Consider the following 57,671-nt stretch of genomic DNA (forward strand, 5'->3'; position numbering starts at 1 on the left):
TGTAGCTTCCATATTTTTCAGCAATACTGAAATATCGGTAACAGACAAAGACGATTTCAGCAAACAGGCTGCATTCCAATAATCTGCCCCAACCCCATCACGGCATGGAATTAAATAAATATTCGAAAATTGCAGTTGCCCAATTTTAGCAAGTTGCTCAGAGGCATATAAAAAATGTTGCTTTGGATTATTATTACTCGCCAGAGCTAGGGCGAAAATCGTTTCGGTGGCGTTCAAGACGAATTCCTACAGAATTTGCTTGCGCGATAATGGCAGGCTTACGGATGGTAATATTAATCGATTCAATCGCATGAAAGGTAGAAAAAAGTGCGTTGATGACCAATTTTGCCGCATGTTCAATCAGCTCAGGCTTAGCATCTTGAATAACCTTTGCTGCAATTTCACAAATTTCAGCATAATTTAAGGTATGGTCTAAGTCATCTGAGTTTGATGCTTGCTCCAAATTTGTTTGAATAACCATATCCAACATTAAAGGCTGAATAATCTGACGTTCCCAGTTAAAACAGCCAACCACTGTTTCAACTTTTAAGCCTTCAATGATAATTGCGTCCACATTATTACCTTTAACAGATTTTGACTTTTAATCCCTGCCTTGCGAAACCATGTTTCTCATCCCTTAAACAGGAAAGCGTTTCCAGTCCCTCTCTTCAAAAGAGGAACTGAAAGGGATTTTTTGGAGAATGTGCTTCAAAAAATTTAGTTTTTTAACAACACATTTGGGTCCATAGTTTGCACCATTTGCAAACGCTGGTCAGCATAGATGTCGGTATAGGGTGCAAGGATGCGCATGAAACGATCGAAATACAGCATCTGTTTAAATAACAAGGCAAAATCACGCGGGAAGCGAATACCGTGACGCTCGCCCACTGCGACCATATCCATCATGATGTCATTCAAATCTGCTGGGTTTGAACTCAGCAACTCTTGCGGATCTGCCAACAACACACCACTGAATAAACGCTCAAGATCTGCAGCCAACACCTGAGTATCAATCTTCACTGCGGTCATGCCCATTCCCAGCATATTTTCCGCCATGAGTGCATAATCCGTTTTTTGTAAGGCATCCATAAACGCGATGCAAGCTGTCCAGACTTCAGGTTTCAACTGCCCCACAATTCCGAAATCAATAAAACCGACACGACCATCATCAAGCAGCATCAGGTTTCCAGCATGTAAGTCAGCATGGAAGCTATTACACATCATCAGGCTACCAAACCATGTGTTCATGGCAGTAATCAGGACTTGTGATGGATCCTTACAGCGCTTTTTAACCACTTCAAAATCAGTTAATGGCACACCGTAAAGACGCTGCATGGTGAGCACACGGCGAGTCGAATATTGGTGATAGACCTTAGGCGCCATCGCCTTATGGTTTTGCGTGATATTGAGATAGTTCACAAAGTCATCCAGATTACTGGCTTCTTCAATAAAATCGACTTCACGAACCATGCGGGTTTTGATTTCGTCCACAATGTCTGCAAGCGATGCAAATTTGACTTTAGGCACTGCTTTTTCTAAAACCTTGGTTGCCCAGTGCAGAACATTTAAGTCGGTATACAGAATTGTTTCTACACCTGGCTTTTGTACTTTAATCACCACATCTTCGCCCGTCACCAGCTTTGCAGCATGGACTTGGGCAATAGATGCTGAAGCTAACGGTGTTTCATCAATCGATGCAAAAATCTCAGACAGGTTTCGGCCTTCAAACTCAGACGCCAAAACCCCTTGTACATAACTAAACGGTAAAGATGGAGTTTGGTCTAAACAGCCTTGAAACTCTTCAACATATTCACGTGGAAAAAGTGAAGGCGTACTCGCAATAAACTGACCCAACTTGATATAGGTTGAACCCAGAGACTCGAAGGTTTCACGCATCAGTTTGGCATTACTTGGTTTTTCAGTTGCGTACTTAATACCCGCACGCGCTGCAATGACGGCTGTTTCCCCAACGCGGGCAACAGAACGCAGTCCATCTAAAAAGATATTGTTCTTCATAATATCGGTCAAAAATAAATTGTATTGAGTGTATCAAAGAATAAAAAAATTGTAGGCTTATCTTGCCTGACAAACTGGACAATCTGTATCTTTTTCGAAAGCAAGCAAACGTTGTTTCATACTTAGACCATCCCAAAGCAACAGGCGTTGTTTAAGTGCGGTTACATTTAAACCCAAATATAAGAGTGCATGATGCGCTTGAAGGCTGGCCATCACGTTTGGCGTGGTAGCTAAAACGCCCGAATCTGCACAGCGTAGGCTTTCATTCGTATGTTCTTCTCTCGGGAACAGACATTCATAGCAAGCGGACTCACCTTCCACCATAAACAGTTGCCCTTGAAAGCCAATGGCTGATGCACTGATGAGTGGAACATTGGCCGCTTTACACTGCTGATTGACCAAATACCGTGTCATAAAATTATCACAACCATCAAGGACTAAGTCTTGACCTACAATTAAGCTAGCTGCATTAGATGTATCAAGTTTTACGGCATGCGCATGGACTTGAATATAGGGATTAATCTGCTTTAAACGCTGGGCCAAAACCTCTGCTTTATAAAAACCGACATTATCTTCTACATAGGCAATCTGTCTTTGGAGATTGCTCACTTCGATGGTATCGGCATCAATCAAGGTGATTTGCCCTACACCAGCACGTGCCAATAACTCCGCAGTCATACAACCGATGCCACCACAGCCCACTATCAGTACATTGGCTAACTTTAGTTTTTCTTGTGCCTCTATATCCCATCCGTCCAATAAAATTTGACGGCTATAGAGATGCATTTCAGCACTACTGAGTTCTAGACTTTCATCTAACTCGTCCATGATTCAGCCTTTCGCTAAAGAAAATGTTGATAGCGAATTATACCCATGAAACCAAGGTTAGCTATGCACAAATTCAATAAATGCTATGTGCTTTACATAGCTCAACTTTTTCACTTTTAAGTTAATGTATTGAATCATACTAGTTGCCTATTTTAATTTACTTAGGCTATTAATACCTCTAGCTATATTTCAAGCGGTGTTCCACAAGTCATATCCCGCTATAAATGAATAAAAGAAAAAGCCAGCCCATTTAGAACTGACTGGCTTTAACTCGAACTAGATTTCAACAAAAAAGTAATACTCGGAAAGCGTCATCTTCAGCCTGTATGGGGGTAAGCAAGATAATGTTTCTTCGATATATTTTAACAAATCCAAGAAAAGAACAGGTTTTGCAGATGACCATGGTTTTGCCTACTTTTGCCGAAACAAAAGTAGGGCGAGCCGCAGGCTAATGATGAAATTGGATGAAAATTTGATAAGACTCCGCCAAGATAATTTTCTTCAATCGGTTAGATCAACAATTACATCGAATTCAAGTTACCCCTAAGACCCTTTTATTTATAAATTAAATGGCAGCTTGTAAAGTTTGCATCTTTGCTACTTCTTGCTGTTTCAGTAAATTACGTTGAATTTTGCCACTCGACGTTTTCGGCAAGCTTTCAACAAACTCAATTTCTTTCGGATACGCATGTTTAGATAAACGTGAGCGCACATAGGCTTGGAGTTTGCCATCCAATTCTTTAGATGCTTGGTACTGTGGCTTCAGCACCACAAAAGCTTTCACCACTTCAGTGCGCTCTGGATCAGGCTTACCAATCACAGCAGACTCAAGTACTTCGGCACACTCAAGTAAGGTACTTTCGACATCAAAAGGACCAACTCGATAGCCTGACGTTGTAATGACATCGTCAGCACGTCCAACAAAGTCGATACCGCCAATTTCATTTAGTTTGACCGTATCACCTGTTAAATAATACTGCCCCACAAAGGATTTACGATTATTGCCACCATAGCCCTTAAACCATGTCAGTGGTGACTGGCTAAAGTCTATCGCCAACGTTCCAATTTCACCGCACTTCACTTCTTGGTGATTCGCATCCAGTACTGCAAAACGGTGTCCTGGGTTGGCAAAGCCTGCCGAACCAACTTTTTTCTCATGCTCCAATGCATGATGGTTAGCAATCACCATGCCCAACTCAGTTTGTCCATATTGGTCATAAATGTTAACGTTCAGATCATTATTGAACCAATGAATCACTTCTGGGGTCAAAGGCTCACCCGCACTACTGACGGCGCGTAAGTGGGTTTTAATGGAAGGATCAAACTTCTCTTTAAAACCAAAGAACATCCGAAAAGCTGTAGGCGAACCCGTTAAGTTACTAACGCGATACTTTTTAATGACTTCAACCGCATGATCGACGCTAAATGCACGCTCATCCATAATGATGCTATGCCCCAAGCTGAGCGGCCCAGTAATGCCGTAGTACAACCCATAAGCCCAGCCCGGATCGGCTAAATTCCAGAATGAATCGTCTTCTCTTAAATCGACTGCATGTTGCATATAGCCCTTAAAAGCCAAAACCGCTTTTAATGGGACAGGTACGGATTTCGCCAAACCTGTGGTGCCTGAGGTAAACATCATCAGGAAATCATCATCAAAGCTACGCAAAACAGCTTCACATTGATCGGCCTGTTGTTCTGCTTCCTGCCAAAAATCAGCTTCATTACTAGCTAAGTTTGTTCCTGCATTCACAGTCAGGATATGTTTAACTTCAACGTGATTTAATTTTGGACGTTGCTCTGCATTGGTTACAATCAATTTGGTGTTTGCAGTTAAAACCCGATGCTCAATCGCTTTCGACTCAAAAGCGGTAAACAAAGGTTGATAAATCGCGCCGATCCGCCATGTTGCTAAAATCGTAATTAATAGTTCAGGCGTACGCGGTAACAGCCCTGCGATACAGTCACCTACTTGAATGCCAATACTTTTAAAATAATTTGCCAACTGTGCTGAGACAACATCGAGCTGTTCAAAACTCCATTGCTCAGACTCTCCATTTTTTCCTTCCCAAATGAGTGCTATTTTTTGCTGCCCGACATAGCGCTGACAACACTCAATATAAGCATTTATTGCATTGGGTTGGCCGACCAATTGTTCTTGAATCAGTTGCTCATAGTTAAATTCTTGATGGGCTTGTTCTAATGTCTTCATCACGACAACCTCGCATTATCCATTTTTTAAGGCCAAATCCACTTTGGCCGTCCATATTCTTTATCGTTTTAAGCGTTGAACTGACGTCATTGTCAGTCCTATATTGTTTGAAACACTCGAGCAGTTCAGTTGCTCGACTTATATGACCGTAATTAACTGCTGTACCTAGATAACCATGTTTTAAATGCACCTACAATTTCCAAATCCCTCAATGAAAATGTAGGCTTTGAACATCGACCAAGGTCTAAAACTGAGCCGACTTAAACCTTGGTGACTTCACGTGCAATCACAAGACGCTGGATATCAGATGCTCCTTCATAAATCTGGCTCACACGGACGTCCCGATAAATTCGTTCAACAGGAAAATCTGAAACATAGCCATAGCCACCATGAATTTGAATAGCATCAGAACAAACTCGCTCCGCCATGGTTGAGGCAAACAATTTGGCCATAGAGGCTTCTTTTAAACATGGCAAACCTGCATCCTTCAAAGCCGCTGCATGGAAAATTAACTGCCGTGCCGCTTCAATTTGCGTCGCCATATCGGCTAAACGAAAAGCAACTGCTTGATGTTGTACAATTTCAACACCGAAGGCTTTGCGGTCATTGGCGTATTCAACCGCTGCATCTAAAGCGGCACGCGCCATACCCACTGATTGCGCTGCAATGCCAATACGCCCCGACTCCAAATTTGAAAGCGCAATTTTATAGCCCTCACCTTCCGCACCTAGCAAATGATCAGCCGGAATGCGGCAGTTTTCCAAAACGATGGTTGCCGTATCTGAACAATGCTGCCCCATCTTTTCTTCTATACGAGAGACAATATAGCCTTTGGTATTGGTTGGGACTAAAAAGCAAGAAATGCCTTTCTTACCCGCAACTTTGTCTGTGACTGCAAAAACCAAAGCGACTTGCGCATGCTTTCCTGTGGTAATGAATTGCTTGGTTCCATTCAGCACCCATTCATCACCCTCACGAACGGCCTTACACTCCAATGCACCTGCATCTGAGCCTGCTTGTGGTTCAGTGAGACAAAAACATCCCAACCACTCACCTGTGGCAAGCTTGCTTAAATATTTCTGCTTTTGTGCATCAGTTCCGTAGCGCTGGGTAATACCGCACGGTAGTGAGTTTTGCACGCTGACAATGGTCGAAATCGCACCATCACCTGCTGCAATTTCCTCAAGTGCCACCACCAGTGAAATATAATCTAAGCCTGCACCACCCCACTCAGGTGAAACAGTCATACCCAAAGCACCTAACTCACCAAGCTCTTTAAGTTCTTGCGCAGGAAACTGTGCAGTTTTGTCACGTACAGCCGCGGTTGGCTTCAGTTTTTCCTGCGAATAACTACGCAACATATCCTGAACCATTTTTTGTTCTTCATTTAAAAGCATGGAGTATCCCTTCTCTATTCAGGTTATTAAATTTAATAAGTATTTGATACACGGCGACCCATTCGCAACCTGAAAGCCTTTCAAAAGATAATGTTTCTGCGAGAAAGTAGTCTGTAAATTTAATAAAACAGGTTTTGCGAATGGAGATGGTTTTGCCTACTTTTTCCGAAAGAAAAGTAGGCCGAACCGAAGGTTATAAGAAGCCTTTACTTATCGATGCAAGACTCCGTCATAAACTCAAAGATCACAAATCAAAATAGATTATTTAGGCTGCATACGAATCGCGCCATCTAAACGAATCACTTCACCATTCAAATAACTATTTTCAAAAATATGCCCTACAAGCTGAGCAAACTCTTGAGGTTTTGCCAACCGCTTCGGAAATGGCACCATTTCACCCAACGCATCTTGTACATTTTGCGGCATCGCCTTCAACATTGGCGTTTCCATAATGCCCGGAGCAATGGTCATCACTCGAATTTTTTCACGTGCTAGCTCGCGTGCCAGCGGTAAAGTCATTGAAACTACAGCACCCTTAGAAGCTGCGTAAGCAGTCTGGCCAATTTGCCCGTCATAAGCTGCAACCGAAGCTGTATTCACAATCACACCGCGTTCTTCTTCACCGGCTTGAAGTTCATATTTTGAGATTAACTGCGCCGCAAAACGCAGCATATTAAAAGTACCTGAGACATTGATGTTTAATACTTTTTGGAATAACGCCAGCTCATGAATACCATCACGACCCAACACTTTGGCTGAAGGCGCTACACCCGCACAGTTCACCAAACCATTCAACTGTGCATATTCCGCCTCGACTTCTTGGAAAAAACTTTGCACAGCATGCTCATCAGTAACATCGAGGCTTTTAAACTGAGCATTTTCACCCAACTCACGCTGTAGCTCTTCACCTAAAGCTTGGTTCATATCCACCAAAATGACTTTCGCACCTTGCTCAATCAAATGACGTGCTGTCGCTGCACCTAGACCCGATGCACCACCCGTGACGACAAAAATCTTCCCTTGAATCTTCATTTATTTTTCCTTGTATGATTGAATGCTACGACTTAAGAAGAAATGTAAACACAGAAGCACTTGAGTACAATTTCCAAATATTGCATCTTCCATGATGGTTTTGGACAATGCTCAAAATGCACAATAAAAATATGGAAGCCACTATGACTGCATCGGAACATGCAAACGCCCAGAAAGATTCCATTTCAATTGCTTTGGTACACGAAGCATTGTTTGAAGCTGAAAAGCAGGGATATGCAGTTGCTGATATTTTGAAAAATGCAGGCATCAATAGCGAATTGTTAAGTGCGACAAAAGCACGAATCTCAGTCAATCAATATGCACAGCTCTGGACTGAACTGGCCAATGTGATGAATGATGAGTTTTTTGGGATGGATCGCCATGCTATGCGCCGTGGCAGTTTTCAGTTTTTATCTAAATCACTATTACACACCACCCAGTTGGACCAAGCCCTTCAGCATATTTTGCAATTTATGAATCTGGTGCTAGACGACTTTAGTAGTCAACTCATGGTGCAAGAGCATTATGCCTATATTGTGATTTATGAAAGACAGCAGCCCAAGCGAATGTTTAGTTACGCAACTTACATCATGCTGATTCATGCCCTAATGTGTTGGCTAGTGGGTCAACGGGTGATTTTGAATCAAATTCAACTCAAATGTGCTGCACCTAAAGATGACATCGACTACAAAGTTCGTTTTTGTGAAAACATCCAGTATCAAATGGCTGAAAACTATATTCAGTTCGATGCAAATTATTTAAAAATGCCCATAAAACAGGACAGCAAATCGTGGTATCAATTTATTCAGCAAACCCCACATATTTTACTGACCCGTTATAAAAACCCACATTCAATCAGTGCCCAAATTCGACGCTATTTAATGCAAGAACCCCCGATCCAGTGGCTTGAACTGTCTGAAATTGCCCATCATTTCAATATGTCTGAGGCGACTATTCAGCGTCGCCTGAAAAGTGAAGGTTTCAGTTATCAACAACTCAAAAATGATATACGCCGTGATATGGCGATTGAGCTACTCAGTAACAGCCAAGTATCATTACAAGACATTAGCACTGAACTCAATTTTCATGATCCGAGTGCTTTCCATCGTGCTTTTAAAAAATGGACAGGCGTCAGCCCCGGCGCTTATCGTCAAAATAAGGACGCTTAACTTAGGTCGATTGATATAGGCAACTACAAGACACTCTTGCTCTTTCTACATAACAAATAACCAACCCATAAAATTTTCTCGTTCAAGTCAAACCTTATCATTCAATTGTTCAGGCTTGGGTTTTGATTGGCCAAATGAAATGTCAACAGGGCTTATAAATTAAATTGAATTTTTGATGCTCATTCATCGGAAAATTAGGGTGCTGTCGCACTTTGTCACTGACTTAAAAAAATTACCTGCCATAGTGATCTCGTCATATTGTTTTACACAATATTGAATAAAAACATCATGGAGGGAACACATGAGCACCCAATTAAATAAAAACTTAATGAAAAATATCGGATGGTTATCATTATTGCTGTGCAGTCAGCAAGCGATAGCCGACTCATACATTTATGTGACCAATACCACCCCTGAAACGGTATCCGTCAATGTTAATCATCACGGCACACGCACCTTAACTCAGGGGAGTCAATGGGCTCAAGAAGCAACCCAAATTGCACCTTATGAAACCAAACGTGTACTGCGTTATAACCGTTATACTGGGGTAAAGTCAGGTCAAACCTATAATTTTGATACCGTGATTACAGGCGGTGGTTCAAGCGTCACCCTGAAACAATCCATGACTGGCACTTGGTCTGGCAGTGATATTAAACACTCTGCATCTGGTAGTGATTTTTCTGCACCATGGTTCAACGACCGTAACATTCAGCGTTTCAACACCAATTATGCAGGAAAAGCGGCGCAGACTGCGTTTAAAGCTGAATATACTGGTGGTTATGATGACTTCCACTACACTATCCATCAAAATACCGTGCCAGAACCCGTTGTCAGCAGTGCTGATGAGTTTAAAGTTTTAACCTACAATATTTATGCGCTTCCTTTAGTGGCAAGCAAAATTGATTCGCGTTTAGAGCAACTGCCGCAAAACCTAAAAGGCTACGACGCGATCTTATTCCAAGAAACCTTTGCTTCTGGTCGTACCGCCATGTTGGCCAAATTAGCGCAGGAATATCCGTACCAAACTTATATTCCAATCGGTTCAGGTTTCAATATCTATGACAGCGGCATATTGGTTGCAAGTCGCCATCCAATTGTAAAAACGGATCATTTTATTTACCCGAGCTGTACAGGCATTGACTGTTTTGCCGATAAAGGCGTGATTTATGCTGAAATTCTCAAGAATGGCAAAGCCTATCATGTGACCTCCACGCATACCGCATCGTTTGATACCGACGCGGCACGTGATATGCGCCAGCAACAATTTAAGCAAATCCGCGCTTTGGTCGATAAGCAAAATATCCCGTCATTTGATGCGGTACTCATGGGCGGTGACTTTAATGTCAATAAACTACTGTGGCCGCAAGATTATGCGCAAATGCAAATCAACTTGAATGGTACGGTACCAGTCAGCACAGGATATACCGAATCGACCTTCGATCCACGAGTGAATAAACTCGCAGGTGCAGGACTCACGGGCGGCTCTACCGTAGAATATTTAGACTATGTAGTGTCATCCAATAACCACCGTCAGCCTATGCAAGCACGTAATGATGTCCGTATTCTTCGCTCGGCTGCCGACCCCGTATTTATGACTTGGGACTTATCTGACCACTTCCCAGTAATGGGTCAATTCCAATACAACCCATAAGGAAGAATAATGAAGCGCTTTGGGCTTATCGCTTTGGTGCTGAGTGTATTGGTGATCGGTGTGGTGATATGGTTGGGCCTTGGCTCATCATATGCCACATCGGGTCAAACTCAGGCATCCTCACCGTCCCTTACAGAGACTGCTCAACCCAGCAGTTTGCAAGAGAAGCTTGCCGCTGCAAACAATGACGAGTCAAAAATGCAGCAACAACAGCAACAAGAATCAATCCAACAAATCATTCAACACTTTCAAAAAAATCCGGGCAATATCACACAATTATTAAACCAGTTACAGCAAAACTGCCCCGATACCAACTGTCAGGCATTATTAAAACAAGTATTGGACGAATATCCAGATCAGCAGTTTGCCCAGACTTTAAAACAATTGATAGAACGCCTACCACTGTACGAAAAAGAAATGCAAGCTAAAACCATGTCCACACAAATGACACCACAACAGCGTTATCAGGAGATTTGGAACTTACGTGAACAAACTTTAGGTAAGCAAGAAACACAACTTGGCTTTGCTGAAGAAAAAGAATTTGCCAGCTATCAGTTTGCTTATGGTGAGCTTTTGAGCCGCGCACCGCACATGACGCTACAACAACGTCTGAATGAACTTACGCAATTACAGCAACAATATAAAAACCCGAGCAAAAATATTGATGGTCAAAGTGGTAGTTATGATAAAGCCCTTAAATTGGCTTTAATTGGCGTCACCGACCCAATACAACAGCAAGAAATTACCCAACAAATTCGTAACAGCTACTTTTCAGGCAAAGAGGCGGCGCAATTGGCTGAACGCGAACAACAAGTCGCTCGACAGCAACAACAGATCGCTAGTTATCAATCTGAACTTGCTGCTCTGAACCAAGAAATGAACCAGCAAAAACAAAACTTAGCTGAAAGTGCATGGCAGCAGCAATATCAACTCCGCCTAGAACAACTGAGGCAAAAGCACTTTAACTAGTGGCTTAAACGTTCATCATTCTCCACCCTAAACAAAGACAGCTAAAGCAATGCTAAATACCTCATATTGCTTTAGCTTGTCCTTGTAAATTTCACTTCCACAATATGTCTAAGTTTGAATCAGTAATCTTAAAATAAAGAGTATTGCAACAATACCGACAATATAAATATTATATTTCAATAATTTAAAACAAATTCAAATAAATTTTTAATTGAGATTCCACAATATTCCAGATTGAATTCTTCTTTTTGATCGATCCGAGTCCATTTGAGCAGTAGCGTAAAATGTAAACATGCACTCAATTTAATAAATTTAATCTTTTCATTTACTTAACAAATCCATCTTTCATTTATCGGAATCTATTTGCAAAAAGCTCCAAAATGGATTATTTTTCAACCAATTTTAAAGCATTCTTTAATGCTTATTTTCCGGCTGTACTCCCCCTGTTTAATCACCTTATTTCTTTTAAAGGTTATGACATGCTTAAAATGATTGATGTTCTCGATCAACGTCTGGTGCAAAACTTTACTCAAGCTTTGCAGTCTCCTACCCCACAATTTGAAGAGCAACTGGATCAAGGTATTCTCAATGCATCAGACCTTGAATTAAATCATGCTGTTACTGCATTTTTTAATGAAGTTAATGCGATTGAAGCTGCTCAAGCGTTGGATATTAGCGCTGACCGTATTCAAGCCCTTCAGTTAGGTGCATCGTTTAAAGATGAACAATATTTAGCTGATCTAAAGAAAATTGTGACACTTTGTCTTGCACTTGAAACTGATGCTTTAGAGCAAGTTGAAGTGTTTGACAGTTTACAAGACTATCCAATGTAAGCTTGCAACCCCCTTAAAAAAAGCGACTATTACAGTCGCTTTTTTTCATTCAAAATGAATGATTTAGTTATGCAATTTTCATATAAGAAGAAATTATTCTATGCTTTTTGGAAGTTATTCTATACTCCAAAAACTGCACATAGCTCAACCAAGTTATTAAAATTCAGATAGTTAAACCAAGACCACCCGTTTATTTCAATTTAATATTTTGTTATCCATTTTTCTTTTTTTATTTTTCGCATCCATAAGGTTAAAAGAACCCACAAATGAACTTATTTAAATGATACAACATGAAAAACTTTAAACTACTGAGCACTTCACTGATTTTAAGTCTGATCGGTTCTTATGCCAATGCCGCTATTCCAAACACGCTCAAACTTGATTATGCCTACTACGCACCAACCAGCCTCGTAGTCAAAGAACAAAAGCTCTTAGAAAAGGCCTTACCTAAAACTGAAATTAAATGGGTATTTAGCCAAGGAAGTAACCGCTCGTTGGAATATTTAAATAGCGGCAGTGTCGATTTTGCTTCAACCGCAGGACTTGCAGCCGTACTCAGTCGTGCCAACGGCAGTCCAATCAATACCGTTTATATCCAGAGCCAACCTGAATGGACTGCTTTAGTGGTTGCTAAAAACTCCCAAATTAAAAGCCTAAAAGACTTAAAAGGAAAAAAAATTGCCGCAACCAAAGGCACAGATCCATTTCTATTTACCTTACAAGCGCTGGATACAGTGGGTCTAAATAAACGTGATGTACAACTGGTTCATTTACAACATCCAGATGGCAAAACAGCTTTAGAACGTGGTCAAGTCGATGCTTGGGCAGGCCTAGATCCACTGATGGCATCGGCACAAGTGCAATCTGGCGCAAAACTGCTGTATCGAAATATTGGGTTTAACAGTTATAGCGTACTCAGTGTCAAAGAGTCTTTTACTCAGCAAAGTCCCGAAGCTATTGAAGCAGTGATTAAAGCTTATGAGCAAGCACGTAAATGGGCCAAAGCTAACCCAGAGAAATTGGCGGAGTTACTGGCACGCGAGTCCAAACTGCCGTTGAATGTCGCAAAATTACAATTAAGCCGTACCAACTTTGATCAAAACATTCCGTCAGCCAAACAGATTGCTGCATTACAAAAGTCTGGCGGAATTTTGAATGAAGAAGACTTAGTCCGTAAAGGCACCAATGTTAATCAAGTCGTGACTCAGTTGTTTAAACCACAATATGCACAAAAGGTTGTAAGCAAATAATGACCAAGTCAGTCGCGAGCTCTTTCACCCCTATTGTAGTGAAAAAGAGTTCCTCATTTCAGTTGAAATTGAAGCGTGTTCTCAAAGCGATCACCCTTCCAATGCTCTTACTGATTGCTTGTGAATATCTGGTTCGTGCAGGTTTTATTGAACCTTATTTATTGCCTGCTCCCAGTAGTCTGTGGCAAACCTTTCTAGATTTATGGCAGGCAGATTTATGGATGCATGTCTGGACCAGTACATGGCGAGTATTTTTAGGATTTTTTATTGGGAGTGCCCTGGCTTTAATGTTTGCGATTTTGGTGGGACTCAATAAACAGGTTGAAGCGTTTTTAGAACCCAGTTTTTCCGCAATTAAATCCATACCGAGCTTGGCGTGGATTCCTCTACTTTTACTGTGGTTGGGAATTGATGAAGCATCGAAAATTACCCTAATTGCAATTGGCGCATTTTTTCCGACCTATACCAACACTGTCGCAGCGATTAAAGGGGTTGATCGCAAGCTCATCGAAGTCGCACAAGTCTATCGACTGAAGTACTGGCAGCAAGTGCAACAGATTATTTTGCCTGCGGCATCGCCGGGGATCTTAACGGGACTGCGCAACAGTTTAAGTTTGGCATGGATGTTTATGATTGCCGCAGAACTCATTGCAGCAACACAAGGCATTGGCTACTTACTGAGTGATGGTCGAGAAACTTCACGTCCTGATATTGTGATCTTAGCGATTATTCTTTTAGCCGTGCTTGGAAAATTCAGTGATAGCATCATGAAAGCCATCGAGACTTGGCTGCTGCGTTGGCGCGATGTATTTGGAACATAAGCTAGAAAAAATAAAAGCGCATCGAATGCGCTTTTATTTTGAAGGGAACAATGAAATTATTGTGTCCACTGCCCTAAAGTGACGCGATCATTCCCACCATAATCTTTCACCGTACGGACTTGTTTATAGCCCGCTTCTTTAAATATTTTCTGTACAGCGTCAGCTTGATCATAACCATGCTCAAGCACCACCCAACCATCAAGGGTTAAGTGCTTTTTGCCTTGCTGGATAATGACTTTCAAATCAGCCAAACCATGATCTGCCGCAACTAGGGCACGTTCAGGCTCAGTTGCTAAGTCTTGCATGTGGGCATCATTAGCATCGATGTACGGCGGGTTCGAGACAATCACATCAAAAAACTTTCGATTTAGCGGTGCAAACCAACTGCCACACACAAAAGTCACATCATTTAAGTCATGCTTTTCTGCATTTTGCTGCGCAACAGCTAAAGTTGGCTCATAAATATCGGTAGCCGTGATATCCCACGTGTCCCGTTCACTGGCCAATGAAAGCGCAACCGCACCCGTCCCCGTACCTAAATCGACGATGCGTGCATCTTCAGGTAAGTCTAAACGTAAGACAGTTTCTACCAGTACCTCGGTATCTGGACGTGGCACTAAGGTGTCAGGAGTGACTATCAGATCTAGCGTCCAAAACGGCTGTGAACCTGTCACATAAGCCAAAGGTTCACCTGCTTCAATTCGTGCCAAGGCAGCAACATAGGCCTGCTCTTGTTCATCGGTCAGCACTTGATCTTTTTTCATAACTAAATCAAAAGAATCAATTTTGGTAATGTGTTCCAGCAACCATGCGTTCTCTTGACGTTCGTAACTCTCGGCTTCACCACGTAAAGCCAAAGCTTGGGCAATATTCATTATCCACCATTCTGCTGTGCAAGCATCGCAAGCTGATCTGCTTGATATTCACGATGTAAGCTATCTAATAGTTCAGTTAAATCGCCTTCCATAACCGCGTCTAACTTGTATAAAGTTAAGTTAATACGGTGATCAGTCATACGACCTTGCGGGTAGTTATAGGTACGGATACGCTCTGAACGATCACCCGAGCCGACTAAGTCACGACGCATTTCAGAAGTTGCTGCATCAGCCGCTGCACGTTTTGCATTTTCCAAACGTGAAGCAAGTAACGCCATCGCTTTGGCTTTGTTTTTATGCTGCGAACGCTCTTCCTGACATTCCACCACCGTTCCTGTTGGAATGTGGGTAATACGCACAGCTGAATCGGTTTTGTTAATGTGCTGACCACCCGCACCTGAGGCACGGTAGGTATCAATACGTAAGTCTGATGCATTAATCTCGACCGTTGTATCGACATCAATTTCAGGCAAAATCGCAACGGTACACGCCGAAGTATGTACACGACCTTGTGACTCTGTTGCAGGTACACGTTGTACACGGTGCGCGCCACTTTCAAACTTCAAGCGACCGTAAACGCCTTCACCATTCACCAAACAAATAATTTCTTTATAACCACCGTGTTCGCCTTCATTTTCAGACAACACTTCAATACGCCAGCCTTGTGATTCAGCGTATTTACTATACATACGGTATAAGTCACCCGAGAAAATAGCGGCCTCATCACCACCTGTTCCTGCTCGAATTTCCAAATATGCAGAGTTCGCATCATTTGGATCTTTCGGAATCATTAAGATATTTAAATCAGCTTCTAAAGACGCAATAATGGCTTTATTTTCTTTAATTTCTTCAACAGCCATTTCCTTAAAATCAGGATCTGACAGCATCGCTTCAGCCGTTTCAATATCAGCTTCAGCTTGTTTGTACTTGCTCCACACTTCTGTGATTTCGCTTAAATCACTATGTTCACGTGACAACTGACGAAAGCGTTTGTTATCCGAAATGACTTCTACATCTGCAAGTAATGCTGTTAATTCTTCGTGACGGTCAGAAAGTTGATCTAATCGTAAACGTAACGATTCTTTCATTAGGAAAATATCTCAATATAAAGGCTGCAATACAGTTTCACAGCACCAAAAAATTTGCGCTTAGTTTAACGGCTCTATCACGCAAAGAACATCTTTATTCAATCCTGAGCGACGTTTACTTTATACGCCTCAGTGGATTGATACACTTTTAAAGCGTGTTTATGCCCTTACTAACGCTTAAAAAATGCAAAACAGCTTATTTCATATACAGCTTTTAAATAGGTCATTTCAGCTCAAAATTCAGAGTGTGAACTACATCACTCCTAGGTTTATCCACATTTGCATGATTTCGGATAAATTTCATTCTGCTTATTCACATTTGTAATAAAACTGATACAAACAAGAAACCAATGGGTTTCAATTTAGTTTTAACTCTCCACAATTAACTGGAATCTTTTTGTTACATTAGCCACATCGAAAAAGTACGACAGTTCAACCAATGTTGGACATGGAGAAACACATGAAACTAAATACACTTTTAATGTCAGCAACATTAGCAACGGCATCTATGTTTACTGCAACTGCATATGCAGACAGCACAACTCGCGTTGCGGCAGCAAGTGCTTTAGGTAGTGTTGCAGGGACAGCAATTGGTAAAAACATGGGCGGCACAACTGGTGCAACTATTGGCGCAGCATTAGGTGGCGCGGGTGGTGCAGCAGTTGCAAGTGACAAACGTCACCGTACTGAATCTGCTATTGGCGGTGCCATCGGTGGTGGTGCGGGCTATACCGTAGGTAAAAGCATGGGCGGCACCAATGGTGGTTACGTTGGTTCTGCATTAGGTGCAGCGGGCGGTGCAGCACTCGGCAACAAAATCTCAAAAGACAAACAATATGATTCTTACCAAAGTAAAAAATGGAAAAAGAAACACCGTAAACACCACTAATTGACCGCATCGTAAAGATGTCATTGAAAGCACCTTCGGGTGCTTTTTTATGGCACAGATTTAGACGCAATAACACTCTAGCCAAACTGGTAGAAAATACGAAGAGTCGTTACACAGCACTTATCAAAGCAACGGTTTCGATAAAGTTTCTCTTCATTATTCTTCCAACTTGTTTCGCTAAAGTGAAATCAAGACAAAATAGACATGCTCTTAGGAGTTTAAAAATGAAAATTAAATCAATTTTAATGAGTACCGTAATTGCAGCTTCTGCATTAACGATGACCACAACATATGCAGGTAATACAACCAATACTGCACTAACGTCTGCATTAGGTGGTGTTGTCGGTGCTGCGATTGGTAATCAAATGGGTGGACAAACAGGCGCGATGATTGGTTCTGCCATTGGTGGTGGTGCAGGTGCAGCCGCTTCAGCCAACAAACGTGACCGTAATGGTGCAATCATTGGTGGAGCACTCGGTGGTGCTGGTGGTTATACCGTAGGTAAAAACATGGGCGGTACCAATGGTGGGTATATTGGTGCAGGTCTAGGTTCAGCGGGTGGCGCAGTTCTAGGTAAAAAAGTCTCTGAAGACCGCCGTTACGATGATGAATATGACCGCCGTTACGATGACCGTTATGATCGTCGTTATGACAGTCGCGGCTACCGTAACAACAATTATAAGTATAATGATCGCAACTACCGTGGTGACAATGGCCGTCACTTGGGCTGGTACAAAAACGGGAAACGTTAAGCACCCACAAAACCTTTTCAAATAAAAGAGCACCTTCGGGTGCTTTTTATTTATCTGACAACTACACTCAAAAAGATACCGCATTGTTATGCTAAATACAGTAACCCACTTTTTTATTTTAAACGCATGTGTGGCTAGTGCGGTTCAACGATGCTGAATAGATATTTAGTTTCATTTTTAAATCAGCACCTTATACAAAACAACCAGAATATCGAATAAAATCGATATACAAAATAACAGTTATATCGTATTATTTCGATATATACAACAAAACCGAGAAGTAGAATGCGCACGTTGTCCGAGACTCAATTTTCTATTTTAGAATTAGCGCCTGTCCGCGAAGATCAAACTGTACAACTCACTCTACAGCATAGCTTAAAATTGGCCCAACAAGCTGAGCGTTTAGGTTATAGCCGACTTTGGCTTGCAGAACATCATAATATGGATGGTATTGCCAGCTCTGCAACTGCGGTCCTACTCGGCTATTTACTCGCAAATACCTCAACCTTAAAAGTGGGTTCTGGCGGTATCATGCTCCCAAACCATGCCCCACTGATCGTAGCGGAGCAATTCGGTACACTTGCAACACTCTATCCAAACCGGATTGAATTAGGTTTAGGTCGAGCACCGGGTGCAGACCAAGTGACCATGCGCGCACTTCGCCGTGGCCGTCAAGAAACTGAAGATCAGTTCCCACAAGATGTTTTAGAAATTCTGCATTACTTTAAGGACGCTGAGCCAAATCAGCGCATCATTGCAACTCCGGGGCAAGGGACACATGTTCCTGTATGGCTACTCGGTTCAAGTTTATTTAGTGCACAACTGGCTGCAAAACTCGGTCTTCCCTACTCTTTTGCATCACACTTTGCACCGCGTATGCTGAAACAAGCGATTCAGCTCTATCGTGAAAACTTTGAACCCTCTGAATACTTATCCAAACCTTATGTATCTATGGGTGTCCCGACGGTCGTTGCTGAAACCGATGCTGAAGCTGAATATCTAGCGACCAGTGCCTACCAACGTGTTTTAGGTCTCATGCGCGGTCAAAGTTTAAAGTTAAAAGCACCGATTGCCAGTATGGACGGTCTATGGTCACCTGCGGAAAAAATGTCAGTAGACAGTTTTTATGCCATGGCGCAAATCGGCTCCAATGGCACGGTGAAAGGAGGCTTGAAACAGCTTCTTTTAGAATATGATGTCGATGAGTTCATTTTCACCTGTGACATCTATGACACGGACAAACGTTTAGAAAACTTTGAACGTCTCATGCAGATCAAAAATAGCTAAGTACAAATGAAGCTAATCGCCTTATGCGTATTAATGCATACCCATAAGGCGACGTGCATAAATGAATAGCTAAAATCTAAAAGATCTTTAAAGCCCTGCAAAACTGCTGCTATGTCTAGACTAAAGTTAGCGTGACTGCTCAGACAATTTATCACTTTGCCTTTTTAGAGCAAAAGCACTAAAAATAATAAATTAAGGAAAGACGATAAAAAACAATTAAGGATCGAGCATGGTCAATTTGCATTCAACAGACAACGCATCTGGTTTATTTCAAAATCATCCCGAATATTTTCAGCATTTTAAAGGGCAACTGATTGCTGCTTCAGAAATTAAACAACATACTTTTACTGAACAACGTGTCGCAATTATTGGTACAAACCAGCATACAGTAACTGCCCTCGAATCGATTTGTCAGGTCGCTCAATCGGTCTATGTTTTTCAAAATGCACCACAATTCATCTTGCCGAAAACGGAACGCGGAATTCAACGCTTAATCCAACATCCACTGGTTATTAAGAACCGACGCCTATTTAACACACGGATCAAATGCCTACTAGCTTTACGCTTTTTAGAAACCCAAGTTCAAGACCCATGGCTTAGACATCAACTTAAACCTAATTCCGCTGCCGATAAACTTAAATTTTTTAAGTCCGATCATTATTATCATGCCCTACAGCGCGACAACTGTAAGCTAATCACTTGGCCAATAGTCAAAATTCGAGAACATGATATTCAAAGTTTAGATGGCGCCGAATATCCAGTCGATGTGATCATTACCACCTATAGCCATTAACCATATAGGGTAAGTTTCCCTACTTACCCGTTGTTTATTTCGTCACACCTGTATACTGATAGCCTGTATTTGAACGCTGATAACGTAAGTACTTTCCAGTCGGGCGGCTGTTTTGATCTAATAAAGTGATATCAATCTTGTTTAAGTCTTTTGAAACACGAATATATGAACCGCGCTGCTCTTCGTCATAATGACAGTCATAATCTACTTCAATCGAACTTAGTTGCTGGTTTTTGGTCTGGAAAATTTGTGTTGCTGTCAAAGCTTGGGCATGCATTTTAAAGGCTTGAATTTGATAGAGACCGTGACAACTATCGCCTTTGTAATAACTTTGAATCAGATAAATCGGTTGTGCACCCCATTTCACTTGGTCAATCTTTAAAATATAGCCTGTTTCTAAAGGTTGAAGTTTAGTGAACTTGCTCGATTTCACCTGCACATAAGATGAAAATTCACCCATGGTACCGCCACCACCTACATCAAAGGTATAGAATTTAAGCAGTTGGTCCGGTGAGGCATTAATCTTTAGTCTAAGATTTTCAGTCAATTTGGGGAAAGAATAAGCATAACTTTCTGCATTTTCACGGATTAAATCAACTACATCATTTTCGAGCTGTTGATTCACCACATAAAAATCTAGCGCTGCATATTTTTGATCAATGGCCTGCTCAATTGATATATTTTGCGCATATAAAGCCATATTAAAATGAGCACAAGAAAATACACCTAATAGGCATTTTGATATTATTTTCATTTGATCTAATCTGTATTTTTATATTGATTAACATTATAAAGCACCATTAATATGACGCTTTATAATGTAATGACAATATCAACCAATGCGACGTTTTAAACCCGTCATTTGGAGTACACGAGTTGAAATTTCTTCAATCGACATTTCCGAGACATTTAAGTATTTAATCCCTTCAGAGATATAAATCCCTTCAATTGCACGAAGCTCCATTTGACACTGGCTGAAGCTTGCATAACGACTATTGGCTTTACGTTCAGAGCGAATAGCAACCAGACGTTCCGCATCAATCATCAAACCAAAAAGCTTCTGTTTATGCGCGCGAAGTACCGCAGGTAAACGGTTGTCATCTAAGTCTTCTTCGGTCAAAGGATAATTTGCAACACGAATCCCAAACTGTAATGACAAATAAATTGATGTCGGCGTTTTACCCGAACGTGATACCCCAATCAGAATCAGGTCAGCCTTGTCATAGTGGCGTGTACGTGCACCGTCATCGTTATCTAAAGCAAAATGCACCGCATCAATACGTGCTTTATAAGACTCCGAATCGGTCACCGCATGGGTCTGTCCGACTAAAGTTGTAGGCGGTGTTCCCAACTCTTCAGACAATTTACTAATAAGCCCTTCAAATACATCAAGATTTATAGCATTTGCAGTGTTAATAATGTCACGCACGTACGGGTCGACTAAAGTGTCAAAAACCAGTGGCTTTTGTCCGTCTTGTTGTGCCCTTAAATTGATCTCAGCAACCACATTTGTAGCAGCTTCTTCAGAGCTAATATAAGGAATAATATGAATGTCAAAGTCAACATTTGGAAACTGCGCCAATAGCGAGTGCCCAAGGGTTTCAGCGGTAATTGCAGTACCATCAGATACAAAAAAAACACTCCGCTTAAATTGTTTACTTCCCGACATTAAAATTCTCCTCAAAAATTTGTCTTAGTGCTATATAATCTTTATAGTAAACCGATCTTACATGACTGTCGCTTAGTAAAATCAAAAAGCTAAGTAGATTTGTTATAATCTGATGCCAAGATAGTGATTAAATACTGCAAAAGTGGAGTAACAACTTTGGAAGCGCGCGTAATTGGTCTAGAAAAATTAGGGAAACACGATGTTGAACTGGTAGGTGGGAAAAACTCATCTTTAGGTGAAATGATCAGCCACCTATCAAATGCAGGTGTATCTGTACCAGGTGGCTTTGCTACTACAGCTCAAGCATATCGTGAATTTCTCGAGCAAAGTGGCCTAAACGCTAAAATCAATGCAGAGTTAAAAGTCCTCAATGTTGATGATGTAAATGCTCTTGCTGAAACAGGCGCAAAAATTCGCCAATGGATCGTAGATACTCCACTTACGACAGAACTCGAACAAGAAGTTCGTAAAGCATTTGCAGAGCTTTCAAACGGCAACCCAGACATCGCGGTTGCCGTTCGTTCTTCTGCGACAGCAGAAGATTTACCAGATGCATCTTTTGCAGGCCAACAAGAAACCTTCTTAAACATTCGCGGTATCGACAACGTATTGATCGCGATCAAAGAAGTATTTGCATCACTGTATAACGACCGTGCAATTTCTTATCGCGTACACCAAAACTTTGCGCATGATGTTGTGGCTTTATCTGCTGGTATTCAGCGTATGGTCCGCTCTGAAACTGGTGCAGCAGGTGTAATGTTTACACTCGACACTGAATCAGGTTTCCGTGACGTAGTCTTCATCACTGCATCTTATGGTTTGGGTGAAATGGTTGTTCAAGGTGCAGTAAACCCTGACGAATTCTACCTCTCTAAACCCCTTTTAAATGCAGGCAAGCACGCTGTCCTCCGTCGTAATCTTGGTTCTAAACACCAAAAAATGATTTATGGCGAAGAAGCTTCTGCGGGTAAATCAGTTGTTGTGGTGGATGTTGAAAAACAAGAGCGTCAACAATTCGCATTAAATGACCATGAACTACAAGAACTTGCAAAACAAGCGCTGATCATTGAAAACCATTATGGTTCTCCAATGGACATCGAGTGGGCAAAAGATGGCGATGACGGTCAAATTTATATCGTTCAAGCACGTCCTGAAACTGTGAAAAGTCGTGAAAACGTTGGCACCATGGAACGCTACCTTTTGAAGCAAAAAGGCACAGTGATTTGTGAAGGCCGTTCAATCGGTCAACGTATCGGTTCTGGTAAAGTACGAATTGTTACGTCTATTAAAGAAATGGACAAAGTACAAGACGGTGACGTGCTTGTATCTGACATGACTGACCCAGACTGGGAACCAGTAATGAAACGTGCAGCTGCAATTGTCACTAATCGTGGTGGTCGTACATGTCACGCAGCTATTATTGCGCGTGAATTGGGTGTGCCAGCAATCGTAGGTTGTGGTAATGCAACTGAAGTTCTAGTAGACGGTCAAGAAGTAACTGTTTCATGTGCTGAAGGTGATACAGGTTTCATCTACGAAGGTTCTTTAGATTTCGAAATTCAAACCAATTCAATCGAATCTATGCCAGAGCTTCCGTTCAAAGTCATGATGAACGTCGGTAACCCTGACCGCGCATTTGACTTTGCACAAATTCCAAATGAAGGGATTGGCCTTGCACGTCTTGAGTTCATCATTAACCGTATGATCGGTGTTCACCCTAAAGCATTGTTGAACATTGACAGCTTGCCACGTGAAACACGTGCTGCGGTAATGGCACGTACAGCGGGTTATGCATCGCCAATCGAATTCTATGTTGAAAAACTGGTTGAAGGTATTTCTACCCTTGCTGCAGCATTTGCAGATAAGCCTGTGATTGTTCGTATGTCTGACTTTAAGTCAAATGAATATGCAAACTTGATCGGTGGTAAGTTATACGAACCTGAAGAAGAAAATCCAATGTTGGGCTTCCGTGGTGCAAGTCGTTATGTGTCTGACAACTTCCGTGACTGCTTCGAATTAGAATGCCGCGCGTTGAAAAAAGCACGTGACGAAATGGGCTTAACCAATATTCAAATCATGATTCCTTTCGTTCGTACTGTACACGAAGCGAAGCGTGTAATTGAATTATTGGCGTTAAACGGACTGAAACGCGGTGAAAATGATCTGAAAGTGATCATGATGTGTGAGTTACCAACAAACGCATTATTGGCTGAACAGTTCCTTGAACATTTCGATGGCTTCTCTATCGGTTCAAACGACTTAACTCAGTTAACGCTTGGTCTAGACCGTGACTCTGGTATTGTGTCTCACCTATTTGATGAACGTGATCCAGCAGTAAAAGCACTTCTTTCTATGGCAATTCATGCATGCCGTAAAGCAGGCAAATATGTGGGTATCTGTGGTCAAGGCCCATCAGATCACCCAGATCTTGCGCAATGGCTTATGGAACAAGGTATAGAATCTGTATCACTTAACCCTGACTCAGTATTAGACACTTGGTTCTTCCTTGCAGAAGAAAAAGTTCAAAAAGCTTAACTTTTTGATGCGATAAAAAAAGACCCTTTTGTGGGTCTTTTTTTATATCCACTCTTTGAACGCATACGCATTAAAACAAGCATATTGATACAAAAATTTAGACTAAGTTTGATACTTATGCATCAACATCTTGATTGAGAACAGATCCCATTGCGATAAAGCTAGAAGAAGCAGCATAATCCTTGCTACACTGTCCTGCATTTTGTGTAGTTTTGGTTAATTTTAGCTTGAAATTCTCTAGACTATCCGCATGTTTTATCATAGATTTTTTATTTGTTTTTAATCTGAAAACAAATATATTTATTATTTGAATATCCCAATTTATATTTTGAGATTAAGTTTATATGCAGATTTACTTGGCACGAAATAATCAACAAGCCGGTCCATATACCTTAGAGCAGTTGAATCAGATGCTCGCAAGCCAACAAGTTTTATTGACGGATTTAGTTTGGCATCAGGGTATGCCTGAATGGAAAGCTTTAGGTGAACTCACCCAAGGAAAACTGGCGTATGAACCTGTAGGTTATCAACCTCAGCCCCCTATTCCTGAGCCAATGCATACGCCAAATCAATTTTCACAACCAAACCGTACAGCGGCGAAAGTTGCTCAACCTGAACTGGCATCGATAGGTACACGCGTCTTAGCCAAAGTCATTGATTTACTTCTTTGGCTCCCTGCCGCTGCGATTCCCTCGTTCTTTTTACAAGCAGATAAATTTGGTGAACTCACTGAAATTCAGCAAAAAATGCAAGCGGCTACCACAGCAACACAGGCCAGTGAACTGCAAGCACAACTGTTCAGTTTGATTCCAACTGAAGCATGGACCACCATGGGAATTTACCTGCTGATTATGCTCGGCATACAGGCCTTTTTCTTAGCCAAAAGTGGCCAAAGCATTGGTAAAAAAATCACCAAAATTAAAATTGTAGACGTTGAAACGAACGAAAAAGTCAGCCTTTTGCGTGTATTCACATTACGCAGCGTTGTCTTTATTGTGCTCAATATGCTGTTCATGCCGTTTATTACCATCGCCGATCACGTCTTTGGTTTAACTGCAAAGCGTCAAACTTTGCACGATAAGCTGGCGAAAACCAAGGTCATTAAGCAGTAATTTGACCATATTTAAGCTGAGGTTTGGCTCACCTCAGTTTTCCGCAGTTTATTGATATTCAAAAAAAATCCACAAAGAAATTATAAAATTCCGAGTGAAAAAATCGGTTTTTATAACAGTCATTTAAAGCATCTTTACGTATAGCTTAGTTTGTCGATATGAGGCATAATGCCCTACAACGTAGCGGTGTCTTATGATTGAGAAGTGTTTTTAGACTTAAAAAGAAACTTTTCAATCATGCGACACTTTAATCGCTATCCCAATTTTATTAGGGAATGGGACTCTTCACCGAGGTTGTAAAATGAGACAAACGATTTTAGCTGTATTGTCTTTATCTGCGATCGCCGCGCTCTTAACTGGGTGTGGTGGTGATATGGTACTTCTAAACTCAAAAGGTCCAGTTGCACAAGGTCAATCTGACTTAATGATGACTGCGATCTATTTAATGCTATTGGTGGTTATTCCATCAGTCGTAATGGCATTATGGTTTGGTTGGAAATATCGCGCGTCGAATAAAGATGCAGACTATAAACCTACATGGGCACACTCTACTGCAATTGAAATTGTAGTTTGGGGTATTCCTGTCATTATTATTGGTATTCTGGCTTGGTTAACTTGGTGGGGTTCACACAAGTATGACCCTTACCGTCCGCTCGAATCTGATAAAGCACCTGTAAATATTCAAGTCATTGCAGAACAGTTTAAATGGATCTTCATTTACCCTGATCTTAACATTGCGACGGTTAACGAAATTCGTTTCCCTGAAAAAACCCCAGTTGCACTTAAAATTACCTCTAACTTCACGATGAACTCGTTCTTCATCCCTGCGTTAGGTGGTCAAATTTATGCAATGGCAGGCATGCAAACGCACTTGAATTTGTTAGCAGATGGAACTAGCCCAGCTGAAGGCTACCGCGGTTTCTCTTCAAACTATTCAGGCTACGGCTTCTCGCAAATGCGCTTCCGTGCTCACTCTGTAACTGACGCTCAATTCGCTGAATGGGTTGCTGCAGTTAAAGCAGGTAACGGTACAAGCATTAATCCTAAAGCTGTACAAAAAACAATTTTAGATCAAGCTGAATTTGAGTCTTTACGTGACGGTAACCGTGGTAAACACCAAATTGAAGTTTTGATTTCAAAAGCAAAAACTCCTGAAGAGAAGGCTGCTGCTGAGGCAATGAAGCCTTATCCAACTAAGCCACACCCTGTGACTTACTACTCTTCTGTAGAGGAAGGCTTGTTTAAGTCAGTCATCAGCAAATATATGAGCAACTATCACGGTGCTGATCACTCAGCGACTGCGGGTGCTCACGGGGCTGCTTCATCTGAAGCACATGCCGCTGTTGAACCTGCTTCATCAGTTGTAGGGGAATAAGACATGAGCTTCTTAGGTAAGTTAGGTCCGGACGTTATTCCGCACGATCCAATTGTACTGGTCACAGTTGCAATGATGATCTTGGGTGGTATCGCAGTTTTTGCTGGTATTACCTACTTTAAAAAATGGGGCTACTTGTGGAACGAATGGTTCACATCAGTCGACCATAAAAAAATTGGTATCATGTATCTTTTCGTATCGATCATCATGCTTTTGCGTGGTTTCGCCGATGCGATTATGATGCGTCTTCAACTGTTCCTTGCAAAAGGTGGCGGTGAAGGTTATTTACACCCAGAACACTACGATCAGATCTTCACCGCACACGGTGTAATCATGATCTTCTTCGTAGCAATGGGTCTAGTTGTTGGCTTAATGAACATCTCTGTACCACTTCAAATTGGTGCACGTGACGTTGCCTTCCCATTATTAAACTCTCTAAGCTTCTGGCTATTTGCTGGTGCTGCAGGCTTAATGATGGCATCTCTTGCAATTGGTGAATTCGCTGCAACAGGTTGGATGGCTTATCCTCCTCTTTCAGGTATCGAATACTCTCCAGGCGTGGGTGTGGACTATTATATCTGGGCACTTCAAATTTCAGGTTTAGGTACGCTATTAACGGGTGTTAACTTCTTCGTTACCATCATTAAAATGCGCGCGCCTGGTATGTCACTTATGGACATGCCGATCTTTACTTGGACATCTTTGTGTACAGCTGTATTGATCATTGCGTCATTCCCAGTGTTAACAGCAACAATTGCAATGTTAACGCTTGACCGTTACTTCGGTTTCCACTTCTTTACAAATGACATGGGTGGTAGCCCAATGTTGTATGTAAACTTGATTTGGACATGGGGTCACCCAGAAGTTTACATCTTAGTATTACCAGCATTTGGTATTTACTCTGAAGTTGTTTCAACGTTCTCTCGTAAAACGTTGTTCGGTTACAAATCAATGGTGTATGCAACAATTGCGATCACAGTACTTGCGTTCGTAGTATGGCTTCACCACTTCTTCACCATGGGTGCTGGTGCGAACGTGAATGCGTTCTTCGGTATCATGACCATGGTTATTGCGATTCCTACTGGTGTGAAAATCTTCTCTTGGTTATTCACGATGTATAAGGGTCGTATCACCTTCACTACTCCTATGTTATGGACGCTTGGCTTCCTTGTAACATTCGGTATTGGCGGTTTAACTGGTGTATTAATGGCTGTTCCACCTGCGGACTTCCTTGTACACAACTCATTGTTCTTGATTGCTCACTTCCATAACGTAATTATCGGTGGTGTGGTGTTTGGTATGTTTGCCGGCATCATTTTCTACTGGCCGAAAATGTTTGGTTGGAAGCTCAATGAAGCATGGGGTAAAGCTGCGTTCTGGTTCTGGTTCTTCGGTTTCTACTTTGCATTCATGCCACTTTATATCCTTGGTTTCATGGGTATGACTCGTCGTTTGAATACATATGACAACCCTGAATGGGATCCGTACATTGCTATTGCATTCTTCGGTTCTGTGTTAGTCGCGATTGGTATTGCATGTTTCGTTATGCAGATTGTTGTTGGTTACTTACAACGCAACGACAACCTCGACCTTACAGGCGATCCATGGGATGGTCGTACACTTGAATGGGCGACTTCGTCTCCTGCTCCGTTCTACAACTTTGCTCACCTTCCAACAATCAATGGTATTGATACGTTCTGGAATGACAAAGAGAATGGCGTAGCGTATGCGAAACCTACTTCATACGAAGACATTCATATGCCAACGAATCGTGCTGCTGGTGTTGTGATTGCCATGTTCATTACTGTTATGGGCTTTGGTTTAATCTGGCATATCTGGTGGTTAGTTGTTGTGATGTTCATCGCTGCTATTATCAGCTTCATCGCGTCTTCGTTCACGAAGAAAGTGGACTACTATGTTCCTGCTGCTGAAGTTGAGCGTATTGAAAATGAACGTTACGCGATTCTTGAAAAACATTTGAAGAAGGACTAAGACAATGGCTGACGTACTTCATCACGAAAACCACGGACACGATGAGCATCATCACCACGATGATACTGACATCACCGTCTTTGGTTTTTGGACTTATTTGATGAGTGACTTGATTCTATTCGGCACACTCTTCATTGCATTCGCTGTTTTAAGTAGCCATGTGCCTATGGGCACACCAAGTGCAAAAGAATTATTCGGTGAGTCTTTAGGTTTCGTTTTAACTGAAACTTTCGCTCTCTTGATCTCTTCTGTAACTTTTGGTTTTGCGGTTCTTGCTGCATACAAAAAGAACGTCAACCAAGTTTTAACTTGGTTAGCGATCACTTGGTTATTCGGTGCTTCATTCATCGGCATGGAACTATATGAGTTTAATCACTTAGTTCATGCTGGCCACGGTCCAAGCGTAAGTGCGTTTTTATCGTCGTTCTTTACTTTAGTAGGTACGCACGGTATTCACGTAACTTCAGGTTTGGTATGGATGATCATTTTGATGATTCAGATCAAGAAAAATGGTTTGACTCTTCCAAACACTCGTCGTCTTGCTTGCCTAAGCTTGTTCTGGCACTTCCTTGACATCGTTTGGATCTGTGTATTCAGCGTAGTTTACTTGATGGGAGTTCTATAATGAGTCACGATCATAACTCAGCTGGTGCTTCACACGGTAACACCAAGCAATACACGATCGGCTTTATCCTTTCAGTTATCCTGACCGTAATTCCATTCGGTATGGTAATGGCTGGTGGTTTTGGTCGCGGTATTGTTATGGCGGTTATCGCAATTACAGCGGTTGCTCAGGTTCTAGTTCAATTAGTTTACTTCTTGCACATGAACTCATCTTCAGAGCAACGTTGGAACGTGATTGCATTTATCTATACAGTACTTTGTATTGCTGTACTTCTAGTCGGCTCTGTATGGATTATGAACTACTTACACTACAACATGATGATCTAAACTGATCGTCATGTTGAAAAAGTATTTATTCCTGACTAAACCAGGAATTCTCTTTGGTAACTTCGTTACCACTCTGGGCGGCTTCTTTTTAGCCGCTCAGGGGTCTGTAGATTTCCTCCTCCTTCTCATCACCCTACTCGGTACAACACTAGTTGTTGCTTCTGGCTGTGTCGTCAATAACGTCATTGATCAAGATATTGATCAAAAGATGGAACGGACGATGAACCGTGCATTAGTTAAAAAAACCATTAGTCCTTCCGTTGCTTTGGCATTTTCTGCTGTGCTTGGAATATTAGGTTTCGCCCTACTCTGGTTCTTTGTTAATGCTTATGCCTTTGGCTTTGCTGTACTTGGTTTTGTGGTTTATGTGATTTTTTATAGTCTATGGAGCAAACGCACATCCATTCACCAAACCGTGATTGGAAGTATTTCTGGTGCTAGTCCACCAGTGATCGGCTATACAGCTGTGACCAATGAATTTGATGTTGCCGCATTGTTGCTTTTCTTAGCATATGCACTTTGGCAAATGCCTCATTCATGGGGAATTGCGGTATACCGCTTTGACGACTATAAAAATGCAGGCATTCCAATTTTACCTGTAGCACGTTCAATTTTCCGCACGAAAGTTGAAAGCTTGATTTATGTCTTGCTGTTTGCTGCGGTGTTAAATGGTTTGTATTGTTTTGGCTATACCAATATGTTTTTTCTTATCACCTTTAACGCACTCTGTGCTTATTGGGTATATTTATCAATCATTGGTTTTAAAGCTGAAAATGATCAGGTTTGGGCAAAACGCTATTTCTTATATTCAGTGATTTTAATTACTGCATTAAGTTTTAGTTTTAGTTTTAGTTATGTCTCACCTGCTCCACATTTGCCGCTGTTTTAAAAAAGATAGAGTTCTCTCTATCTTTTTTTATTTCAACTTATTCAATATTTAAGTCTAGTCTTTAAATTGTTACCATAGCAGACACAACAATAACTCATGCTCTGCAATGAAAATGCCATCACAATTTTTAAAAAAATCTATTTTTATTAGTCTATTCCCTATCACTCTTGCTTATAGTACACACAGTTTTTCTGGTTTTGATGTTACTTGCTACCCATCGACCAACATTCAAACCAATGCCTATACAGCCTGTGACAATTTGCCTGCGCTCACGCCCGCCAATGACAATCAAACCAATATGCTTTTACTCCTGAGCGACATGGGTTTGGCCAAATTGAATTTTAATCAGCCAAATAGTCCACTTTGGGAAACTGAATATAGCAACGTACCATTTGCGGCTAAAACATTGTTTGAAAGCGTAACCAATAAACGACCGAATGCCCGATTAAAACCAAGCAATGTAAAGACACCCTACCAAGAACATTGCAGTAGTTTAGACAATGGTGCGGATCAATTTACCCAGCAGGTGAAAGCCGACAAAAATCTCAGCAAAACGGAAAAAGATTTACTGATTCAAGAAAGACAAAATATCTCGGCCTGTGACCGTGATCTTGCCCTCATCCAAGTCAATCCGAACTGGTCTATACAAGCACGTCAGTATGCGTCTTATTTAAATGCAACCATTGCCTTTTATAATGGTAACTTTTCCATAGCTACTAAAATTTACTCAGTATTAACTACGGTTGATCAGCTTTGGATCAAAGAAACATCGCAATATATGCTGATTCGTAGCAGCCTCAATGAAAGCTATCAGTCGGGTGTCGGTGAATATGGTGACTTAAAAATCGATAAAGTAGATCAGACTTTACTTAAAAACACCTATGAGCATATCACGACCTACTTCAAACGCTTTCCTGAGGGAAAATATGCGGCAAGTGCACGCGGCTTACTACGTCGTTGTTATTGGCTGAGTGGAAATACCGAACTCCTGACCAACGAACTCGCATGGCAAATCAATCACCCTGATTCCAAATACTATAATTTAGAGCTCGATAATCTAGCCTTTGAAATGGATCGCCATGTTTTTCAAAGCCGCTCATTCAATCCAAAAAATCTAAAAGATCCCTTCTTTCTGACCATTTCAGATTTAATGCAAATGCGTCAGGCAACATCGGCAGAAGATAAAGTCTTAAGTTGGTCTGAACTCAACAACCAAAAAACACTATTTAAGAGTCAGCCAGAACTGTTCCAATACCTACAAGCCAATCACTTATTCTTTGTACAGAACAAACCAGCTGAAGCTTTAAAATATTTGCCAGAACATTCCTCTAATGCAATCAAGAGTTACCTTCAACTCAGTCAAATATTGTTAAAAGGTCGTATTTTAGAGAAACTCGGACAAACTCAAAATGCGCAACAATATTGGGAAGGTTGGCTTAGTCAATCGAAAGAAGTTGAACAACATGGCTTATTTGAGCTGATGTTATATCCACATTATGCCCAACAGCAAAGCTTGAACGTATTCATCGGTTCAGATGCTAAAATCAAACAAGCTTCATTGCAAAAAAGCTTTATTGAAAATAAAGCCAATGAAAAAAGCTTAATGCAAATTGTACAGAGCAAAGCATCAAATACAGATCAAAAAAATTTAGCTTTATATAAAACTTTGCAAAAGTCATTGGTACATCAAAATTTTAAACTGTTTAATCAAGCCTTTGTACTGCTACCACAAGATGCCGCGAAGTATAAATATGACTCAGAAACATATACAAACTATAAAAATAAACCGCCCCTTAGTGATTTCATTTGGGCAGGAACAAAAATCACGCCACAAATTCAATGCCCTGATTTATTCAGCCTGACTCAGAAACTTGAAAATTCACCTCAAGATTTAAAGCTCCGACTTTGTTTAGGCGAATATGCGCGCTCGACTCAAGGCTACAACATAAGCTATGTCACCGCTTTAGAAAAAGAAACTGCTAGCTTCCAAGGTGCAATTTTTACCCGTGGCCAAGTGTATAAAGACATCATCAAATCCAGTTCTGTACCCGATTTAAAAGCTTATGCTCTTTATCGCTCAATCATGTGTTACTCACCAAGCGGGATGAATGACTGTCAGGATGCAGAGGTTGAAAAATCTACCCGTAAACAATGGTTTGACCACATTAAACGCGACTATCCAAGTACCTCTTGGGCACAATCTTTAAAGTATTACTGGTAAGACATATATGTTGAAGCAGATTTTTTCAATTGTTATGACGCTGATCTGTATGCTGAGCATCATGGCTTGTCAGCCGAGTCAGTCAGCTTCAACATCTAGTCGGGTAAATGCCGAAGACTATGATGCATTTTGGATTTGGGGCAATATTTCATCAGCCCCTTACCTCAAAGCCGCTAAAGAAATTTATGTTTTACAAGGTGAGATCCGTTTAGATTCCCAAACACATCACTCTAGACTCATACCGCAAGGCGTAAGCGTCTTAACGATTCCTCAGCAAAAGGTGTGGCTGGTTTTTCGTAATTATCATTTAGACTGGCAAGGCCAAGAGCTTACACACATTTTAAAACGCGTTCAGCAATGGGAAAATGCAGGGAATCATATTCAAGGCATACAAATTGATTTTGACGCCAAAACCAAACACATTCACCAATATGCCCTATTCTTAAGTCAATTAAGAAAACAATTGCCTCAGCACTATCAACTCAGTATCACGGGCTTAATGGACTGGACCAATGTGACAAATCAGGAGACTTTAAACCTCCTGAATAACACCATCGATGAGTTGGTCATTCAAACCTATCAAGGTTCAACCACCTTACCCAATTATGCAGCTTATCTAAAAAAAGTTTCAGCACTGAAACTACCTTATAAAATTGGCATCGTTCAATACGGTGAATGGCGTAGACCGCCCAAGCTTGAAAATGATACAAACTTTAAAGGCTATGTCGTCTTCCTTTTGCGCTCAAAACCTCAAAATAATTAGGGCTTTTTAAGAGAAGTTCTTGAATTTGGCGAGCAAAGTCTCTAAAATTCCCCCTTCGCATCTAATGCGACACAACCTTGGTTGTGACTCCTTGCTTCTAACAACTTTTTTGTTAGGGGCTGTTTAAACCGTAAGGAGCTGACAATGCGTCATTACGAAATCGTACTTTTAGTACACCCTGATCAAAGCGATCAAGTCGTTGGTATGGTAGAACGCTACCTAACTCACATCAAAGAAGCTGAAGGTCAAATTCACCGTCTTGAAGACTGGGGCCGTCGTCAATTGGCTTACCCAATCAACAAGATCCACAAAGCTCACTACATTCTTATGAATGTTGAGTGTGGTCAAACTACTCTTGATGAGTTAGAAGAATTGTTCCGTTACAACGATGCAATTATTCGTAGCCTTATCATCCGTCGTGAGAACGCTATCACTGAAGAGTCACTATTGGCTAAGAGTGCTGAAGAAAAACGTGCGCGTAAAGCTCAACGTGAAGAAGCACAACAAGCTCAAGACTCTGCTGAAGCATAAGGAGAACATCAATGGCACGTTTTTACCGTCGTCGCAAGTTCTGCCGCTTTACAGCTGAGAACGTTACGTACATCGACTACAAAGATATCGACACTTTAAAACAGTACATCACTGAAAACGGCAAGATTGTTCCTAGCCGTATTACAGGTACTAAAGCTCGTTACCAACGTCAATTAGCGCTTGCTATTAAACAAGCTCGCTACTTGTCTTTGATCCCTTACACTGACAATCATAAGTGAGGTTGAGCTGTGGATATTATCTTATTACAACGCATTAAAAACCTTGGTAAATTAGGCGATAAAGTTTCAGTTAAAGCTGGTTACGGCCGCAACTACCTTATCCCTCAAGGTCAAGCAGTAGCTGCTACTGAAGCTAACACTGCTGCTTTTGAAGCTCGTCGCGCTGAACTTGAGAAAGCTGAAGCTGATGTTTTAGCTGCTGCTCAAGCACGTGCTAGCCAATTAGACGAAGTTAACATCGTAATCACTGCGAAAGCTGGTGACGAAGGTAAACTATTCGGTTCTATCGGTACTCGTGATATCGCTGACGCGTTAACAAATGCTGGTCTTGAAGTTGACCGTGCAGAAGTTCGTTTACCGAACGGTGCACTTCGTCACACTGGCGAATTCAACATCGCAATCCAATTGCACCATGATGTTGTTGCTGAAGTTCTCGTTACTATCGTATCTGAGTAATTTCTTGCAAAAAAAAGAGCATGCTTTTGCATGCTCTTTTTTTTATCTCTATGAAAAAGTAGTTTCTTCGCTCAGCTTAAAACTTCATCAGCCTGCCCCGCAAAATGCCAAATTTGAATATTATGGGTTTTATCCATAAGCCTTGAATTCAGCACACAGCAGCTGCATTTTTTGATAAAGTGCATAGAGTTAAATGGCTGTAATTTTTTCCAAATTTACAGTGAAATTTATCTTAAGTTATCCCTCTTACTGTATTAAAAATCAGGGCGTTATATGTCACAGGCGAATGCCACTGCTCAAAAGAGCTCATCGAAACAAGACAATAAACCGAATGAGTCAGGGCAACTGAAAGAATTCCGTACACCTCCGCATAACTTAGCATTGGAACAAGCCGTACTTGCCGCTTTAATGACGGTTGCTGAATCCTTTGAACAAGTTGGCGATGTACTGACTGAAAATGACTTTTATGCGACGCGCCATAAATATATTTTTCGCGCCATTGCGCAACTCTCCAAAGACAGCTCACCCTATGATGCGGTTTTAGTCCATGACTGGCTCACCACACAAAACCTACTCGATGCGGTTGGTGGTGAAGAGTACCTGATGCAATTGATGGCAGACTCCCCGTCTAGTTTCTATAACATGGAAACTTATGCCACTAAAATCAAAGAATTTTCGACTTTACGCAGCATGATTAAAGTCAGCTCTGAAATTTTACAAAATGCCTATGACACCAAAGGTCGTAGTGTCAGTGAAATTTTAGATTTAGCAGAAACTAATATTTTCTCGATTGCAGAACAACATAATAATAATGCCAAAGCACAAGGCCCAAAACCGATTGCGAGTGTGACTGCAGACCTAATCACTAAACTTGATGAGCTATCGCAAATGGAAGGTAGCATCACAGGTTTAACTACAGGTTTCCTTGAACTCGACAATAAAACATCAGGCATGCAAGCGGGTGACATGATTATTGTCGCTGCCCGTCCATCAATGGGTAAAACTACACTTGCAATGAATTTAGTTGAAAGTGTCTTATTTAACAATAACCTACCCGCTCTTGTTTTTTCCATGGAGATGCCCGCCGATTCAATTGCTATGCGTTTAATTTCTTCTTGGGGGCGCGTACATCAAGGACATTTACGTTCAGGTAAAATGGATGGTGATGAATGGTCTAAAGTCACGGGTACTATTCTACAACTTCAAGATAAGCATCTATATATTGATGATTCTTCTGCGCTTCCACCTACAGAATTACGTGCACGTGCGCGCCGGATTGCAAAGCAACATGGTGGAAAACTGGGTTGTATTATGGTCGACTATTTACAGCTAATGAAAGTACCAGGCATGGGTGATAACCGTGTCGGTGAAATTGGTGAAATTTCACGAAGTTTAAAAGCACTAGCCAAAGAAATGAGTTGTCCCGTCATTGCATTGTCTCAGCTTAACCGTTCCCTCGAAAATCGTCCAAATAAACGTCCCGTGATGTCAGACTTACGTGAATCCGGTGCGATCGAACAGGACGCCGACTTAATCATGTTTATTTACCGTGACGAAGTCTATAACAAAGAGTCCAAAGAAGCGGGCACTGCCGAAATTATTATTGGTAAACAACGTAACGGCCCTATTGGTACCGTTCGACTTGCTTTTGAAGGCCAATACACCCGCTTTAGCAACTTATCCCCTGAGTTTTATGCTCAGTACGATGATGAGGAATAATTAAAGCCTCATCGTCGCCTTTCCATGACCCTGTAGGAGTAATTAGGGTGCGTCAAGCAACAGTTTATATTGATAGCCAAGCGCTGCAATATAATTTAAACCGTGTCAAACAACTTGCCCCAAACGCGAAAATCGTCAGCATGGTCAAAGCCAATGCTTATGGACACGGAGTCAAAGACTGTTTAGCAGCCTTAAGTGAAACAGATGCCTTTGGCGTCGCCTGCCTAGAAGAAGCATTAGAGATTCGTGAGCTCGGCTTTAAACAGCCGATTACCCTGATTGAAGGTGTTTTCTCAGCAGATGAAATGCCAACCGTCATTGAGCAAAATATCGAGTGTGTGGTTCATCAGCAGCAACAAGTCGATTGGCTGATCGCACATAAAACCGCGTATATAGCACAAAAGCTCAAAGTGTGGGTCAAACTCAACAGCGGTATGAACCGCTTAGGCTTTAAAGTTGCTGAAATCATCGATGTCATCAATATATTGAAAGCAGAAGGCTTTACATGTGTCCTAGCAATGCACTTTGCCAATGCCGATGCGGATCACCCACTCAATGAGCAGCAACGTGCGCAATTTATACACATCAAAGAAGCGTGTTCACCAATTCTAGCCTCATGTTGCAACTCGGCTGCTATTTTTAAATGGCCAGAACTTAATTTTGATTTTGTTCGTCCCGGCATCATGCTTTACGGTGCATCACCTTTTGCCGATAAAAATGCACACGACTTAGATCTAAAGCCAGTTATGACTTTCACGGCGGAAATTATTGCATTAAATACCATTCAAGCAGGTGAAGGTGTCGGCTATGGTTCGCATTTTGTTGCAAACCAAGAAACTGAACTGGCCATTGTTTCGATTGGTTATGGTGATGGCTACCCACGTGCATTTCCAAAGCAAAACTATGTTGCTATAGATGGTCAGACAGCAGCTGTTGTGGGCCGAGTTGCGATGGACATGATTGCGATCGATGTGACGGGTTTAAACGCCAAACTCGGTACAAAGGTTGAACTCTGGGGTAAAAACCGCTTAGTTGACGATGTTGCGGAAGCCAATGGAACCATTGGCTATGAGCTACTTTGCCGGTTAAGCAATCGCCCTACACGTAAACAAATCTAACAATAAAAGTCCAAGTTCTACTTGGGCTTTTTTCAACCTAGACTTTCATCAGACTGGGCATCGTAAAGGTCTTGCAACAACTGATCAATTTGTTGTTGACTCATGATCTGTGGTTCAAATTTTGCAAAACCCATTTCACGCATTTTGGTATGTACACTACTCATACGTTGCACATACTTCATGCCCCAAGCTCTAAAATGTGCCGCGTGAATGGTTTTTTCCTCAAAAACTTTGATATCTTTATGTCTAGGATCTTTCAATAATTTCGACATTAATAACTCTATAGCAGCTTCATTCCCTTCTAAGCACTGGAAATAATGCTGATCTGCATAATAAAGAACGCCTGAAATATTATGTATTGTATTAAAATCACGCGCTTCGCTTAAAATGTCTCGAACATCTTGAAGAAGCTGTACGTGATCCGAAGTTGAAGTACTTGCATAGCAAATTTGCCGCATAGACTTCCCCAATTTATTGATTTCACTATTTTTAGCATTTAGCAGGTTTATACTAAATAGTCATCCGTCGGCTTTGCCAATTCTTGCAATCCTTTTCTTAAGGTATCCGACCATTGCTTACTGATGCTTGAAAAATACGGATCCTCTTCATCAATCCGCTTACCCACTGGAATATGTAAACTATCTCTTGTATACACCAAAGCATCTAAGGGCAAACCTACAGAAACATTGGAACGTAAAGTTGAATCAAAAGAAATCAAACTACACTTCACCGCTTCATCTAAGGGCATGTCATACCGTAATGCACGATCTAGAATCGGCTTTCCGTATTTACTTTCACCAATTTGAAAATACGGCGTATCTTTGGTCGCACAAATAAAATTGCCCTGCGGGTAGATATTGTAAAGTTGCATTTCTGCCCCTTTAATTTGTCCACCGACCAATAAGCTACAGTAGTAATTACTCTGTTCCTGTGTGTCTGGTGCCATATCCGCCAAGACTTTTTTCAAAGTATGCCCGACCAACTCAGCTGCTTCGAACATGGTATTAACACTATATAAATTGGGTTCTTGACTTAACTCCAGATGATTTTTTAAATGTCCAATCACTGCTTGAGTCGTGGCTAAGTTTCCTGAGGTTTGAATCGCAATAAAACGCTCACCCTCTACACCAAAGGTATACAGTTTCCTAAACACGGATATATGGTCTACACCTGCGTTCGTACGTGTATCACTTATAAAAACCAAACCATCTTGAAGACGAAGTGCACAACAATAGGTCATAGAACATCCTTTTTCAGCTAAACCTTAACAACTTAAAACTTGTACCATGGAATGCATCGATTCCACCCCACCTTTTTCACGTACGCCACGAACGGGAGCCACATCCCAATAATCGCGCCCAATAGCTACATAGATATGTGACTGTGGTTTGAACAATTGATTACTGGTATCAAAACAATACCATGCATCATCAATATATACCTCGGCCCACGCGTGACTGGCAAGGTGTGAAGTTTCAGGCACATGCAAATACCCCGATACATAACGTACCGGTAAGCCCAGATGCTTACACATAGCAATAAAAACATGACTATGGTCCTGACATACACCTTGCTGCCCATTGAATGCATCGATTGCCGAAGTTAGCACCGAGGTTTCGGCAGGTACATAAGGAATATGCGCTAAAACGGCTTCTGACAGTTTCATCAAATTTTCCCTATTCAGCTCAGGCACATACTGATGTGCAAATACTTTCATTTCGGCATTACACTGGGTATTGAGGGTCGGTTGTAAAAATAAATTGGGATTCAGCCGATCTTGTATGCCATGTTCTGCCAAGCTATTAATTTCAACAATGCCCTGCGCCATTATGGTCAACTGTTGATAGGCTTCACGTTGCGAACTGGTAATCCAAATATTATGGAAGGCATCCCGTTTTTCTTCGCGTTCCCCCGGCACACTCACATGCCAGTGACATACCTTTTGGTGTGAATTATTCGTGGGTGTCATTTTGATATATTGAATGCTATTCAGCGCCAATTCACTATATTGATAATGCGTTTGATGATTGATCATAAGTTTCATACATCAACCTCAAACAATTGTTGAATATAATCACTAAAATGATAAAAATTCATCGCATCAGGTTGTGATTTGAGCTCTAGCCAAGCCTGTGCCAGATTTAGCCAGCCCATTTCTTTTAACAACATGACGATGTTTTCTATTTCAACTAAAGTATTTTGTGCATCTTGTTTCAGGCGGATTTGACGGTCGAGCTGCTCAATCATTTGCCCCAAACTAAAGAATAAAAAGATATCACTGGCTTCAGACTCAAGTACATCCTGGCACTCTCCAACCACATCACAAATATAGGCGGTGTTTTCAGTGGCATTTTTGATAAATTGATTCAGTTCCGCATATGCCTTTGCAGATAAAATCCCACGCAAGTCTTGAACATTGCTCTTGGCGCTTTGAAATTGCTGGTTAAATGAAGCAGGATTGTTTGGGTTTAAAATCAGCTCATTCAGTGAGCACGCATCAAAAGCAGGCAAACAAAATGCATGCGCATAATCCATTGCAGGCTGGTCTTGGGTAAAAGGAAACTGAGCACACAAATATTGAGTACGTGTTAGATAACGCCCTAACCAAAAAATATTTTCAGCATTGGTGCTTAATAAAATCATAGTTCTACCCTCATATTTGTTTATTTTATGAATGTAAGTTTTCCACGACCCAAGTGTCTTTAATTCCTCCTCCTTGGGATGAGTTGACCACCAATGAACCTTCTTTCATCGCAACACGTGTTAAACCGCCAGGGACAATTTCGGTACGATAAGGTGAACTAAGTACAAACGGTCTAAGGTCAATATGACGCTCGGAAACACCCGATTCAGTCATGGTTGGACTGACTGAAAGCTCTAAAGTGGGCTGGGCAATATATAAATGCGGCGTCGCCATGAGCTTATCTCTAAATTGCTCAATTTGGCTTTTACAGGCTTGCGGTCCAATCAGCATACCATACCCACCCGAACCTTGCGCCTCTTTGACTACTAACTGCTCAAGGTTCTCCAGTACATAAGCCAAATCTTGCTTGTTACGGCATTGATATGTCGGAACATTTTTTAAGATAGGTTTTTCACCTAAATAGAACTGAATCATTTTATCGACATAAGGATAAATCGACTTATCATCCGCAACCCCTGTACCTGGTGCATTCGCAATAACCACGTTGTGACTCAGATAAGCTGACATCAACCCTGCGACACCTAAAGTGCTATTCGGCATAAAGCACAGTGGGTCAAGGTATGCATCATCCAAACGTCGGTAAATTACATCTACTCGTTGACGGCCACGAATGGTTTTGACATAGACCTTATCATGCTCTACAAACAAATCGCGCGATGTCACTAAAGGCACATCCATTTCACGGGCTAAAAAAGCATGTTCATAATAAGCACTATTAAAACGTCCCGGTGTCAACACCACGATGAAGGGCTGATCGACATAAGCATTTTCAGCCAAGATTTGTTTAAGTAATTGGGGGTATTGTTCTATGCCTAAAATATGGCTCTTCTGCATCAAATCAGGCATGAGTTTTTCACTAATCTTACGACTTTCAAGCATATAAGACACACCCGACGGCGTTCTTAAGTTATCTTCGAGTACATAAAACTCACCCTGCCCATCACGGATAATATCAATCCCACTAATTTGGCTATAAATCTGACCTTTTAAACGGTGCTCATACATATGCGGTTGATAAGCCTCATGCGTCAACACTTGCAGTTCTGGAATAATCTTCGCTTTGAGAATGTCTTGTTGATGGTAAATATCATGTAAAAATAGATTTAAAGCTCGCACACGTTGTGCAGAGCCAAGGGAGATTTTATTCCATTGTTGTTTAGCGATCACACGTGGAATTAAATCATAAGGAATGGTGCGCTCAATGCCCTCAGATTCACCATATACAGTAAACGTAATACCTTCATATAAAAAATGCTGTTTGGCAATTTGGTTTAGTTCTTCGAGTTCTTCTACACTATGCTGTGACAACCAGTGCTCAATACGCGCACAAGCCTCACCAGACATCGCTTGGTCATCTGTCATTTCATTAAAGAAATTCGAGGTCATTTGATTAAACAATCCAACAGACTGGCTCGATAGACGATCATGAGAGTGAATCGGATTTAATACAGGAGAGTTAAGCTTATATCCGTCCAACATCGTATTTACATTTGTATCTTTATCTTCTTTAAACATACAAACCTCTCAATTGTTATCGATATGTAACCCATACTTAGCAATATCTATGCCATGGATTTCTAAAGATGCTTTGTTTATTAATCGATAAAAAACGCATTGCTTCAATTCTATTTCGCATTAAGTTGTGTCAAAAAATATAACTGAAAAATTTCAAGCAAAGCTTGCTTAAACGAATGAGTTTTCTTATTGTGTTCACATTCAAGTAAGTAATTTCGACTCCTATATTTTATTAAACTATGTCTATACAAGAAAAAGAAACGTCCAATAGTCTCTATCGCCAATGGCAAATTTTGTCTCGCCTTTCCACTGGAAAATGGATGGGCACTCGAGAGCTGCAAGAGATTTTACAACGTGAAGGCATCGATATTACTTTGCGAACCATTCAACGTGATTTAAACCAAATCTCTCAACGCTTCCCGATTGAAAACAATGGGGCTGTGCCTCAAGGCTGGCGTTGGCGTTCTGATGCTCCAATTCAAAGCTTACCGCACATGACCAGCTCTCAAGCGGTGACATTTATGATGGTTGAAGAACACCTTAAACATCTTCTTCCACCAAGCTTAATTGAAGAAATGAACCCATGGTTTGACTTAGCACGTCGTAGCCTCTCTACCCAAAACAATGTGCGCCAATGGATTAACCGCGTACGCATTGTCCCTGCGACACAACCACTGATTCCCCCAATTGTGGAGAAAACAGCGCAGCAAGCCATCTATGAAGGACTGCTCCAAGACAAACAGCTGGAATGCGTTTATCAAGGCTTAAACCAAGCGGCTGAAGCAAAAACCTATACGCTCAATCCACTGGCATTGGTTCAAAAAGGTGCAATTATTTATCTAATTTGTACCCGCCACGACAAAACCGATATTCAGACCTTTGCACTGCACCGTTTCAAATCAGCGACGGTTTTAAACACTCGTGCCTTACACCCAGTCAATTTTGATATCGATGAATACATCGAATCGGGTGCATTAGGTTTCCGTGTAGACTTTTCAAAACCTACAGAAACCGTTGCACTTACCCTGACTATGACTGAAATAGATGCGCTGTATTTGGAGGAAACCAAACTCAGTACCAATCAGGTTTTAGAACCGCTTGGAAATGGGCAAATCTTGGTTCATGCTACCGTACCTTTTACCAATCAACTGGTGTGGTGGTTACGTAGTTTTGGCCATAAAATTACTCACATTGAACCAAAAGAAGTTCGTGATGCAGTTAATCAAACTATCACCGACTAAAATAAAAAAAGCCCCAAGTATTAGGGGCTTTACAGTCTTTTTGGTATTAGATATTTGAATTGCTTGGGTTTGTCGTTTTCATTACTCATCTTGGTTTAATGCCTCCCCTAAACCAAGATAAGTGCGCTGTTTTTGGTGATTGATACAAACTAGCATTGGCATGCAAGCTCTCCACTGTTAAAACGGATCGATTTCATCGTCATAGTGTTGACCTCATGTTAAGAACGTAAAATCAATTTAAAAGATGGCGATGCTTTTGTGAAATAACATGATTGGCTATTTTTATCTGTTTTTATCTTAAACAACTATTTTGCTTTGTTTATCTGCCAAAACAAAAAGCTGACCTCTTAAAGAAGACTCCAATCCGATAACTTGAATCAAATATCTCACCTTTTTGAAATTTATCGTATAATAAAATTAATCATCAATTTTAATAACTTAAAGAACATGAGTTTTAACGTACAAGAAGTTGCACAGCTTTTAAAACAAGCCAAAGAAAATAAAAAGCCTTACGTATTCTTTACAGGTGCTGGTTGCTCAGTAAAAGCAGATGTCCCTTCAGCAACTGGTCTAATTCAAGAGATATGTGATAAATTCCCAATCCAAGTCAAAAATATTGACCCCGAAAAAGACAAATACAATTACGGCAAGTATATGTCTGCTTTAGATAAAGATGAGCGCAGAAGATTACTTAAACCACATATTATCGATAATAAGAAAATTAATTGGGCACATATTGCTTTGGCATGTCTTATGCAAAGTGGATACATTGAACGTGTCTTAACTTTTAATTTTGATAGTATTTTATCTCGCGCTTGCAATATGCTCGGTTTACATCCTTCTATTTATGATTTTGCCACAGCTAATCCGCATCTCTACCATTTAATTAGTGACCCTTCCATTGTTCATTTACATGGTCAAGGTACTGGCTTTGTTCAACTCAATACTGCAGATGAAACTAAGGAACATACAGAAAAATTAAGTGATTTTATTGCAAACACTTTAAACTCCAATCCAAGTCTATTTATTGGCTATAGTGGTAATGCCGATGCATTTTTTCCTTTATTAGAAGAAAAGTATTCTGAACAACATCGTTTAATTTGGACAGGTACCAGAGGAACCATTGATGAACTTGAATCTGAAAGTGTCAAAACTTTTCTGAATAAAAATAACAATATTACCCATTACGTTGGAAAAATTTTTGCAGATGAATTTCTTATTCAGCTTGCTAAAGAGCTTGATTGCTTTCCTCCAGAATTATTTCTTAATCCATATACATTTTTAGATAAACAACTTAATGTAATTCAAAAATATCCACTATCAGATGGGTTAGATGTCCTTAGTAATTTAAGAGGATATTTAAAAGAGCAATCTAAAACTCCACTAAGTGAAAGTTTATATACAGCCTTTATTCACAAGTATCCAACAAAAGAATCAACAAATGACTTAAGTAATGAAGCAATTGATGATGTAATGTGGGCATATAATAAACAAGCTCAACTACTATTTGATGATCAAAAACATGATGATTCTTTAGAACTATATGAAAAAGCAACGAATATCCATAGCAACCACTTTGGTTGCCAACTTAACTTCGCCTTTACCCTATCTACGTTAGCTCAAGAAAAACAAAATTTATCCTTGTTTGAAAAAGCTTTAGAAAAATATCAAAAACTTATTACTCTCAACCGTCTTCAATCAGTTGTTTATGGCCAGTATGCCTTAACAATACATAAAAAAGCTTTTTTATGTCGCGATCAAGAATCACTCAAAAAAGCTTTAACTCATTTTGACACTGCTCTACATTTCGATAACAACCACACAGATAACCTTGGTAACTATGCAAATGCACTTGCCGATTATACAGAATTAACCAAAAATATATCTCATCTTGAACATGCAATTCAACTACATGAAAATGCTTTAAATATTGAACCTTATCATTTACAACACCTAAATGGATATGTTGCAAAACTTTTAAGTTTATTTCATTCTAATGCTGACAATACTTTATTAGATAAAGCTTACGTAGCTATTCAAAAAACGTTATCAAAAAACACTAATGATACTTACAATCTTGCTTGTTATTATTCTTTAACTAATCAATCGGATCAGTGCCGTGTAAATCTACTTCATGCCTTACAATGCGATACTCTTCCACAAAATCCATACCGACATTTATCAGAAGATAAAGACCTAGACAATGTCCGTGATGAACAATGGTTTATAGAACTATTAGAACGCTTAAAAGCAAAAGAAGAAGTAGACAAAGTAGCTTAAATAAAAAACCCGCATAAGCGGGTTTTTTATTTCAACTTAAAATCTTAAGCAGATTTTTTCGCTTGTGCATTCTTACGGATCGTAATCATGATCAATTGCACTGCTGCAGGTGTTACCCCCGGAATACGATTTGCTTGAGCTAATGTCTCAGGACGCACATCTTTCAATTTTAAAGTAATTTCACGAGATAAGCCTGAAACTACATCATAATTAAAATCGGCCGGAATTTTGGTTTCTTCCAAACGCTTCATTTGCGCAACATCTTCATGTTGACGGTTAATATAACCTGCATATTTCACCGCGATCTCAATTTGATCGCCCACTTGCGCAGAGACTTCAGAACCTGTGAGTTCCGCAATTTGAGCAAATGAAATATTCGGACGTTTTAACAAATCAATCGCAGAGCATTCTTTCGATAAATCTGCACCCGTCATTTCGACAAACTTTTTGCCCATTGGGTTGTTTGGTGCCGCCCAAAGGTGTTGTAAACGGCCTGTTTCTTGTTCAACGGCTTCCATTTTTTCACAGTAAGCAGCCCAACGCTCGTCATCCACCAAGCCCATTTCACGGCCAACTGGCGTTAAGCGCTGATCCGCATTGTCTTCACGCAACATTAAGCGATATTCGGCACGTGAAGTAAACATACGGTACGGTTCTTTCGTACCGAGCGTAATCAAGTCATCTACCAATACGCCCATATAGGCTTCATCACGTTTTGGTGTCCATTGTTCTTGATCCCACGCACGACGCGCAGCGTTTAAGCCTGCAAGTAAACCTTGTGCACCCGCTTCTTCATAACCTGTCGTACCATTGATTTGGCCGGCAAAGTACAAGTTATTGATGGCTTTGGTTTCTAAAGTAAACTTCAACGCTTGCGGGTTGAAATAATCGTATTCTATGGCATAACCCGGACGTAAAATGTGCGCATTTTCCATTCCGCGAATTGAACGAACCAACTCAAACTGCACATCAAACGGAAGTGAAGTTGAAATACCATTTGGATAAAGCTCATGTGTATCCAAGCCTTCAGGCTCTAAGAACACTTGATGTGAGTCTTTATCAGCAAAGCGGTGAATTTTGTCTTCAATGGATGGGCAGTAACGTGGACCCACACCTTCAATAACACCAGTATACATCGGTGAACGATCTAAACCGCCGCGGATGATGTCATGGGTTTTTTCATTGGTGTGTGTGATATAACAATTCACTTGTTCAGGGTGCATAGACGCATCACCCATGAATGACATAGTCGGTGATGGGAAATCACCTGGCTGTGGAATCATCACAGAAAAATCAACTGAACGCGCATCGATACGTGGTGGCGTACCTGTCTTTAAACGACCCACTGGCAAGTTCAATTCACGTAAACGGTGTGCCAGTGAAATTGAAGGTGGATCACCTGCACGGCCGCCACTTGATTTTTCAAGACCAACGTGGATTACACCACCCAAGAACGTCCCTGCGGTGAGTACAACTGTTTTCGCATCAAAGCGAATACCCGTTTGAGTTACAACGCCTTTTACGGTATCACCCTCAACAATCAGATCGTCTGCGGCTTGTTGGAAAATATCGAGATTTGCTTGGTTTTCTAAAGTGTCACGAATCGCGGCTTTATAGCGAATACGGTCTGCCTGTGCACGTGTTGCACGAACGGCTGCACCTTTACGTGAGTTTAGGATACGGAACTGAATACCACCTTTATCGGCAGCCAATGCCATTGCACCGCCCAAGGCATCAATTTCACGCACCAAATGCGATTTACCAATACCACCAATTGCTGGATTACAGCTCATCTGCCCTAAAGTCTCAATATTATGAGTTAAGAGTAAAGTCTGTCGCCCCATACGTGCCGCAGCCAATGCTGCTTCTGTACCTGCGTGACCGCCGCCGATAACAATGACATCGTAAACTTTAGGATAATGCATAGTGGTAAAGGAGATTAAAAAATGATAACGAAAGATTATAGCAAATTTTCGATTGTAAGTTGACAGATTCCGTGGAATTTATTGTATATGCAGCGCCGTGCTTACTGCGCCAGCGCTAGGTTTATGTAATTTCACTTGCAGAGCAATAGCAAAAACTCTACAAAGGATGCGTTTTGTTACCTGAAAAGCCTTGTATTAATTTGATCATTTTTTATCCTATAAGTTGATCATACAACAACCAAAGGTAAGCATTATGAATAAGAAAATTCTTTTTTCATCCATTCTCTGCGGTTTATTTTTTTCGCCTTTTGTATCAGCCAACGACAAAGTTGAAAAGGTCTATGATAGTCAACGTTATCAACAAGTCTGTAAAGGCAAGTCACAAGGAGCAGCGGTTAGTTTTGCCTATCGAGGCATTATTTGGAATGGTACCTGTGAAACTCAGTTTTTCCCGAGCTCAAAAAATGCCAATATTCATGGTGATGAAGCTGAGTTAGCCAGTATTTGTCAAGGCGACTCGAACGCGACATCGATCAATATCGAAGGTAAAGAAATCAAAGGCAAATGTGCCCTTGGTTTTGTAGCGCCTAAACCAAGAATGTAAGCAAAACAATTTAAAGTTCATGCTGTACTGAGGGTAAAAAATAGTCCATTTTTTACCCTTTTTTCTACCTTGTAAATTATTGAATTCTGTATACACTCAAAAAACACAAAAGATAAAAAACGAATAAAAAAGGTATTCCATGGATTCGGAATTGTTTACAGTTTTTTTGCCTTTGACTTTGGCATTAATGATGATGGGGCTTGGTTTACACCTACGCCCAGCTGATTTTTATCGCCTCACACTGCACCCCAAAGTCATTTTCATCGCGTTATTTTCACAGTTGGTGCTGCTGGTGGGCATTGCATTCCTCATTTGCCAGTTTTTAAATTTAGCGCCTATTTTCGCGATTGGTTTGATGCTCGTTGCAGCCTCACCAGGTGGGCCAACGTCAAACCTATTGACCTATTTATTTAAAGGTGATGTTGCGCTCAACATTACTCTCACAGCTACGAACTCCATCATTTCAACACTGACCCTTCCTTTTATTATTAATTTTTCACTGATGTACTTTCTACAAACATCACAACCCGTTGACATGCCCGCCATGAAAATGATGAAGGTATTTTTCATCACTCTACTTCCTGTCAGTGTAGGCATGTTTTTACGTTATTACTTTCCAAAACTTGCCGACAGATTAAACCGCCCAATGCGTATTTTGTCTGCGAGCTGTCTCCTTTTTATCTTTTTGCTCGCACTGTACTTAGAGCGACATAATTTTGTTGAATATGTATTTGAGATTGGGCCAGCCGTAGCCTTATTCTGCTTCTGTAGTATGTTTATTGGTTTTTTTGTGCCGCATCTTGCCAATATTCCAGAAAAGCAAGCCTTAACTTGCTCCTTTGAGATCACCATTCACAACACCGCACTTGCCATCACGGTTGCCCTGTCAGTCTTAGGCAACACCGCCATGGCCATTCCTGCCGGTATTTATTCTATTTTCATGTTTGTATTTGCTGCGTTATTAGGCCTATTAATCTCGCGAAGAAATGACAGTTTATTTTTGAAGAAAGAGACCGCAGCTGAATAATTTCACGGTCATGATTTATATAATTTTAAGGAGAATATGCACCTATGGATTCAGGAATTATAACGATTATGTTACCCCTAGCTCTTGCCATCATCATGATTGGCTTGGGCTTAGAGTTAACCCCAAAAGATTTTGCACGTGTGAGCAAGCATCCCAAAGCAGTATTGGTTGCTTTATTTTGTCAATTGGTACTTCTTGTTGGGATTGCCTTTGTGATTTGCAAAGTGCTCAACTTACCGCCACTACTTGCCGTCGGCTTAATGCTGTTAGCAGCTTCTCCAGGTGGTAGTACTGCAAATTTATTTAGCTATTTATTTAAAGGTGATATTGCGCTCAATATTACTTTAACCGCGATTAACTCCGTTATTGCAGCGTTTACCTTGCCGCTAATTGTCAACTTTGCCATTCAGTACTTTATGCAGGATGGACAACACGTCAGTATGCAATTTAGTAAAATCTTACAGGTTTTCTCAATTATTCTTATCCCCGTCTGTATTGGTATGTTGATTCGCCACTATGCACCCTCTTTTACCAAGAAGCTGAATAAGCCATTGCGTATTTTTTCTGTTGTATTTTTGGTCTTAATCATTGTTGGAGCAATAGCCAAAGAACGCGCACATATTCTGGAATATCTAACTCAGGTCGGTTTAGCCACAGTCATTTTCTGTATTTGCAGCTTAATGATTGGTTATTTTGTACCGAGACTACTGGGGATCAATAGTGCTCAAGCTCGGGCCTGTGCCTTTGAAATTGGCATTCATAACAGTACCCTTGCCATGACCATTGCACTCACCGTGATGGCCAGTACCACCATTGCCATGCCCGCAGCTGTCTATTCTATTTTTATGTATATCTTTGCTGCCATCTTTGGGACATTACTCAACCGTTTTTCCCCATCGGTTCAAACCAGTACAGAACAAGCCTAGAACACATGTAGGTCTAAGGATGCTTCGGCATCCTTTTTTATTTTGAGGAATGCTGTCGAACTGCCCCCTGTTCCGCTACAATATTTATTTATACATAAATATTAGGTTATTCCTGTGAAGTGGCTACAAATTCATATTACGGTTGATCAAGCGCAAGTCGATTTTACTGAGACCCTTTTAGAATCTTTGGGTGCAGTCAGTGTCACATTAGATGATGCAGAAAACCAAGACTTACTTGAACCACTTCCTGGTGAAACGCCACTTTGGAATAAAGTCATTGTGACCGGTATCTATGCACAAGAAGACGACGAAGAAATTGATGTCAATGCATTAGAAACGTTTATTCGCACTCAAATGCCTGATGCACCGATGCGTAGCGAATTTCTTGAAGACCAAGAATGGGAACGCACATGGATGGATGCCTACGAACCAATTCAAATTGCTGACAAATACTGGATCGTTCCTGAATGGATGGAAGCACCAGAACCAGATGCAGTGAACATTAAACTTGATCCAGGCTTAGCGTTTGGTACGGGGAACCATGCATCTACTTTCCTTTGCCTACAGTGGTTAGGTAAAACAGATGTTAAAGATAAAATCGTGATCGACTATGGTTGTGGTTCAGGTATTTTAGGTGTTGCAGCTCTACTTCTAGGCGCAAAAAAAGTCTATGCCACAGATATTGATCCACAAGCAATTTTAGCCACTCAACAAAATGCGGCACTCAATGGCGTGGCTGAGAACCTTTATGTCGGCTTACCAGACGAGTTCAATTTAGAGCTGGCTGACCAAAAAGCAGATGTCTTTGTTGCAAATATTTTGGCAGGCCCGCTCATGATGTTAGCGCCTGAATTCGCAACTTTAGTCAAATCTGAGGGAGAGTTCGCACTTGCAGGTGTAATTGAAGAGCAAGTTTCTGATGTTTCTAGTGTTTATTCTGAGTTTTTTGATATATTAGAGGTCGAGAAACGTGATGAAAACTGGTGCCGAATCTCGGGTAAACGCCACACCCTTTAAATGAACCATTAATACACTATGAGCGACAAACAAACCTCTTGCCCTAAATGCCTAACCATCTACAAAGTAAGTGTTGCACAACTCACTGTTGCGCAAGGCATGGTTTGTTGCCCAAAGTGTTCGATGACCTTTAATGCACTCTCGCATTTAACCACGGGCCATACTTTTGACACAGGAGAGGAAAAATCTACGAATCAGAATGACATGAGCATGTCTTCAAATTCTGCATTTTCCTCTCCTCGTGTAGACAGCATTCATTTTGATTTATCGCAATCTGCTGCACTTTCAATGTCGACATCAAATTTGCTTGATATTTTCAACCTGAAAGTTGAGCATTCCAACATTGACCTCAAAACCTATTTAAACAATTTAAACTATTTTAGTACCGACCCGATTGGTAATTATCCTGCCATGAATTTGGCAGACAACAATCCAGCTAAACCGCAAAAAAGCCCAATGTACTATATGCTTTGGGGTGTGATTAACTTCAGCTTATTGGCTTTATTGTGTTTCCAATACTTATGGTTTAACCCACATATCCTGAATAACAGCCCCGCATTAGGCGCAACCTATAATAAAATTTGTCTTGTACTGAACTGTAGCAGCCTACAAGAACGTTATAGTCTAATCAGCATTAATAAATTAAAAGTAAAACGTCTCGATGCACAGAAAACTCAATTTTCAGGTGAACTGATCAACTATCATGACACCAGTCTTCCCCTACCAGATCTTAAGGTCATTTTAAAAGTGGATGGTGAAGTCGATTCAACCTATCAACTACATGCAAATGAATATTTGATTGATAGTCTGGTTGGAATCAAACGAATTCCTAAAAATAGTCCGTTCAAATTCAAATTTAGCCTGCCAGTCAGCCGTAAAAGCTTCAATCATTACAGTTTAGAAATAGTCCAGCCCTAAAATTTAAAAAAAATGTAAAAAAAGTGAAAAAAAATGCAGTTTTCTTGCTCACTTTTTCTTAGACAATGGTATGATACGCGCCACAAAAGCTTAGTGCTGCAATCTCCTCAGTCTTTTAATACAAATAGAACATCAGCAAAAATGCGCGTTATCGAAATATCGCGTATTGAGCAGATTTTTTTGTTTAAAAAAGGTCGGTAACAAATATTTAACTATTGTTACGCTTATATTTCGACCAACTTAGCGATATTGTGGCATGCTAAATGTACAGTTTTAGAACTAGTCGTTTTAGGATCTAAAACGAAGTTCATTTTAATTTTAGACCACTTTATATATGTCACTTTACCCAAGTGATATTTAGATTTTTCGGATTACTTCGCATGAATAGCAAATCTCCTATTTTTACTGCACAGTCTGATGTCGCTCTTCGTATTCACGTAGATCGCGCAGTTCGCCACTATTTTGCACAACTGCAAGGCGAGCAACCATCTCAGGTCTACGACATGGTGCTGGCAGAAATGGAGAAACCTCTTCTATCTGTAGTTTTAGAATATACCCGCGGTAACCAAACACGTGCTGCGGAGATTCTAGGACTTAACCGTGGAACTTTACGTAAAAAGTTAAAAGCTCACGGTTTAATGAGTGAATAAATGATAAAATGCTTGCGGCTTCCGCGGGCATTTTTTTTACCTGCTATTTTTGGCTTTTTGTTTTAATTCTTGATAACTGTGACGAAGATCATGACCATTAAACGCGCTTTAATCTCTGTTTCCGATAAAACTGGCATTGTTGAGTTCGCTCAAAACCTTGTTGCTCTAGGGGTAGAAATTTTATCTACTGGCGGTACATATAAGTTGTTAAAAGACAACAATATCGCTGTAGTCGAAGTTTCAGAGCATACTGGTTTCCCAGAAATGATGGATGGTCGTGTAAAAACGCTACACCCGAAAATTCATGGTGGTATCTTAGCTCGTCGCGGTCTAGACGAAGCTGTGATGGCTGAACACAACATCGATGCGATCGATCTTGTCGTTGTAAACCTTTATCCATTTGCTGCAACAGTCGCTAAACCAAACTGCTCACTTGCTGATGCGATTGAAAATATCGACATCGGCGGCCCAACTATGGTGCGTGCTGCTGCGAAAAACCATGCATCTGTCGGTATTGTGGTAAATGCTACAGACTATGACACTGTTGTTGCTGAACTAAAAACAAATGGTGCTTTGTCCTACGAAACTCGTTTTGACTTAGCCGTTAAAGCATTTGAACATACAGCACAATATGACGGCATGATTGCTTCTTACCTAGGCGCTCGCGTAGGCAAGGAAGATGGTCAAGCAGACAAGTTTGCACGTACCTTCAATACACAGTTAAATAAAGCTCAAGACTTGCGTTATGGTGAAAACCCGCATCAGTCAGCAGCATTCTATGTAGAAAGCACAGCAACTGAAGCCTCTGTTTCAACAGCGAAACAACTTCAAGGTAAAGAACTTTCTTATAACAACATTGCAGATACTGATGCAGCACTTGAATGTGTGAAATCATTTGCAAAACCTGCTTGTGTCATCGTTAAACACGCAAACCCATGTGGCGTTGCGGTGTCTTTAGATGGTATTCAAGCGGCATATGATTTAGCTTATGCAACAGATCCTGAATCAGCTTTTGGCGGCATCATTGCATTCAACCGTGAATTAGACGTTGCAACTGCACAAGCAATTGTTGACCGTCAGTTTGTGGAAGTGATTATTGCACCAAGCATTGCTGAAGGCGTACTTGAAATCACGGGTGCGAAGAAAAATGTTCGTGTTCTCGTTTGCGGTGAATTACCTGTACTTGATGAGCGCGCACCACAATTGGACTATAAACGCGTCAATGGTGGTTTATTGGTTCAAGACCAAGACTTAGGCATGATCACGAAAGATGATCTAAAAGTCGTGACGAAACGCGCACCTACAGATGCTGAAATTGATGACTTAATTTTTGCATGGAAAGTTGCGAAATACGTGAAATCAAATGCCATTGTTTATGCTAAAGGTCGTCAAACCATTGGTGTAGGCGCAGGTCAAATGAGCCGTGTTAACTCAGCGCGTATTGCTGCGATTAAAGCGGAACATGCCGGCCTAGTAGTTGAAGGTGCTGTCATGGCGTCTGATGCATTCTTCCCATTCCGCGATGGTATTGATAATGCAGCGAAAGCAGGCATTAAATGTATTATCCAGCCGGGCGGTTCTATGCGTGATGAAGAAACCATTGCTGCTGCAGATGAGGCAGGTATTGCGATGGTCTTCACGGGCATGCGTCACTTCCGTCACTAAGTGATAGATGCAGACCGTAATGACAAAGTCATACATGTGGTTTAAAACAGATTTCTAAATCTTACATAAAGTCCTCTCCTTTTTAGGCTGAGGACTTTATGTCATTTCGATTCATGGAGTATGAACCGATGAACATTTTAGTTTTGGGTAATGGCGGTCGTGAACATGCGTTGGCATGGAAAATCGCGCAAGATGAAAAAGTTGCAAAAGTTTTTGTTGCACCAGGCAACGCAGGAACTGCGACAGAAAACAAATGTGAAAATGTTGCACTCAACATTTTAGACAATGCTGCAATTATCGACTTTGCAAAAAACAATGCAGTAGATTTGATTATTGTGGGTCCAGAAGCACCGCTGGTAAATGGTGTAGTGGATGCTTGCCGCGCGGCAGAGCTTCAAATTTGGGGCCCAACTCAATTTGCTGCCCAACTAGAAGGCTCGAAAGCTTTTGCTAAGCACTTCTTAAAACGCCACAACATTCCTACCGCGTTCTACGATGTATTTACTGAAGTCGATGCAGCGAAAGCTTTTGTTGAAAAAAATGGCGCGCCAATCGTGATCAAGGCTGATGGTCTTGCTGCGGGTAAAGGCGTGATTGTAGCCATGACCAATCAAGAAGCTTTTGATGCAATTGATGACATGTTGGCAGGCAACAAGTTTGGCGATGCTGGTTCACGTGTTGTGATTGAACAGTTCCTTGCGGGTGAAGAAGCGTCTTTCATTTGTATGATTGATGGCGACAACATTTTACCAATGGCAACTTCGCAAGATCATAAACGCATTTTTGAAGGCGACCAAGGTCCAAACACGGGCGGTATGGGCGCATACTCACCTGCTCCAGTGGTTACAGCTGAAGTATTTGAGCGTGCAATGACTGAAGTTATGCGTCCAACTGTGGAAGGCATGAAAAAAGATGGTCATGTTTACACAGGCTTCTTATATGCAGGCCTCATGATTGATGAACAAGGTCAACCTCGTGTAATCGAATTTAACTGTCGTTTTGGTGACCCTGAAACTCAGCCGATTATGATGCGTTTAAAATCATCATTGGTTGATCTGGTTGAAGCTGGTATTGCAGGTAATCTTCCAGCAGAAGCTGAATGGGATGAACGCAAATCAATTGGTATTGTTCTTGCAGCAGAAGGCTACCCAGAAACTGTTCGTCAAGGTGACGTAATCTCTGGTCTTGGTCAATCTCCTGAAAACACAAAAATCTTCCATGCGGGCACAACAATGAGAGCCGACGGTCACATCTTGACTGCAGGTGGCCGTGTTTTATGTGTCACAGCTCTTGGTGATACCGTACTTGAAGCGCAAGTCAATGCTTTAGAAGTTTGTGGTCAAGTTACATTTACGGGTATGCAATATCGTACAGACATTGGTTATCGTGCTATTGCGCGTGAAAATGCTTAAAAACATTCATACTTTAAAAACCCGCTAAATGCGGGTTTTTTTATTGCAAACCGCTGCGAAGCTTTTTTAAATATATCCTTATGAATATAAATTAATTTCTAAAGATAGAGCTATATTCATCCTGTACTCTGAGACATACTTTTTGCACTTTATACTCATTATATCTATTTTTTGTATTTAGTTTAGATAAAATCTTATAAAGCACAAAATTTATGCAAATTATTATTTTTAAATAGATTAATTAAAAATAATATATTGTTTTCATTATAAAATTAAAAACAATACGCAAACTACTAATCTTTAAATAAGATAAGTATTGAACTTTTATGCTCTATATCGAATATTACTTTGTTGATATGATGTGCAAAATTTAACGATTGAGCAGAGATGTTTCTAGTGAGTTGAAAAAGTTAATCTTTTCCAAAGTGAAAGCACATATTCGACTGATATCGAATTGCACGCTTTCAAAACTCACATTACAGTCATATGCAACAAATCAGAAATGCCTGATTTAAAATCAATTGATCTCTCTATTGTTCAGCTAAGTTAAGCCTCGTTTAGATGCTTACTCGGGAAGAAAAAATGAAAAAAATTCTAGGAATTGCGCTGGGTTTATCTGTTGCTTTAACTGGTTGTAGCAAACCTGAAGCACCTGCAACAGATGCGGCTAAAACGGATACAGCGGCAACTGAACAAACAGTAACTATCGCATCGACTGGTTCTGATGCTGATATTTGGCGCCACATTGCAACTTTGCCAGAAACTAAAGCAGCTGGCTTAAAGTTAGACATTAAAAACTTCACTGACTATGTTGCAATGAACACCGCTGTTGCAAACAATGAAGTCGATGTCAACGCATTCCAATCTTATGCTTACCTTGTGGCATACAACGAAGCGAACACAGCGAAGATTGCTCCACTTTCAACCACATATCTAGAGCCAATGGGCATCTATTCAAGCAAAGTAAAAACACTGGTTGAATTTAAAAATGGTGCAACGATTGCGATTCCAAATGATGGTGCGAACGAATCACGTGCATTGTTATTATTACAATCTGCGGGTCTAGTGAAGTTAAAAAATGACTTTGACTTCGTGAAAGGCACATCTAAAGACATCGTTGAAAACAACAAAGCTCTCGTTATCAAGCCTATTCAAATGGCAACGGCTGTACGTGTGAAAGACGAGGTTGATGCCATTGTTTTGGGTAATACCCTTGCAATGGAAGGTGGTCTAAACGTATTGAAAGATGCGATTTACTATGAGCCTATCGATCAAACCACAAAAATGAACGTAAACGTTCTTGCTGTAGCTGAAGCGCGTCAAAATGACCCTGTACTGAAAAAAGTCGGTGAGCTTTACCATGTCGCTGCAGTCGGCAAATATGTTCAAGAACATTTTGGCGGCACAAAAATTGATGTGAACAAGCCAGTAAGCTACCTTACTCAAGCTAAATAGTAATATAATCAAATCAACGAAACAGGCAAAGTCTCTTTGCCTGTTTTTTCATTTTTGTGTAGTTTTTGACGATATGATTCAATTTAAAAACATTTCAAAGCACTATCAGCTGAAAGGCCAAACCATTCCTGCACTGGACCAAATCAATTTGGACATTCCAGAAGGCAGTATTTTTGGCGTTATTGGCTATAGTGGTGCAGGTAAAAGTACCCTCATTCGTTTGATCAATTTACTTGAACGCCCAACCGAAGGCCAAGTGATTATCAATCAAAAAGACTTTACTGCATTAGATGCAAAAGCATTACGTCAAGAACGTGCAAATATTGGCATGATTTTCCAGCATTTTAATTTACTGCAAACCAAAACCGTTGCAGCCAATATTGAAATGCCCATGAAACTTTTGGGTTATAGCAAAGCTGAACGTGAAAAGCGTTTGAATGAGCTACTTGAGTTTATTGATCTCAAACACAAAAAAGAAGCTTATCCAGACGAGCTCTCGGGTGGTCAAAAACAGCGTGTCGGTATTGCACGTGCACTTGCCAACCATCCTAAAATATTACTTTGTGACGAAGCGACTTCTGCACTAGACCCACAAACTACCAAGTCGGTCTTGGACTTGCTCAAAAAAATCAATCAAGAGCAAGGTATTACCATCGTCATGGTGACACATGAAATGGATGTGATTCAAAGCATCTGCTCACATGTGGCCGTGATGGAACTCGGCAAAGTGGTTGAAACTGGGAAAACGGTGGACTTATTTAGTCGCCCACAACATGCAACAACACAGAATTTTATTCAAACGATTTTGCATCAACAGTTACCTATTAAGCTTCTGAATAACCTCGAACATAAGCATCATCATAGTATTTACCGCTTACAATTTCTTGGTAACTCTGCACA

Annotated in this window: 53 protein-coding genes (2 of these 53 cut by a window edge); 36 read left to right on the forward strand and 17 right to left on the reverse strand. The window is 40.8% G+C overall.

Features of this window, described 5'->3' with window-relative positions:
• The 7 genes from RR876_RS05765 to RR876_RS05795 form a co-directional block, all read right to left on the reverse strand.
• On the reverse strand, positions 1-237 hold the 5' portion of the coding sequence (locus RR876_RS05765; protein ID WP_332476781.1) for a 2-amino-4-hydroxy-6-hydroxymethyldihydropteridine diphosphokinase. 207 nt of this gene lie to the left of the window's left edge; only the first 237 of its 444 coding nucleotides appear in the window; it begins with the start codon at positions 235-237; its stop codon lies off the left edge, out of view.
• The gene (gene folB, locus RR876_RS05770; protein ID WP_332476782.1) at positions 194-574 is read right to left on the reverse strand and encodes a dihydroneopterin aldolase; all 381 of its coding nucleotides are present in this window, start codon (positions 572-574) and stop codon (positions 194-196) included. The genes RR876_RS05765 and folB overlap by 44 nt, the downstream gene beginning before the upstream one ends.
• Positions 575-717: 143 nt before the next feature.
• On the reverse strand, positions 718-2,016 hold the full coding sequence (locus RR876_RS05775) for an AarF/UbiB family protein (RefSeq protein WP_332476783.1): 1,299 nt from the start codon (positions 2,014-2,016) through the stop codon (positions 718-720).
• Between the two features lie 57 nt (positions 2,017-2,073).
• A complete protein-coding gene (locus tag RR876_RS05780; protein WP_332476784.1) occupies positions 2,074-2,844 on the reverse strand; it encodes a HesA/MoeB/ThiF family protein in 771 nt (256 codons plus the stop codon).
• A gap of 565 nt (positions 2,845-3,409) precedes the next feature.
• Positions 3,410-5,056, reverse strand: coding sequence for an AMP-binding protein (locus tag RR876_RS05785; RefSeq protein WP_332476785.1), 1,647 nt, complete (start codon positions 5,054-5,056; stop codon positions 3,410-3,412).
• Positions 5,057-5,316: 260 nt separating this feature from the next.
• Positions 5,317-6,453 (reverse strand): acyl-CoA dehydrogenase family protein, encoded by a 1,137-nt coding sequence (locus RR876_RS05790; RefSeq protein WP_332476786.1) that lies wholly within the window; start codon positions 6,451-6,453, stop codon positions 5,317-5,319.
• Between the two features lie 261 nt (positions 6,454-6,714).
• Complete coding sequence (locus tag RR876_RS05795) at positions 6,715-7,485, reverse strand: 3-hydroxyacyl-CoA dehydrogenase (protein ID WP_332476787.1); 771 nt, start codon at positions 7,483-7,485, stop codon at positions 6,715-6,717.
• A gap of 143 nt (positions 7,486-7,628) precedes the next feature.
• Between RR876_RS05795 and RR876_RS05800 the strand changes: the two genes are divergently transcribed.
• From RR876_RS05800 to RR876_RS05825, 6 genes are all read left to right on the forward strand, one after another.
• Positions 7,629-8,654 (forward strand): AraC family transcriptional regulator, encoded by a 1,026-nt coding sequence (locus RR876_RS05800; protein ID WP_332476788.1) that lies wholly within the window; start codon positions 7,629-7,631, stop codon positions 8,652-8,654.
• 328 nt (positions 8,655-8,982) lie between these two features.
• Positions 8,983-10,305: a sphingomyelin phosphodiesterase gene (locus tag RR876_RS05805; protein ID WP_332476939.1), complete on the forward strand. Its 1,323-nt coding sequence runs from the start codon at positions 8,983-8,985 to the stop codon at positions 10,303-10,305.
• Positions 10,306-10,314: 9 nt separating this feature from the next.
• Complete coding sequence (locus RR876_RS05810; RefSeq protein WP_332476789.1) at positions 10,315-11,274, forward strand: hypothetical protein; 960 nt, start codon at positions 10,315-10,317, stop codon at positions 11,272-11,274.
• Positions 11,275-11,753: 479 nt separating this feature from the next.
• On the forward strand, positions 11,754-12,107 hold the full coding sequence (locus RR876_RS05815; RefSeq protein ID WP_029575052.1) for a hypothetical protein: 354 nt from the start codon (positions 11,754-11,756) through the stop codon (positions 12,105-12,107).
• Positions 12,108-12,397: 290 nt separating this feature from the next.
• On the forward strand, positions 12,398-13,357 hold the full coding sequence (locus RR876_RS05820) for an aliphatic sulfonate ABC transporter substrate-binding protein (protein ID WP_078426636.1): 960 nt from the start codon (positions 12,398-12,400) through the stop codon (positions 13,355-13,357).
• Complete coding sequence (locus RR876_RS05825) at positions 13,357-14,178, forward strand: ABC transporter permease (protein ID WP_332476791.1); 822 nt, start codon at positions 13,357-13,359, stop codon at positions 14,176-14,178. The genes RR876_RS05820 and RR876_RS05825 overlap by 1 nt, the downstream gene beginning before the upstream one ends.
• Before the next feature lie 56 nt (positions 14,179-14,234).
• Here the strand turns inward: RR876_RS05825 and prmC are convergent, their stop codons facing one another.
• Together prmC and prfA are read right to left on the reverse strand one after the other, a co-directional pair.
• Positions 14,235-15,053, reverse strand: coding sequence for a peptide chain release factor N(5)-glutamine methyltransferase (prmC, locus tag RR876_RS05830; RefSeq protein WP_332476792.1), 819 nt, complete (start codon positions 15,051-15,053; stop codon positions 14,235-14,237).
• Positions 15,053-16,141, reverse strand: a complete 1,089-nt coding sequence (gene prfA, locus RR876_RS05835; protein ID WP_332476793.1) for a peptide chain release factor 1 — start codon at positions 16,139-16,141, stop codon at positions 15,053-15,055. The genes prmC and prfA overlap by 1 nt, the downstream gene beginning before the upstream one ends.
• Positions 16,142-16,601: 460 nt before the next feature.
• Here prfA and RR876_RS05840 point away from each other — a divergent pair, with 460 nt between their 5' ends.
• From RR876_RS05840 to RR876_RS05855, 4 genes are all read left to right on the forward strand, one after another.
• Positions 16,602-17,030 (forward strand): hypothetical protein, encoded by a 429-nt coding sequence (locus tag RR876_RS05840; protein WP_224468886.1) that lies wholly within the window; start codon positions 16,602-16,604, stop codon positions 17,028-17,030.
• A 224-nt stretch (positions 17,031-17,254) separates the two neighbouring features.
• Positions 17,255-17,782, forward strand: a complete 528-nt coding sequence (locus tag RR876_RS05845) for a hypothetical protein (protein WP_332476794.1) — start codon at positions 17,255-17,257, stop codon at positions 17,780-17,782.
• A 285-nt stretch (positions 17,783-18,067) separates the two neighbouring features.
• Complete coding sequence (locus RR876_RS05850) at positions 18,068-19,069, forward strand: LLM class flavin-dependent oxidoreductase (protein ID WP_332476795.1); 1,002 nt, start codon at positions 18,068-18,070, stop codon at positions 19,067-19,069.
• 229 nt (positions 19,070-19,298) lie between these two features.
• A complete protein-coding gene (locus RR876_RS05855) occupies positions 19,299-19,862 on the forward strand; it encodes a flavoprotein (RefSeq protein WP_332476796.1) in 564 nt (187 codons plus the stop codon).
• Between the two features lie 34 nt (positions 19,863-19,896).
• Here the strand turns inward: RR876_RS05855 and RR876_RS05860 are convergent, their stop codons facing one another.
• Together RR876_RS05860 and RR876_RS05865 are read right to left on the reverse strand one after the other, a co-directional pair.
• On the reverse strand, positions 19,897-20,562 hold the full coding sequence (locus RR876_RS05860; RefSeq protein WP_332476797.1) for a hypothetical protein: 666 nt from the start codon (positions 20,560-20,562) through the stop codon (positions 19,897-19,899).
• Positions 20,563-20,694: 132 nt separating this feature from the next.
• Positions 20,695-21,531 (reverse strand): pyruvate, water dikinase regulatory protein, encoded by an 837-nt coding sequence (locus RR876_RS05865; protein WP_005400687.1) that lies wholly within the window; start codon positions 21,529-21,531, stop codon positions 20,695-20,697.
• Between the two features lie 156 nt (positions 21,532-21,687).
• Here RR876_RS05865 and ppsA point away from each other — a divergent pair, with 156 nt between their 5' ends.
• From ppsA to alr, 14 genes are all read left to right on the forward strand, one after another.
• Complete coding sequence (gene ppsA, locus RR876_RS05870; protein WP_332476798.1) at positions 21,688-24,066, forward strand: phosphoenolpyruvate synthase; 2,379 nt, start codon at positions 21,688-21,690, stop codon at positions 24,064-24,066.
• Between the two features lie 344 nt (positions 24,067-24,410).
• Entirely contained in the window at positions 24,411-25,178 is a 768-nt protein-coding gene (locus RR876_RS05875; protein ID WP_332476799.1) for an RDD family protein, read from the forward strand.
• A 301-nt stretch (positions 25,179-25,479) separates the two neighbouring features.
• Positions 25,480-26,553: a ubiquinol oxidase subunit II gene (gene cyoA, locus RR876_RS05880; protein ID WP_004696450.1), complete on the forward strand. Its 1,074-nt coding sequence runs from the start codon at positions 25,480-25,482 to the stop codon at positions 26,551-26,553.
• 3 nt (positions 26,554-26,556) lie between these two features.
• The gene (cyoB, locus tag RR876_RS05885; RefSeq protein WP_332476800.1) at positions 26,557-28,545 is read left to right on the forward strand and encodes a cytochrome o ubiquinol oxidase subunit I; all 1,989 of its coding nucleotides are present in this window, start codon (positions 26,557-26,559) and stop codon (positions 28,543-28,545) included.
• Between the two features lie 4 nt (positions 28,546-28,549).
• Positions 28,550-29,170, forward strand: a complete 621-nt coding sequence (gene cyoC / locus RR876_RS05890) for a cytochrome o ubiquinol oxidase subunit III (RefSeq protein ID WP_004696446.1) — start codon at positions 28,550-28,552, stop codon at positions 29,168-29,170.
• On the forward strand, positions 29,167-29,496 hold the full coding sequence (locus tag RR876_RS05895; RefSeq protein WP_026056475.1) for a cytochrome o ubiquinol oxidase subunit IV: 330 nt from the start codon (positions 29,167-29,169) through the stop codon (positions 29,494-29,496). The genes cyoC and RR876_RS05895 overlap by 4 nt, the downstream gene beginning before the upstream one ends.
• Positions 29,497-29,506: 10 nt before the next feature.
• Positions 29,507-30,385 carry a heme o synthase gene (gene cyoE / locus RR876_RS05900; RefSeq protein ID WP_332476801.1) on the forward strand — a complete coding sequence of 293 codons (879 nt, stop codon included), beginning with the start codon at positions 29,507-29,509 and terminating at the stop codon, positions 30,383-30,385.
• A 112-nt stretch (positions 30,386-30,497) separates the two neighbouring features.
• On the forward strand, positions 30,498-32,606 hold the full coding sequence (locus RR876_RS05905) for a hypothetical protein (RefSeq protein WP_332476802.1): 2,109 nt from the start codon (positions 30,498-30,500) through the stop codon (positions 32,604-32,606).
• Positions 32,607-32,613: 7 nt separating this feature from the next.
• Positions 32,614-33,369 carry a DUF3142 domain-containing protein gene (locus RR876_RS05910; protein ID WP_332476803.1) on the forward strand — a complete coding sequence of 252 codons (756 nt, stop codon included), beginning with the start codon at positions 32,614-32,616 and terminating at the stop codon, positions 33,367-33,369.
• A gap of 144 nt (positions 33,370-33,513) precedes the next feature.
• Positions 33,514-33,900 (forward strand): 30S ribosomal protein S6, encoded by a 387-nt coding sequence (gene rpsF, locus RR876_RS05915; protein WP_004696436.1) that lies wholly within the window; start codon positions 33,514-33,516, stop codon positions 33,898-33,900.
• An 11-nt stretch (positions 33,901-33,911) separates the two neighbouring features.
• Positions 33,912-34,139 carry a 30S ribosomal protein S18 gene (rpsR, locus tag RR876_RS05920; RefSeq protein WP_004278792.1) on the forward strand — a complete coding sequence of 76 codons (228 nt, stop codon included), beginning with the start codon at positions 33,912-33,914 and terminating at the stop codon, positions 34,137-34,139.
• A 9-nt stretch (positions 34,140-34,148) separates the two neighbouring features.
• Positions 34,149-34,595, forward strand: a complete 447-nt coding sequence (rplI, locus tag RR876_RS05925) for a 50S ribosomal protein L9 (protein WP_004696433.1) — start codon at positions 34,149-34,151, stop codon at positions 34,593-34,595.
• 273 nt (positions 34,596-34,868) lie between these two features.
• A complete protein-coding gene (dnaB, locus tag RR876_RS05930; protein WP_332476806.1) occupies positions 34,869-36,314 on the forward strand; it encodes a replicative DNA helicase in 1,446 nt (481 codons plus the stop codon).
• Positions 36,315-36,361: 47 nt separating this feature from the next.
• Positions 36,362-37,432, forward strand: coding sequence for an alanine racemase (gene alr, locus RR876_RS05935; RefSeq protein ID WP_332476807.1), 1,071 nt, complete (start codon positions 36,362-36,364; stop codon positions 37,430-37,432).
• A 32-nt stretch (positions 37,433-37,464) separates the two neighbouring features.
• On the opposite strand, the gene RR876_RS05940 is transcribed toward alr, so the two are convergent.
• The 5 genes from RR876_RS05940 to RR876_RS05960 are packed head-to-tail and all read right to left on the reverse strand — an operon-like array spanning position 37,465 to position 41,651.
• The gene (locus RR876_RS05940) at positions 37,465-37,890 is read right to left on the reverse strand and encodes a BLUF domain-containing protein (RefSeq protein ID WP_332476808.1); all 426 of its coding nucleotides are present in this window, start codon (positions 37,888-37,890) and stop codon (positions 37,465-37,467) included.
• Positions 37,891-37,937: 47 nt separating this feature from the next.
• Positions 37,938-38,672 carry a proteasome-type protease gene (locus tag RR876_RS05945; protein WP_004696423.1) on the reverse strand — a complete coding sequence of 245 codons (735 nt, stop codon included), beginning with the start codon at positions 38,670-38,672 and terminating at the stop codon, positions 37,938-37,940.
• A 24-nt stretch (positions 38,673-38,696) separates the two neighbouring features.
• Positions 38,697-39,476 (reverse strand): transglutaminase family protein, encoded by a 780-nt coding sequence (locus tag RR876_RS05950; RefSeq protein ID WP_332476809.1) that lies wholly within the window; start codon positions 39,474-39,476, stop codon positions 38,697-38,699.
• Positions 39,473-40,075, reverse strand: a complete 603-nt coding sequence (locus tag RR876_RS05955; RefSeq protein WP_062033611.1) for an alpha-E domain-containing protein — start codon at positions 40,073-40,075, stop codon at positions 39,473-39,475. The genes RR876_RS05950 and RR876_RS05955 overlap by 4 nt, the downstream gene beginning before the upstream one ends.
• Positions 40,076-40,100: 25 nt before the next feature.
• Entirely contained in the window at positions 40,101-41,651 is a 1,551-nt protein-coding gene (locus tag RR876_RS05960) for a circularly permuted type 2 ATP-grasp protein (protein WP_332476811.1), read from the reverse strand.
• Positions 41,652-41,890: 239 nt separating this feature from the next.
• Between RR876_RS05960 and RR876_RS05965 the strand changes: the two genes are divergently transcribed.
• Positions 41,891-42,892 (forward strand): WYL domain-containing protein, encoded by a 1,002-nt coding sequence (locus RR876_RS05965; protein WP_332476812.1) that lies wholly within the window; start codon positions 41,891-41,893, stop codon positions 42,890-42,892.
• Between the two features lie 447 nt (positions 42,893-43,339).
• Positions 43,340-45,172, forward strand: a complete 1,833-nt coding sequence (locus RR876_RS05970; RefSeq protein ID WP_332476813.1) for an SIR2 family protein — start codon at positions 43,340-43,342, stop codon at positions 45,170-45,172.
• Between the two features lie 44 nt (positions 45,173-45,216).
• On the opposite strand, the gene mnmG is transcribed toward RR876_RS05970, so the two are convergent.
• Positions 45,217-47,097 (reverse strand): tRNA uridine-5-carboxymethylaminomethyl(34) synthesis enzyme MnmG, encoded by a 1,881-nt coding sequence (mnmG, locus tag RR876_RS05975; protein ID WP_125274430.1) that lies wholly within the window; start codon positions 47,095-47,097, stop codon positions 45,217-45,219.
• Positions 47,098-47,350: 253 nt separating this feature from the next.
• Here mnmG and RR876_RS05980 point away from each other — a divergent pair, with 253 nt between their 5' ends.
• The 10 genes from RR876_RS05980 to RR876_RS06025 form a co-directional block, all read left to right on the forward strand.
• Positions 47,351-47,701, forward strand: coding sequence for a hypothetical protein (locus tag RR876_RS05980; RefSeq protein ID WP_332476814.1), 351 nt, complete (start codon positions 47,351-47,353; stop codon positions 47,699-47,701).
• A 139-nt stretch (positions 47,702-47,840) separates the two neighbouring features.
• Positions 47,841-48,728: a bile acid:sodium symporter family protein gene (locus RR876_RS05985; protein ID WP_332476815.1), complete on the forward strand. Its 888-nt coding sequence runs from the start codon at positions 47,841-47,843 to the stop codon at positions 48,726-48,728.
• 44 nt (positions 48,729-48,772) lie between these two features.
• Positions 48,773-49,654, forward strand: coding sequence for a bile acid:sodium symporter family protein (locus RR876_RS05990; RefSeq protein ID WP_332476816.1), 882 nt, complete (start codon positions 48,773-48,775; stop codon positions 49,652-49,654).
• A 114-nt stretch (positions 49,655-49,768) separates the two neighbouring features.
• A complete protein-coding gene (prmA, locus tag RR876_RS05995) occupies positions 49,769-50,671 on the forward strand; it encodes a 50S ribosomal protein L11 methyltransferase (RefSeq protein ID WP_332476817.1) in 903 nt (300 codons plus the stop codon).
• Positions 50,672-50,689: 18 nt separating this feature from the next.
• Entirely contained in the window at positions 50,690-51,589 is a 900-nt protein-coding gene (locus RR876_RS06000) for a DUF3426 domain-containing protein (RefSeq protein ID WP_332476818.1), read from the forward strand.
• Positions 51,590-51,969: 380 nt separating this feature from the next.
• Positions 51,970-52,239: a DNA-binding transcriptional regulator Fis gene (gene fis, locus RR876_RS06005; protein ID WP_001086304.1), complete on the forward strand. Its 270-nt coding sequence runs from the start codon at positions 51,970-51,972 to the stop codon at positions 52,237-52,239.
• Positions 52,240-52,329: 90 nt separating this feature from the next.
• The gene (gene purH, locus RR876_RS06010) at positions 52,330-53,904 is read left to right on the forward strand and encodes a bifunctional phosphoribosylaminoimidazolecarboxamide formyltransferase/IMP cyclohydrolase (RefSeq protein WP_332476819.1); all 1,575 of its coding nucleotides are present in this window, start codon (positions 52,330-52,332) and stop codon (positions 53,902-53,904) included.
• Between the two features lie 128 nt (positions 53,905-54,032).
• Positions 54,033-55,316: a phosphoribosylamine--glycine ligase gene (gene purD / locus RR876_RS06015; protein WP_332476820.1), complete on the forward strand. Its 1,284-nt coding sequence runs from the start codon at positions 54,033-54,035 to the stop codon at positions 55,314-55,316.
• Between the two features lie 582 nt (positions 55,317-55,898).
• Positions 55,899-56,771, forward strand: a complete 873-nt coding sequence (locus RR876_RS06020) for a MetQ/NlpA family ABC transporter substrate-binding protein (protein ID WP_332476821.1) — start codon at positions 55,899-55,901, stop codon at positions 56,769-56,771.
• Positions 56,772-56,844: 73 nt separating this feature from the next.
• Positions 56,845-57,671, forward strand: the 5' portion of a protein-coding gene (locus RR876_RS06025) for a methionine ABC transporter ATP-binding protein (protein WP_332476822.1). The gene runs 199 nt beyond the window's last position; only the first 827 of its 1,026 coding nucleotides appear in the window; its start codon is at positions 56,845-56,847; its stop codon lies off the right edge, out of view.

Origin of the sequence: Acinetobacter sp., assembly GCF_036666595.1 — a bacterium.
Taxonomy (GTDB): Bacteria; Pseudomonadota; Gammaproteobacteria; order Pseudomonadales; family Moraxellaceae; genus Acinetobacter.

Excerpts from the sequence above, each read along its gene's own strand:
- RR876_RS05775 (WP_332476783.1), bottom strand. The coding sequence starts at position 2,016 with ATGAAGAACAATATCTTTTTAGATGGACTGCGTTCTGTTGCCCGCGTT.
- RR876_RS05780 (WP_332476784.1), bottom strand. The coding sequence starts at position 2,844 with ATGGACGAGTTAGATGAAAGTCTAGAACTCAGTAGTGCTGAAATGCAT.
- RR876_RS05785 (WP_332476785.1), bottom strand. The coding sequence starts at position 5,056 with ATGAAGACATTAGAACAAGCCCATCAAGAATTTAACTATGAGCAACTG.
- RR876_RS05790 (WP_332476786.1), bottom strand. The coding sequence starts at position 6,453 with ATGCTTTTAAATGAAGAACAAAAAATGGTTCAGGATATGTTGCGTAGT.
- RR876_RS05795 (WP_332476787.1), bottom strand. The coding sequence starts at position 7,485 with ATGAAGATTCAAGGGAAGATTTTTGTCGTCACGGGTGGTGCATCGGGT.
- RR876_RS05800 (WP_332476788.1), top strand. The coding sequence starts at position 7,629 with ATGACTGCATCGGAACATGCAAACGCCCAGAAAGATTCCATTTCAATT.
- RR876_RS05805 (WP_332476939.1), top strand. The coding sequence starts at position 8,983 with ATGAAAAATATCGGATGGTTATCATTATTGCTGTGCAGTCAGCAAGCG.
- RR876_RS05810 (WP_332476789.1), top strand. The coding sequence starts at position 10,315 with ATGAAGCGCTTTGGGCTTATCGCTTTGGTGCTGAGTGTATTGGTGATC.
- RR876_RS05815 (WP_029575052.1), top strand. The coding sequence starts at position 11,754 with ATGCTTAAAATGATTGATGTTCTCGATCAACGTCTGGTGCAAAACTTT.
- RR876_RS05820 (WP_078426636.1), top strand. The coding sequence starts at position 12,398 with ATGAAAAACTTTAAACTACTGAGCACTTCACTGATTTTAAGTCTGATC.
- RR876_RS05825 (WP_332476791.1), top strand. The coding sequence starts at position 13,357 with ATGACCAAGTCAGTCGCGAGCTCTTTCACCCCTATTGTAGTGAAAAAG.
- prmC (WP_332476792.1), bottom strand. The coding sequence starts at position 15,053 with ATGAATATTGCCCAAGCTTTGGCTTTACGTGGTGAAGCCGAGAGTTAC.
- prfA (WP_332476793.1), bottom strand. The coding sequence starts at position 16,141 with ATGAAAGAATCGTTACGTTTACGATTAGATCAACTTTCTGACCGTCAC.
- RR876_RS05840 (WP_224468886.1), top strand. The coding sequence starts at position 16,602 with ATGAAACTAAATACACTTTTAATGTCAGCAACATTAGCAACGGCATCT.
- RR876_RS05845 (WP_332476794.1), top strand. The coding sequence starts at position 17,255 with ATGAAAATTAAATCAATTTTAATGAGTACCGTAATTGCAGCTTCTGCA.
- RR876_RS05850 (WP_332476795.1), top strand. The coding sequence starts at position 18,068 with ATGCGCACGTTGTCCGAGACTCAATTTTCTATTTTAGAATTAGCGCCT.
- RR876_RS05855 (WP_332476796.1), top strand. The coding sequence starts at position 19,299 with ATGGTCAATTTGCATTCAACAGACAACGCATCTGGTTTATTTCAAAAT.
- RR876_RS05860 (WP_332476797.1), bottom strand. The coding sequence starts at position 20,562 with ATGGCTTTATATGCGCAAAATATATCAATTGAGCAGGCCATTGATCAA.
- RR876_RS05865 (WP_005400687.1), bottom strand. The coding sequence starts at position 21,531 with ATGTCGGGAAGTAAACAATTTAAGCGGAGTGTTTTTTTTGTATCTGAT.
- RR876_RS05875 (WP_332476799.1), top strand. The coding sequence starts at position 24,411 with ATGCAGATTTACTTGGCACGAAATAATCAACAAGCCGGTCCATATACC.
- cyoA (WP_004696450.1), top strand. The coding sequence starts at position 25,480 with ATGAGACAAACGATTTTAGCTGTATTGTCTTTATCTGCGATCGCCGCG.
- cyoB (WP_332476800.1), top strand. The coding sequence starts at position 26,557 with ATGAGCTTCTTAGGTAAGTTAGGTCCGGACGTTATTCCGCACGATCCA.
- cyoC (WP_004696446.1), top strand. The coding sequence starts at position 28,550 with ATGGCTGACGTACTTCATCACGAAAACCACGGACACGATGAGCATCAT.
- cyoE (WP_332476801.1), top strand. The coding sequence starts at position 29,507 with ATGTTGAAAAAGTATTTATTCCTGACTAAACCAGGAATTCTCTTTGGT.
- RR876_RS05905 (WP_332476802.1), top strand. The coding sequence starts at position 30,498 with ATGCCATCACAATTTTTAAAAAAATCTATTTTTATTAGTCTATTCCCT.
- RR876_RS05910 (WP_332476803.1), top strand. The coding sequence starts at position 32,614 with ATGTTGAAGCAGATTTTTTCAATTGTTATGACGCTGATCTGTATGCTG.
- rpsF (WP_004696436.1), top strand. The coding sequence starts at position 33,514 with ATGCGTCATTACGAAATCGTACTTTTAGTACACCCTGATCAAAGCGAT.
- rpsR (WP_004278792.1), top strand. The coding sequence starts at position 33,912 with ATGGCACGTTTTTACCGTCGTCGCAAGTTCTGCCGCTTTACAGCTGAG.
- dnaB (WP_332476806.1), top strand. The coding sequence starts at position 34,869 with ATGTCACAGGCGAATGCCACTGCTCAAAAGAGCTCATCGAAACAAGAC.
- RR876_RS05940 (WP_332476808.1), bottom strand. The coding sequence starts at position 37,890 with ATGCGGCAAATTTGCTATGCAAGTACTTCAACTTCGGATCACGTACAG.
- RR876_RS05945 (WP_004696423.1), bottom strand. The coding sequence starts at position 38,672 with ATGACCTATTGTTGTGCACTTCGTCTTCAAGATGGTTTGGTTTTTATA.
- RR876_RS05950 (WP_332476809.1), bottom strand. The coding sequence starts at position 39,476 with ATGAAACTTATGATCAATCATCAAACGCATTATCAATATAGTGAATTG.
- RR876_RS05955 (WP_062033611.1), bottom strand. The coding sequence starts at position 40,075 with ATGATTTTATTAAGCACCAATGCTGAAAATATTTTTTGGTTAGGGCGT.
- RR876_RS05960 (WP_332476811.1), bottom strand. The coding sequence starts at position 41,651 with ATGTTTAAAGAAGATAAAGATACAAATGTAAATACGATGTTGGACGGA.
- RR876_RS05965 (WP_332476812.1), top strand. The coding sequence starts at position 41,891 with ATGTCTATACAAGAAAAAGAAACGTCCAATAGTCTCTATCGCCAATGG.
- RR876_RS05970 (WP_332476813.1), top strand. The coding sequence starts at position 43,340 with ATGAGTTTTAACGTACAAGAAGTTGCACAGCTTTTAAAACAAGCCAAA.
- mnmG (WP_125274430.1), bottom strand. The coding sequence starts at position 47,097 with ATGCATTATCCTAAAGTTTACGATGTCATTGTTATCGGCGGCGGTCAC.
- RR876_RS05980 (WP_332476814.1), top strand. The coding sequence starts at position 47,351 with ATGAATAAGAAAATTCTTTTTTCATCCATTCTCTGCGGTTTATTTTTT.
- RR876_RS05985 (WP_332476815.1), top strand. The coding sequence starts at position 47,841 with ATGGATTCGGAATTGTTTACAGTTTTTTTGCCTTTGACTTTGGCATTA.
- RR876_RS05990 (WP_332476816.1), top strand. The coding sequence starts at position 48,773 with ATGGATTCAGGAATTATAACGATTATGTTACCCCTAGCTCTTGCCATC.
- RR876_RS06000 (WP_332476818.1), top strand. The coding sequence starts at position 50,690 with ATGAGCGACAAACAAACCTCTTGCCCTAAATGCCTAACCATCTACAAA.
- fis (WP_001086304.1), top strand. The coding sequence starts at position 51,970 with ATGAATAGCAAATCTCCTATTTTTACTGCACAGTCTGATGTCGCTCTT.
- purH (WP_332476819.1), top strand. The coding sequence starts at position 52,330 with ATGACCATTAAACGCGCTTTAATCTCTGTTTCCGATAAAACTGGCATT.
- purD (WP_332476820.1), top strand. The coding sequence starts at position 54,033 with ATGAACATTTTAGTTTTGGGTAATGGCGGTCGTGAACATGCGTTGGCA.
- RR876_RS06020 (WP_332476821.1), top strand. The coding sequence starts at position 55,899 with ATGAAAAAAATTCTAGGAATTGCGCTGGGTTTATCTGTTGCTTTAACT.